This is a genomic window from Pantoea sp. S62 (assembly GCF_016658625.1).
GTDB lineage: Bacteria > Pseudomonadota > Gammaproteobacteria > Enterobacterales > Enterobacteriaceae > Pantoea > Pantoea vagans.
Window position 1 is genome coordinate 173,015 of the sequence record NZ_JACVVI010000009.1, and the last position, 55,465, is coordinate 228,479.

49 protein-coding genes, 2 tRNA genes, 2 pseudogenes and 1 other annotated feature (1 of these 54 only partly in view) are annotated in these 55,465 nt (G+C 56.4%); of the genes and pseudogenes, 31 read left to right on the top strand and 22 right to left on the bottom strand.

Annotated elements, in window-relative coordinates; genetic code table 11:
• Positions 1-639, bottom strand: the 5' portion of a protein-coding gene (gene hisG, locus IBT54_RS14650) for an ATP phosphoribosyltransferase (protein ID WP_095706921.1). Its footprint begins 261 nt before the window's first position; only the first 639 of its 900 coding nucleotides appear in the window; the start codon lies at positions 637-639; the stop codon falls past the left edge of the window.
• Positions 640-687: 48 nt separating this feature from the next.
• Positions 688-808 (bottom strand) — a sequence feature (His leader region).
• Entirely contained in the window at positions 784-831 is a 48-nt protein-coding gene (gene hisL, locus IBT54_RS14655; protein WP_100396937.1) for a his operon leader peptide, read from the bottom strand. It overlaps the preceding feature by 25 nt.
• Before the next feature lie 179 nt (positions 832-1,010).
• Here hisL and IBT54_RS14660 point away from each other — a divergent pair, with 179 nt between their 5' ends.
• Positions 1,011-1,838, top strand: coding sequence for an SDR family oxidoreductase (locus IBT54_RS14660; protein ID WP_095706922.1), 828 nt, complete (start codon positions 1,011-1,013; stop codon positions 1,836-1,838).
• Between the two features lie 166 nt (positions 1,839-2,004).
• Here the strand turns inward: IBT54_RS14660 and IBT54_RS14665 are convergent, their stop codons facing one another.
• Genes IBT54_RS14665 through puuD form a run of 3 tightly spaced genes read right to left on the bottom strand, consistent with a single transcriptional unit; the run spans position 2,005 to position 4,619 of the window.
• Entirely contained in the window at positions 2,005-3,282 is a 1,278-nt protein-coding gene (locus IBT54_RS14665) for an FAD-binding oxidoreductase (RefSeq protein ID WP_147789748.1), read from the bottom strand.
• Between the two features lie 19 nt (positions 3,283-3,301).
• On the bottom strand, positions 3,302-3,859 hold the full coding sequence (gene puuR / locus IBT54_RS14670; protein WP_095706924.1) for an HTH-type transcriptional regulator PuuR: 558 nt from the start codon (positions 3,857-3,859) through the stop codon (positions 3,302-3,304).
• A complete protein-coding gene (puuD, locus tag IBT54_RS14675; protein ID WP_095706925.1) occupies positions 3,852-4,619 on the bottom strand; it encodes a gamma-glutamyl-gamma-aminobutyrate hydrolase in 768 nt (255 codons plus the stop codon). Before puuD ends, puuR begins: the two co-directional genes overlap by 8 nt.
• A gap of 204 nt (positions 4,620-4,823) precedes the next feature.
• On the opposite strand from puuD, the gene IBT54_RS14680 reads away from it, so the two are divergent.
• Positions 4,824-6,239: a glutamine synthetase family protein gene (locus tag IBT54_RS14680; protein WP_095706926.1), complete on the top strand. Its 1,416-nt coding sequence runs from the start codon at positions 4,824-4,826 to the stop codon at positions 6,237-6,239.
• A gap of 403 nt (positions 6,240-6,642) precedes the next feature.
• A complete protein-coding gene (locus IBT54_RS14685; protein WP_013358429.1) occupies positions 6,643-8,001 on the top strand; it encodes an APC family permease in 1,359 nt (452 codons plus the stop codon).
• A 49-nt stretch (positions 8,002-8,050) separates the two neighbouring features.
• Here IBT54_RS14685 and ygbI read toward each other — a convergent pair whose 3' ends face one another.
• Complete coding sequence (gene ygbI / locus IBT54_RS14690) at positions 8,051-8,812, bottom strand: DNA-binding transcriptional repressor YgbI (RefSeq protein ID WP_201252370.1); 762 nt, start codon at positions 8,810-8,812, stop codon at positions 8,051-8,053.
• A 267-nt stretch (positions 8,813-9,079) separates the two neighbouring features.
• On the opposite strand from ygbI, the gene ltnD reads away from it, so the two are divergent.
• From ltnD to IBT54_RS14715, 5 genes are all read left to right on the top strand, one after another.
• Entirely contained in the window at positions 9,080-9,985 is a 906-nt protein-coding gene (gene ltnD, locus IBT54_RS14695; RefSeq protein WP_147789743.1) for an L-threonate dehydrogenase, read from the top strand.
• On the top strand, positions 9,985-11,247 hold the full coding sequence (gene otnK / locus IBT54_RS14700) for a 3-oxo-tetronate kinase (protein ID WP_201252371.1): 1,263 nt from the start codon (positions 9,985-9,987) through the stop codon (positions 11,245-11,247). Before ltnD ends, otnK begins: the two co-directional genes overlap by 1 nt.
• Positions 11,240-11,884, top strand: coding sequence for an aldolase (locus tag IBT54_RS14705; RefSeq protein ID WP_201252372.1), 645 nt, complete (start codon positions 11,240-11,242; stop codon positions 11,882-11,884). The genes otnK and IBT54_RS14705 overlap by 8 nt, the downstream gene beginning before the upstream one ends.
• Complete coding sequence (locus tag IBT54_RS14710) at positions 11,884-12,669, top strand: HPr family phosphocarrier protein (protein ID WP_147789741.1); 786 nt, start codon at positions 11,884-11,886, stop codon at positions 12,667-12,669. The genes IBT54_RS14705 and IBT54_RS14710 overlap by 1 nt, the downstream gene beginning before the upstream one ends.
• A 125-nt stretch (positions 12,670-12,794) precedes the next feature.
• Complete coding sequence (locus tag IBT54_RS14715; protein WP_201252373.1) at positions 12,795-14,150, top strand: GntP family transporter; 1,356 nt, start codon at positions 12,795-12,797, stop codon at positions 14,148-14,150.
• A 51-nt stretch (positions 14,151-14,201) separates the two neighbouring features.
• On the opposite strand, the gene sbcB is transcribed toward IBT54_RS14715, so the two are convergent.
• Positions 14,202-15,629, bottom strand: a complete 1,428-nt coding sequence (sbcB, locus tag IBT54_RS14720) for an exodeoxyribonuclease I (protein WP_033783616.1) — start codon at positions 15,627-15,629, stop codon at positions 14,202-14,204.
• Positions 15,630-16,194: 565 nt separating this feature from the next.
• Between sbcB and dacD the strand changes: the two genes are divergently transcribed.
• The 3 genes from dacD (at position 16,195) to tmaR (ending at position 19,163) form a co-directional block, all read left to right on the top strand.
• On the top strand, positions 16,195-17,358 hold the full coding sequence (gene dacD, locus IBT54_RS14725; RefSeq protein ID WP_179291158.1) for a serine-type D-Ala-D-Ala carboxypeptidase DacD: 1,164 nt from the start codon (positions 16,195-16,197) through the stop codon (positions 17,356-17,358).
• A 259-nt stretch (positions 17,359-17,617) separates the two neighbouring features.
• Positions 17,618-18,676 (top strand): FUSC family protein, encoded by a 1,059-nt coding sequence (locus IBT54_RS14730; protein WP_033733196.1) that lies wholly within the window; start codon positions 17,618-17,620, stop codon positions 18,674-18,676.
• A gap of 160 nt (positions 18,677-18,836) precedes the next feature.
• Entirely contained in the window at positions 18,837-19,163 is a 327-nt protein-coding gene (tmaR, locus tag IBT54_RS14735; RefSeq protein WP_004571340.1) for a PTS system regulator TmaR, read from the top strand.
• An 88-nt stretch (positions 19,164-19,251) separates the two neighbouring features.
• Here the strand turns inward: tmaR and IBT54_RS14740 are convergent, their stop codons facing one another.
• The 4 genes from IBT54_RS14740 to IBT54_RS14755 form a co-directional block, all read right to left on the bottom strand.
• A complete protein-coding gene (locus IBT54_RS14740) occupies positions 19,252-20,313 on the bottom strand; it encodes a LacI family DNA-binding transcriptional regulator (RefSeq protein ID WP_201252374.1) in 1,062 nt (353 codons plus the stop codon).
• Positions 20,314-20,441: 128 nt separating this feature from the next.
• The gene (locus IBT54_RS14745; RefSeq protein ID WP_013358418.1) at positions 20,442-21,356 is read right to left on the bottom strand and encodes a ketopantoate reductase family protein; all 915 of its coding nucleotides are present in this window, start codon (positions 21,354-21,356) and stop codon (positions 20,442-20,444) included.
• Between the two features lie 180 nt (positions 21,357-21,536).
• On the bottom strand, positions 21,537-22,310 hold the full coding sequence (locus IBT54_RS14750) for a phosphate/phosphite/phosphonate ABC transporter substrate-binding protein (RefSeq protein WP_201252375.1): 774 nt from the start codon (positions 22,308-22,310) through the stop codon (positions 21,537-21,539).
• Entirely contained in the window at positions 22,303-23,265 is a 963-nt protein-coding gene (locus tag IBT54_RS14755) for a fatty acid desaturase (protein WP_201252376.1), read from the bottom strand. The genes IBT54_RS14750 and IBT54_RS14755 overlap by 8 nt, the downstream gene beginning before the upstream one ends.
• A 208-nt stretch (positions 23,266-23,473) precedes the next feature.
• Here IBT54_RS14755 and IBT54_RS14760 point away from each other — a divergent pair, with 208 nt between their 5' ends.
• The 3 genes and pseudogenes from IBT54_RS14760 to IBT54_RS25195 all read left to right on the top strand — a co-directional run.
• Positions 23,474-24,496 carry an LLM class flavin-dependent oxidoreductase gene (locus IBT54_RS14760; protein ID WP_201252377.1) on the top strand — a complete coding sequence of 341 codons (1,023 nt, stop codon included), beginning with the start codon at positions 23,474-23,476 and terminating at the stop codon, positions 24,494-24,496.
• Positions 24,497-24,940: 444 nt separating this feature from the next.
• On the top strand, positions 24,941-27,160 hold the full coding sequence (gene katG / locus IBT54_RS14765; protein WP_033783611.1) for a catalase/peroxidase HPI: 2,220 nt from the start codon (positions 24,941-24,943) through the stop codon (positions 27,158-27,160).
• Between the two features lie 268 nt (positions 27,161-27,428).
• A pseudogene (locus IBT54_RS25195) lies at positions 27,429-27,637 on the top strand (type II toxin-antitoxin system PemK/MazF family toxin); the annotation flags it as partial.
• 68 nt (positions 27,638-27,705) lie between these two features.
• On the opposite strand, the gene IBT54_RS14770 reads toward IBT54_RS25195, so the two are convergent.
• A tRNA-Asn gene (locus tag IBT54_RS14770) sits at positions 27,706-27,781 on the bottom strand.
• 333 nt (positions 27,782-28,114) lie between these two features.
• Between IBT54_RS14770 and IBT54_RS14775 the strand changes: the two are divergent.
• Positions 28,115-29,234, top strand: a pseudogene (locus tag IBT54_RS14775) (Gfo/Idh/MocA family protein).
• Positions 29,235-29,328: 94 nt separating this feature from the next.
• Here IBT54_RS14775 and IBT54_RS14780 read toward each other — a convergent pair.
• The 3 genes from IBT54_RS14780 to IBT54_RS14790 form a co-directional block, all read right to left on the bottom strand.
• On the bottom strand, positions 29,329-30,159 hold the full coding sequence (locus IBT54_RS14780) for a glycosyltransferase family 8 protein (protein WP_033733187.1): 831 nt from the start codon (positions 30,157-30,159) through the stop codon (positions 29,329-29,331).
• A gap of 12 nt (positions 30,160-30,171) precedes the next feature.
• Positions 30,172-31,554, bottom strand: coding sequence for a D-arabinono-1,4-lactone oxidase (locus IBT54_RS14785; RefSeq protein WP_013358402.1), 1,383 nt, complete (start codon positions 31,552-31,554; stop codon positions 30,172-30,174).
• Positions 31,555-31,637: 83 nt separating this feature from the next.
• Positions 31,638-32,270 carry a TetR family transcriptional regulator gene (locus tag IBT54_RS14790; RefSeq protein ID WP_201252378.1) on the bottom strand — a complete coding sequence of 211 codons (633 nt, stop codon included), beginning with the start codon at positions 32,268-32,270 and terminating at the stop codon, positions 31,638-31,640.
• A gap of 139 nt (positions 32,271-32,409) precedes the next feature.
• Here IBT54_RS14790 and IBT54_RS14795 point away from each other — a divergent pair, with 139 nt between their 5' ends.
• Positions 32,410-32,949: a DUF2058 domain-containing protein gene (locus tag IBT54_RS14795; protein WP_033783601.1), complete on the top strand. Its 540-nt coding sequence runs from the start codon at positions 32,410-32,412 to the stop codon at positions 32,947-32,949.
• Positions 32,950-32,965: 16 nt separating this feature from the next.
• Here the strand turns inward: IBT54_RS14795 and IBT54_RS14800 are convergent, their stop codons facing one another.
• On the bottom strand, positions 32,966-33,664 hold the full coding sequence (locus IBT54_RS14800; RefSeq protein ID WP_201252379.1) for an RluA family pseudouridine synthase: 699 nt from the start codon (positions 33,662-33,664) through the stop codon (positions 32,966-32,968).
• Positions 33,665-33,736: 72 nt separating this feature from the next.
• Positions 33,737-33,871 carry a hypothetical protein gene (locus IBT54_RS25365; protein WP_255529974.1) on the bottom strand — a complete coding sequence of 45 codons (135 nt, stop codon included), beginning with the start codon at positions 33,869-33,871 and terminating at the stop codon, positions 33,737-33,739.
• Positions 33,872-34,070: 199 nt separating this feature from the next.
• Here IBT54_RS25365 and IBT54_RS14805 point away from each other — a divergent pair, with 199 nt between their 5' ends.
• The gene (locus IBT54_RS14805) at positions 34,071-34,331 is read left to right on the top strand and encodes a hypothetical protein (protein WP_041456966.1); all 261 of its coding nucleotides are present in this window, start codon (positions 34,071-34,073) and stop codon (positions 34,329-34,331) included.
• Positions 34,332-34,669: 338 nt separating this feature from the next.
• On the opposite strand, the gene IBT54_RS14810 is transcribed toward IBT54_RS14805, so the two are convergent.
• Positions 34,670-36,592: a methyl-accepting chemotaxis protein gene (locus IBT54_RS14810; protein ID WP_201252380.1), complete on the bottom strand. Its 1,923-nt coding sequence runs from the start codon at positions 36,590-36,592 to the stop codon at positions 34,670-34,672.
• A gap of 676 nt (positions 36,593-37,268) precedes the next feature.
• Here IBT54_RS14810 and IBT54_RS14815 point away from each other — a divergent pair.
• The 4 genes from IBT54_RS14815 to IBT54_RS14830 are packed head-to-tail and all read left to right on the top strand — an operon-like array spanning position 37,269 to position 42,156.
• Positions 37,269-38,165 carry an ABC transporter substrate-binding protein gene (locus IBT54_RS14815; protein ID WP_201252381.1) on the top strand — a complete coding sequence of 299 codons (897 nt, stop codon included), beginning with the start codon at positions 37,269-37,271 and terminating at the stop codon, positions 38,163-38,165.
• Positions 38,162-39,085, top strand: a complete 924-nt coding sequence (locus IBT54_RS14820; protein WP_013358396.1) for an amino acid ABC transporter permease — start codon at positions 38,162-38,164, stop codon at positions 39,083-39,085. The genes IBT54_RS14815 and IBT54_RS14820 overlap by 4 nt, the downstream gene beginning before the upstream one ends.
• Positions 39,078-39,839 (top strand): amino acid ABC transporter ATP-binding protein, encoded by a 762-nt coding sequence (locus IBT54_RS14825; RefSeq protein WP_107319894.1) that lies wholly within the window; start codon positions 39,078-39,080, stop codon positions 39,837-39,839. Before IBT54_RS14820 ends, IBT54_RS14825 begins: the two co-directional genes overlap by 8 nt.
• A 31-nt stretch (positions 39,840-39,870) precedes the next feature.
• Positions 39,871-42,156 (top strand): molybdopterin-dependent oxidoreductase, encoded by a 2,286-nt coding sequence (locus IBT54_RS14830; protein ID WP_201252382.1) that lies wholly within the window; start codon positions 39,871-39,873, stop codon positions 42,154-42,156.
• Positions 42,157-42,160: 4 nt separating this feature from the next.
• Here the strand turns inward: IBT54_RS14830 and IBT54_RS14835 are convergent, their stop codons facing one another.
• Genes IBT54_RS14835 through IBT54_RS14845 form a run of 3 tightly spaced genes read right to left on the bottom strand, consistent with a single transcriptional unit; the run spans position 42,161 to position 45,158 of the window.
• Positions 42,161-43,465: an MmgE/PrpD family protein gene (locus IBT54_RS14835; protein WP_201252383.1), complete on the bottom strand. Its 1,305-nt coding sequence runs from the start codon at positions 43,463-43,465 to the stop codon at positions 42,161-42,163.
• A complete protein-coding gene (locus tag IBT54_RS14840) occupies positions 43,465-44,616 on the bottom strand; it encodes an amidohydrolase (protein WP_201252384.1) in 1,152 nt (383 codons plus the stop codon). The genes IBT54_RS14835 and IBT54_RS14840 overlap by 1 nt, the downstream gene beginning before the upstream one ends.
• Entirely contained in the window at positions 44,613-45,158 is a 546-nt protein-coding gene (locus IBT54_RS14845; protein ID WP_095706951.1) for a GNAT family N-acetyltransferase, read from the bottom strand. Before IBT54_RS14845 ends, IBT54_RS14840 begins: the two co-directional genes overlap by 4 nt.
• A gap of 255 nt (positions 45,159-45,413) precedes the next feature.
• Between IBT54_RS14845 and IBT54_RS14850 the strand changes: the two genes are divergently transcribed.
• The 6 genes from IBT54_RS14850 to IBT54_RS14875 all read left to right on the top strand — a co-directional run bounded on the left by IBT54_RS14850 (position 45,414) and on the right by IBT54_RS14875 (position 49,721).
• The gene (locus IBT54_RS14850; protein WP_201252385.1) at positions 45,414-46,484 is read left to right on the top strand and encodes an iron-containing alcohol dehydrogenase family protein; all 1,071 of its coding nucleotides are present in this window, start codon (positions 45,414-45,416) and stop codon (positions 46,482-46,484) included.
• Positions 46,485-46,529: 45 nt separating this feature from the next.
• Positions 46,530-47,831, top strand: coding sequence for an LLM class flavin-dependent oxidoreductase (locus IBT54_RS14855; protein WP_201252386.1), 1,302 nt, complete (start codon positions 46,530-46,532; stop codon positions 47,829-47,831).
• Between the two features lie 303 nt (positions 47,832-48,134).
• Positions 48,135-48,302 (top strand): hypothetical protein, encoded by a 168-nt coding sequence (locus IBT54_RS25475; RefSeq protein ID WP_370585098.1) that lies wholly within the window; start codon positions 48,135-48,137, stop codon positions 48,300-48,302.
• Positions 48,303-48,399: 97 nt separating this feature from the next.
• A complete protein-coding gene (locus tag IBT54_RS14865) occupies positions 48,400-48,801 on the top strand; it encodes a cell envelope integrity TolA C-terminal domain-containing protein (RefSeq protein ID WP_013358387.1) in 402 nt (133 codons plus the stop codon).
• A gap of 259 nt (positions 48,802-49,060) precedes the next feature.
• Positions 49,061-49,414: a type II toxin-antitoxin system RelE/ParE family toxin gene (locus tag IBT54_RS14870; RefSeq protein WP_041456964.1), complete on the top strand. Its 354-nt coding sequence runs from the start codon at positions 49,061-49,063 to the stop codon at positions 49,412-49,414.
• Positions 49,415-49,418: 4 nt separating this feature from the next.
• Entirely contained in the window at positions 49,419-49,721 is a 303-nt protein-coding gene (locus IBT54_RS14875; RefSeq protein ID WP_013358385.1) for a helix-turn-helix domain-containing protein, read from the top strand.
• 88 nt (positions 49,722-49,809) lie between these two features.
• Here IBT54_RS14875 and IBT54_RS14880 read toward each other — a convergent pair.
• Positions 49,810-49,885, bottom strand: a tRNA-Asn gene (locus IBT54_RS14880).
• 505 nt (positions 49,886-50,390) lie between these two features.
• On the opposite strand from IBT54_RS14880, the gene IBT54_RS14885 reads away from it, so the two are divergent.
• The 4 genes from IBT54_RS14885 to nac all read left to right on the top strand — a co-directional run bounded on the left by IBT54_RS14885 (position 50,391) and on the right by nac (position 55,251).
• A complete protein-coding gene (locus IBT54_RS14885) occupies positions 50,391-51,314 on the top strand; it encodes a sugar ABC transporter substrate-binding protein (RefSeq protein WP_201252388.1) in 924 nt (307 codons plus the stop codon).
• A gap of 32 nt (positions 51,315-51,346) precedes the next feature.
• On the top strand, positions 51,347-52,831 hold the full coding sequence (locus tag IBT54_RS14890; RefSeq protein WP_201252389.1) for a sugar ABC transporter ATP-binding protein: 1,485 nt from the start codon (positions 51,347-51,349) through the stop codon (positions 52,829-52,831).
• A 23-nt stretch (positions 52,832-52,854) separates the two neighbouring features.
• The gene (locus IBT54_RS14895) at positions 52,855-53,880 is read left to right on the top strand and encodes an ABC transporter permease (protein ID WP_179291192.1); all 1,026 of its coding nucleotides are present in this window, start codon (positions 52,855-52,857) and stop codon (positions 53,878-53,880) included.
• Between the two features lie 453 nt (positions 53,881-54,333).
• Positions 54,334-55,251, top strand: coding sequence for a nitrogen assimilation transcriptional regulator NAC (gene nac / locus IBT54_RS14900; RefSeq protein WP_013358381.1), 918 nt, complete (start codon positions 54,334-54,336; stop codon positions 55,249-55,251).
• The last annotated feature ends 214 nt before the right edge of the window (positions 55,252-55,465 follow it).

A 55,465-nucleotide genomic window follows, 5' to 3' on the forward strand; every position in this document is an offset into this window, starting at 1 on the left:
CATCTTGTCGATCAGCTCCTGCTTGGCGGCGGGCATTTCACCGTCGCGCTGGATCAGGACGGCTTTTGAACGATAGATGACTTCAACTTCACGCAGGCCATTCGCTTCCAGCGTGGCACCGGTGGAGACCAGATCGCAGATGGCATCCGCCAGGCCGGCGCGGGTCGCCACTTCTACTGAACCGTTCAGTAAACAGGTTTTAAAGCTGACACCTTTTTTGTCGAGGTACTGTTTGAGCAGGTGCGGATAGGAGGTAGCGATACGGGATTTATCAAGGCATTCCGGGCCGGTGTACTCGGCGTCGGTCGCCATCGCCAGTGAGAGACGGCAACCGCCGAAATCCAGGCGGCGCAGCGTAAAGTAGCGCGGGTCTTCACCCTGAGCGCGACGTGAGAGTAACTCCTCTTCCAGCACGTTTTCACCGATGATGCCGAGATCGACCACACCGTCCATCACCAGTCCAGGGATATCGTCATCGCGCACACGCAGGATGTCGATCGGCATGTTCTCCGCAAACGCAATCAGGCGCTGTTGCTGAAGATTGATTTTAACGCCGCAGCGCGCCAGCAGTTCGCGTGAATCATCACTTAAACGGCCAGATTTCTGCATAGCTATGCGTAAACGGGTGTTATCTAACATGGTTCCTGTCCTCTTAATCCTGTCCTGAAAGTGTGGTTGCGTCAGCCCATAAAAAAACCCCCGGAAGACGATCTTCCGGGGGTTCTCTTGCGTTCACACCACTGGAAGATCTTAAAAGTCTTCCAGCACCAATTGCCTGAAAGACTAGTCAGGATGATGGTGGTGATGATGGTTGAACTGAACGCGTGTCATATTAATCTCGTCGATGAATGAGTATTCATTTGTGGGGATTAACCTAGCGAAGATGGCAGCACTTGGCAACACTTTTTTAAACAGGCGGTTCGGAAAGCGCTGAAACAGGTTGTTCTGGTTTGCAATCCGGAGGCAAACTACGGTGAAGTCAGGGTTGATGTTTCACGTCAGGAGTCAAAATGAAGAAGGTCGCGATTGTGGGACTGGGCTGGCTGGGTATGCCGCTGGCCACGGCGTTAACGGCGCGAGGCTGGCAGGTTACCGGCAGCAAAACCACGCCAGACGGTGTTGAAGCCGCACGCCGCTGCGGCATTGAGGCGTTCCAGCTGGAGCTGACACCGGAACTGCTGTGTGATGCTGCCGATATCGAGCCGCTCTTTAACGTCGATGCATTGATTGTCACGTTACCTGCCAGCCGTACTGCGGAAGGCGGTGAAGCTTATCTGCAGGCGGTGCAGAATGTGGTCGATACCGCGCTGGTGTATAAAGTGCCGCGCATCATCTTTACCAGCTCAACGTCAGTCTATGGTGGCAGCTCTGGCATTAAACGGGAAAACAGCCCGCTGACCGCCGAAACGGTAGCCGGTAAAACGCTGGTTAAGCTGGAGAGCTGGCTGCACGATCTGCCGGGAACCAGCGTGGATATTGTGCGTCTGTCCGGTCTGGTCGGGCCAAAGCGCCATCCGGGACGCTTCCTGGCGGGCAAGCAGGATGTGGCGAATGGCTCGCAGGGCGTGAATCTGGTGCATCTGGATGACGTGGTCGAGGCGATTACGCTGCTGCTGCAGTCGCCCAAAGGGGGCCGGGTTTATAACCTCAGTGCGCCGAAACATCCGACGCGCGACACCTTCTATCCCGCAGTTACGCGCCAGCTTGGTCTGCAGCCGCCGCAGTTCGCGCCAGAGGTCGTCAAAGACAGCGGCAAGCTGATAGATGGATCCCGTATCTGTAGCGAGCTTGGTTTTGAGTATCGCTATGACGATCCGGTGAAGATGCCGCTGGAGTGACAGGCGGCTGACGTTGATGTGGGGGGCAGGGCGCCCCCGCTGAAACGCCTCTGTTTTGCTATTTTTATAGTTACAACATACTTAATTGTCTTATTCTGCAGGGCAGAATGTGCCCCGCAGAAAGACCGTTATACGGCTCACCAGACGCAATGCCAGGCCCTTAGTCTTACACCCCCAGCCGATCCCTCAACGCATACCACACCGCGCCCATTGCCGTCAGCGGCACCTTAAAGCGTCGGCCACCCGGGAACGGCAGGTGAGGCAGGCGGGCGAAGGCGTCAAACCGCTCGGCATCGCCGCGTAATACTTCGCTGATCAGCTTGCCGGAAAGATGGGTACTGGTGACGCCATGACCGCTGTCGCCCTGCATAAAATAGACATTCTTCTCCATCCGGCCAAACTGCGGCATACGCGACAGCGTCAGCAGGAAATTGCCGCTCCAGCTGAAGTCCAGCTTCACGTTCTGCAACTGCGGGAAAGTGCGGCGCAGTTTGGGCCGGATTAGCGCTTCAATGTCAGCCGGTTCCCGCGCGCCGTAGACCACACCGCCGCCATAGAGCAGCCGGTTGTCGGCGGTCAGACGGAAGTAATCCAGCAGATAGTTACAATCTTCCACACAGTAATTATTCGGCATCAGCGACAGTGCCTGGTCGGGTGTCAGCGGCTCGGTCGCCACAATCTGCGATCCGCACGGCATGCTTTTCCTGCTCAGGCGCGGCTCCAGTTGCGGTGAGAGATAGGCATTACCGGCGAAGACCACAAACGTCGCACTGACCTCGCCGTGAGCGGTTTTCACCCGGTTAGGTGTGCCATAAACCACATCTGTCGCTGCGGACTGCTCATAAATGCGTCCACCATGTCGACGAATTGCTTCTGCTTCTCCCAGCGCCAGGTTCAGCGGATGCAGATGGCCGCCACGTCGATCCAGCAGTCCGCCAATGTAACGTTCGGTAGCGACTTCGCGGCGAATAGCGCGTTCGTCCAGCAGTTCCAGATCGTGATTGCCATACTGCTGCCACAGGCTTTTCTGCTTTTGCAGATGTGCCATCTGTCTCGCATTCAGCGCTGCAAAAATGCCGCCGGGCCGGTAGTCGCAGTCAATCGCATACCGCTTAATGCGATCGCGGATAATCTCAGCGCCTTCAAACATCATGCTGCCCAGCATGCGGGCGCTCTCTTTACCGTAGCGTTGTTCAATCACATCCACGTCGCGGCTGTAGGAGTTCACCACCTGACCGCCGTTTCGCCCGCTGGCACCAAAGCCGACGCGCGCCGCTTCCAGCACGACCACGTCGTAGCCCACCTCGGTCAGATGCAGCGCCGCTGAAAGACCGGTGAAACCGCCGCCAATGATGCAGACGTCGCACTGAATGCTCTCCTGCAGGGTCGGCCAGGGCGCATGCGGATTGGCGGTCGCTGCGTAATAACTCTCCACATAATTCATAACAACCTCCGGGAAGCGCCTAAAAATTAGCTGGCGTGTGGGCACTGATAATGCGGCAGGGGATTTCAGCCCTGTTGGTAAAGCTGTGCGGTAAGCCGGTATCAATTACATAGCTCTCTCCGGCAGAGAGATGAAACTGCTGACCGTTAATCACCAGCGTAATTTCGCCTTCCAGCAGCGTGCCGGTCTCTTCGCCTGGATGACGCAGCTTCTCGCCGGTGCTTGCGCCGGGTTGATAGGTTTCCAGCAGCATGCCCAGCGTGCGCTGCGCACGGCCATTGTCGATGAGCTTCAGCGACACACCCTGGCTGCCAATCTCCAGCAGATCGCTGGCGCGGACAATCACCTTTGGCTCCGTATGGGGTTTGGGTTCCGAGAAGAACTCCGACAACGACAGTCCATAGACTTTCAGCAGCTTCTGCAGGGTGCTGACCGCCGGGCTGACCTTATCCTGCTCGATAGTGCTGATGGCGCTGTGGGTCAGTCCGGCCAGTTCGGCAACGCGACGTTGCGACAATCCCATCGTCTGCCGGATCTGCGCCAGCCGTCGTCCCGGAGCCAGCGTGACATCACTCATCTGCTTTTCCCCTGTGATAGCGAATGGCGGCCTGTATAAAGCCGCTGAACAGCGCCTGTGCTCCCGCCGTACTTTCCGGCTGCCATTCGGGATGCCACTGCACCGCGAGGGCGAAGGGATGATGACGCAGACTCACCGCCTCAATCAGGCCATCCGGCGCGCGCGCCTCAATGCGCAGCTGCGGCCCCGGTTCGCGTATGCCCTGATGATGCAGAGAATTGACCGCAAGCGGTTTGCTGCTGTCCAGCAGCGTTGCCAGCAGGCCATCCGGTTCGATAGTGATCGGATGCGCTGTCGTATACTGCTGATCCAGTGGCAGCGTCTCATCTTCATGATGACGCTGAAATTCTGACTGCCCACTGAGATCCCGCCACAGCGCGCCACCATTGGCCACTACCAGCTCCTGCAGCCCACGGCAGATACCAAACATCGGCATTTTGTGGCTGGTGGCCCAGGTGATTAGCTGAAAGGCAAGACGGTCGCGGCCCGGATCGGCGTGCGGCTCTTCACCGGCTTCACCATAATGCCAGGGTTCGATGTTGCTGGGACTGCCGGTGAACAGCAGACCATCCAGCACAGCCATAGCGTTTTCTGATAGATGAGGCGCATTAATAAGACTATGGGGCAGGGCGAGGGGCACGCCGCCCGCCAGGACAATCGCATCAATATATTTGTTATGCACGGTCTGAGTCGCATGGCCGCCCAGCTCTTTCTGGCACATCACTACGCCAATCAACGGTTTGTCAAAAATAATGCCCATCTTACGTCCTCGCATCACTGGTCGAAATATCTACCGAAAGGGCACGTCTGGCGGTTAAGTGTGCAATATTTTTTCAATCTAGCAATCTGCTGTTTGTTCTTCAAACAGATTTGTTACATTTGCACACTTTTTATGTTGGCGCTATGTTAGTGGTGTGGCTGTTATTTTGAGCATTACGCAAACCTAATAGGGGCGGGTGAGATCATGACTAACCTGGTAGAAGTGGAAGACTTCACGCTTCACAGTGAAGAGAAACGAACCAGCGCGTTCCAGCTTGAGGTGAAAGCCTGGCTGGAGCGCCATCCTGAAACGCAGTATGTCGACATCCTGTTAAATGATTTAAATGGTGTATTCCGTGGCAAGCGCATTCCGGTCTCTGCGCTGCCTAAGCTGGAAAAAGGATGTTATTTCCCCGCCTCAGTGTTTGCCATGGATATCCTCGGCAATACGGTGGAAGAAGCGGGACTCGGCCAGTCTCTTGGTGAACCCGATAATCTCTGCCTGCCCGTTAGCGGCACTTTAGTTCCCTCCGCCTCTGACCCTCAACACATCGCACAGCTGCTGTTAACCATGTGCAACCAAGATGGCACTCCCTTTGACGTTGAACCCCGAAATGTCCTTAACCGGCTGTGGCAACAGTTGCGCAACCGAGGTCTGTTTCCGGTGGTAGCGGTAGAGCTGGAGTTCTATCTGGTAGACAAAAAGCGCGATGCTGAAGGCTTTATCCAGCCGCCCTGTTCGCCTGGCAGCGATGAACGCAATATGCAGAGCCAGGTCTACTCGGTCGATAATCTCGATCATTTCGCTGATGTCCTGCGCGATATTGACGATCTGGCCCGTCGGCAGGGCATACCGGCTGATGGTGCGCTGGCGGAAGCCTCGCCCGGACAGTTTGAGATCAACCTGCATCATACCCGCGACGTGCTGCGCGCCTGCGACCATGCGGTGCAGCTGAAGCGCCTGATTCGTCAGGTCGCGGAAAATCACGGCATGACCGCCACCTTTATGGCGAAGCCTTACGAGGAGTATGCGGGCAGCGGAATGCACGTGCATATCAGCATGCTGGATGCCGCCGATCACAACGCCTTTGCCTGCGATGACGGCAGTGATTCACCGCTGATGAAGCGTGCGCTGGCGGGCATGATCGACCTGATGCCCGCGTCAATGGCGCTGCTGGCACCCAACGTGAATGCCTATCGCCGCTTTGTCCCTGAAGCCTATGTGCCGTTGCAGGCTTCGTGGGGTCATAACAACCGGACCGTCGCGCTGCGCGTGCCGTGCGGAGATATCGACAATCATCGTATTGAGTATCGGGTGGCGGGCGCTGATGCCAATCCCTATCTGGTCGTCTCGGCTATCCTGGCCGGGATGCTGCATGGACTGGATACGCAGCTGCCATTGCCGAATCCGGTCACCGGCAACGGACACCATGCCGAAGGGCTGGCCCTGCCGATCCGGCAGAGCGATGCGCTGTATGAGTTTGACAGCAGCTATCCGCTGCAGAAGTTACTGGGCGAACGCTTTGCCAGCGTCTGGCACAGCTGCAAAAACTATGAACTGATGCAGTTTGAACGACTGATTACGTCTACGGAAATAGACTGGATGCTGAAAAACGCCTGATGAGCTTCTCAGCTTTACTTTGTCGCGCTTTTTTTTGCATAAGGTGCCTCAACGGCTTGTATTACTGCCACGGGTTAGGGCAGAATACGCGGCCTGCAAAATCAGATGATAACCGACGCTTAACGCGCCGGTTATTTTTTTGCATCCAGTTTTAACAGAGCGTTTTTGCTGACTTAACCGAGGCCGGGCACGCACCCGGATAGATAAACACTGAAAACACGCGTAAGCGTGAGATTGAGGATTACAAAGATGGGGATGTTTTTCACTCTGCCAGCCAACGCTGGTACGCGTTTTCGTGATGACTACGGCGCCGCGTCAACCGCTAACCTTACTCCCTGTCGCTTAATGCGCAGTTGCCCTGTGACCCAGCCCAGCCAGGCTGTCGCACATGGGGGACTGAAGCATGTCGCTTAATACCTCCGCCGCACCGCAGCGTGCGCAACTCAAAAAGACGCTTACGTTACTTCCGGTCGTCATGATGGGCTTAGCCTACATGCAGCCTATGACCCTGTTCGATACTTTTGGCATCGTTTCCGGGCTGACCGATGGTCACGTCGCCACCGCTTATGCTTTCGCGCTGATTGCGATTCTGTTTACTGCCGTGAGTTACGGTAAGCTGGTACGCCGCTTCCCCTCTGCGGGCTCCGCTTATACCTACGCTCAGAAGGCGATCAGTCCGCACGTCGGCTTTATGGTCGGCTGGTCATCACTGCTGGACTACCTGTTCATGCCGATGATCAACATCCTGCTGGCTAAAAACTATTTCGAATCGCTGGTGCCGGGCATCCCGTCGTGGATTTTCGTGGTGTTGCTGGTCGGCTTTATGACGCTCTCTAACCTCAAGGGCATCAAAACCGTCGCCAACTTCAACAGTGTGATTGTGGTGCTGCAGGTCATTGTCATGGTCGGGATTACCGGCATGGTGATCTACGGTGTGGCAAGCGGCGTTGGTTCCGGCACGCTGGTGAGCAGCCGTCCGTTCTGGTCTGAGAATGCGCATGTGGTGCCGATGATTACCGGAGCAACCATACTCTGCTTCTCGTTCCTCGGCTTTGATGGCATCAGTTCGCTGTCGGAAGAGACTAAAGATGCAGAACGTACTATTCCACGCGCTATTTTCCTGACGGCGCTGATTGGCGGTGTGATCTTTATTGCGGCATCTTACTTCCTGCAGCTCTACTTCCCGGACATCACCCGTTTCCAGGACCCGGACTCCTCACAGCCAGAAATCATGCTGTTCGTAGCCGGTAAAGCGCTGCAGGTCGGTATCCTGATCTTCTCGGTGGTCACGGTACTGGCATCCGGTATGGCGGCGCACGCAGGCGTATCGCGTCTGATGTATGTGATGGGCCGTGATGGTGTGTTCCCGGAGCGTTTCTTCGGTTACATCCATCCAAAATGGCGTACCCCGTCGCTCAACGTACTGCTGGTGGGTGCGATTGCGCTGATGGCGATTAACTTTGACCTGGTCACCGCGACCGCGCTGATTAACTTCGGTGCGCTGGTAGCGTTTACCTTCGTGAACCTGTCGGTGATTGCACAGTTCTGGATCCGTGAGAAGCGAAACCGTACGCTGAAAGATCACGTTCAGTATCTGCTGCTGCCGCTGCTCGGCGCGATGACGGTCGGTGCGCTGTGGGTGAATCTGGAAGAGAGTTCTATGGTTCTGGGCCTGATCTGGGCCGCCATCGGGATTATCTACCTGGCATTCGTGACCCGCAGCTTCCGTAATCCGGTGCCGCAGTTCAGCGAAGAAGTTTAATATCGCTAACGTTGCCGCCTTCCGGCTTTATCAGGAAGGCGGCAACAGCTTAACCGGCCAGCACCAGTTCCCAGCTGCCCGCACTCAATAGTTCCCGCCCCGCATCACTCAGTTTGTTGTCTGTCACCACCTGATCAAACCTCTCCAGCGGTAACGCCAGGAACGTTGCTATTCTGTTGTACTTCGAACTGTCACTCAGTAAAACCCGCTTGCTGCTCACGTCGCACACTGCCTGCTTCACCATCACTTTATCTTCATCCGGTGTAAACAAGCCGCGTGGCCCCCAGCAGGAGGCGGAGATAAAGGCGATATCAATGGCCAGATTGCGCAGGCTGCGTGCTGCCGACTCGCCGACGCAGGAGCGGTTCTCCCGGCATACGGTGCCGCCCGTGTGGATAACCCGGCACTGACTCGCCTCCATCAGCAGATTCGTCACCATGAAATCATTGGTGACCACCAGTAAATCATCACGATCCACCACTTCCTGTGCCAGCGCTAACGTCGTGGTCCCGGCATCCAGATAGATGCAGCTATTACGGGGGATGTGACGGGCAGCAGTGCGGCCAATGGCGCGCTTTTCATCGTTGTAGAGGGTGCTTTTCGTCAGATGGGACGGTTCAGCCGCCAGTCGATCGGCGGAGCGCACGCCGCCGGAAACCGACAGCACGGCGCCTTGTTCTTCCAGTTTCTGCACATCCCGGCGTATCGTCATGTGCGATACGCCCAGCCGCTCAGTTAACTCTGCAATGCTCACTACGCCCCGATCGGCCACCAGTGCCAGAATCTGTTGATGACGTTCAACCGGAATCATATCTGCTCCCTGATAATTACCATTTTTTCACATTATAAAGTATCTGCCGGTCAACCAGAACAAAAAATAACAGCTGATACAGGGCGGGCAGCTGCACTCAACGGGCTAACGCAAAGTGAGGCCGGTAAAACAGGCAGTGTTAAAAATTGTTCCCGTTCACACTGGTGATGTTTTTTTGTGAGAAGTGACACATTTTTACCGACAGGAAGCTGGCAGGATTAACAGTAACAAACAAATAATCACTTAATTTAACAGTGGAGGCGTAACGTGCCAGCTGAAAACATCTGCGTTATCGGGTTAGGTTCCATGGGTATGGGTGCGGCGAAGTCCTGTCTGCGTGCTGGTCTCAACACCTGGGGCGTCGATTTGAATCCTGCGGCCCTGGAGAGCTTACGTCAGGCCGGCGCACGTGATGCACAGTCATCCGCCTCAGCCTTTGCAGATCAGCTCGATGCCGTTTTGTTGCTGGTGGTCAATGCAAAGCAGGTTAACGCCATTCTGTTCGGTGAAGATGGCCTGGCCGCAAAACTGCGTCCGGGCACGGTGGTGATGGTCTCATCCACACTCTCAGCGCAGGATGCGCAGCAGATTGAACAGCGGCTGGCTGAACATCAGTTGCTGATGCTGGATGCCCCGGTGTCGGGCGGCGCGGCCAAAGCGGCCAGCGGTGAAATGACGGTAATGGCATCCGGCAGTGATACGGCTTTTGCACAGCTGCAGCCGGTGCTGGATGCGGTGGCTGCCAAAGTCTATCGCGTGGGCAATGAAATTGGCCTCGGGTCAACCGTCAAAATTATTCATCAGCTGCTGGCGGGCGTTCATATCGCGGTGGGCGCAGAGGCGATGGCGCTGGCGGCGCGAGCCGGTATTCCGCTTGAAACCATGTATGAAGTGGTCACCAATGCCGCGGGCAACTCCTGGATGTTCGGGGACCGTATGAAGCATGTGGTAGATGGCGACTACAGCCCGAAATCGGCCGTCGATATCTTCGTGAAAGATCTCAACCTGGTGGCCGATACCGCAAAATCGCTGCACTTCCCGCTGCCGCTGGCTTCAACCGCCCTCAACATGTTTACCGAAGCGAGCAACGCCGGTTATGGCCGGGAAGATGACAGTGCGGTAATCAAAATCTTCAGCGGCATCACGCTGCCGCAGGCAGGGGAGAACAGCTGATGCGTCTTGGCGTAATAGCGGACGATTTTACCGGCGCAACGGATATCGCCAGTTTTCTGGTGCAGAACGGCCTGACCACCATTCAGTTCAACGGTATCCCCGCCAGCGAAGAGAGGACCGAGGCGCAGGCGATTGTGGTCAGCCTGAAGAGCCGTTCCTGTCCGGCAGATCAGGCGGTTGCGCAGTCGCTGGCCGCGCTGGCGTGGCTGCAGAAACAGGGCTGCGAGCGCTTCTACTTCAAATATTGTTCCACCTTCGACAGCACCGCGCAGGGCAATATCGGTCCGGTGACCGATGCGCTGCTGAATGCGCTGGGCGAGACGCAGACGGTCATTTGTCCGGCGCTGCCGGTGAACGGGCGCACCGTCTATCAGGGCTATCTGTTTGTCGGCGATCAGATGCTGTCCGATTCCGGCATGCGGCATCATCCGGTCACGCCGATGCAGGACAGCAACCTGATGCGTCTGATGATGTCGCAGGCAACCGGCAAAGCCGGGCTGATCGCGGCGGCACAGGTCGATCAGGGCGCAGCGTCAGTGCGTCAGGCGCTGGGCCAGCTGGCGGAGCAGGGCATTAATTACGTCGTTACTGACAGCCTGCATCAGGCGCATCTGTTGACGCTGGGTGAAGCACTCAGTGACAGGCGGCTGGTGACCGGCGGTTCCGGGCTGGCCATCGGTCTGGCGCGGCAGTGGGCGACGGCTGAGACAGACTCAGAGGCGGAAAAGGCAGGCCGTCCGCGCGGCGATCGCGCCGTGGTGCTGTCCGGATCCTGTTCGCAGATGACTAATCGTCAGGTTGCCGCGTACCGCCAGCTGGCACCGGCCTGCGAAGTAGAGATTGAGCATTGTCTGGAAGATGCAGAAGGGTATGCCCGGAAGCTGTGCGACTGGGTGGAAGCTAACAGCCATCAGACGCTGGCCCCGCTGCTGTTTGCCACCGCCGACGCGCAGCAACTGCAGGTGATTCAGCAGCGCTATGGCGCGCAGCGCAGCAGCGAAGCCGTTGAGCAGCTGTTCGCCGCTGTCACCCGCGAGCTGAAAGGGCGCGGCTGGCAGCGCTTTATTGTGGCGGGAGGGGAAACCTCCGGCGTAGTCGCGCAGAGCCTGGGTGTAACCGCCTTTCACATCGGCCCGACCATTTCGCCCGGCGTGCCCTGGGTGCGCGACATCCATCAGCCTCTCTCGCTGGCACTGAAATCGGGCAATTTTGGCGACGAAGATTTCTTCCGCCGCGCGCAAACGGAGTTTACCTATGTCTGAATCTTTCCTTTTAGCGGAACAGCAGGCGCGTGACGAAATGGTCCGTCTCGGCGCCTCGTTCTTTCAGCGCGGCTATGCCACCGGCTCAGCGGGCAACCTCTCAATGTTGCTGGCGGATGGCAATCTGCTGGCGACCCCTACCGGTTCCTGCCTCGGGGAATTGCAGGGTGACCGGCTGTCGAAAGTGACGCCTGAGGGGGAATGGCTCTCCGGTGATAAACCCTCAAAAGAGATTGCGTTTCACCGCGCGCTCTACCTGAATAACCCCGACTGCCGCGCAGTGGTGCATCTGCATAGCCACTACCTGACGGCGCTCTCCTGTTTACAGGGGCTGGATACGGACAACTGCATCCGTCCGTTTACCCCCTATGTGGTCATGCGCGTCGGTGATGTGCCGGTCGTGCCTTACTACAAGCCGGGCGATGGGCGTCTGGCCGATGATCTGGCGGCGCTGGCGCCGCGTTACCGCGCCTTTTTACTGGCGAATCACGGCCCGGTGGTGGTAGGGAAATCCTTACAGGAAGCGGCGGACAACACGGAAGAGCTGGAAGAGACCGCCCGTCTGATCTTTACCCTTGGTGACCGCCCGATCCGTTATCTCAGCGATGCCGAAGTGGCGGAATTAAGGAGCCGATAATGCCGAAGTTTGCTGCTAACCTTTCGACGCAGTTTAATGAATATCCCTTTGCCGAACGCTTCGCTGCAGCGGCGAAAGCCGGTTTTACAGCGGTCGAATTTCTGTTTCCTTATGACTATCCCGCCACGCAGATAAAACAGTGGCTCGATGATAACCAGCTGCAACTGGTGCTGTTCAATACCGCGCCGGGCAATGTCGCAGCGGGTGAGTGGGGCGTCTCCGCCATTCCCGGACGGGAAGCAGAAGCAAAGGCAGATATTGACCGCGCCCTGAGCTATGCGCTGGCGCTGAACTGCCCGCAGGTTCATATCATGGCGGCGACGGTGCCGCCCGATGCCGATCGTCAGCGCTACGTTGAGACCTTTATCAGCAACATGCGCTATGCGGCTGAGCGCTTTGCGCCGCACGGCATCAGCCTGCTGATAGAAGCGCTTAACCCGGTAACCAAGCCCAACTATCTCTACGCCAGCCAATATCAGACGCTGGAGATGGTAGAACAGATCGACCGGCCGAACGTGTTCACTCAGCTCGACCTGTTTCACGCACAGCGGGTGGACGGCAACCTCAGCCATCTGATTCGCCACTATGCGGGACGTTATCGACACGTACAGATTGCGTCAGCACCGGATCGTCATGAGCCGGATGAGGGGGAAGTTAATTATCCGTACCTCTTCTCGCTGCTGGATGAGGTTGGCTATTCCGGCTGGGTCGGCTGCGAATATATCCCGCGAGGCAGCACGACCGAGGGCCTTGGCTGGTTTGCACCCTGGGCGCAAAAAACCTGATTGAACAGGCTGAAAAACCGGTGTTTCAGCACCGGTCGGGAGCGACTTGCCCTTTTTCTGACTCTGCACCTGCTATTTCTGTACGCCTGAAACCCAAAAAAATATAACAATTTCTGAGGTTTACTATGTCCACCGCACTGCTGTTAGCCATAGCGACCGCCAGCATCGTGATCCTGCTGCTGCTGGTCATCAAAGCCAAAGTTCATCCGTTTGTCGCCCTGCTGATTGTCAGCCTGCTGGTGGCGATTGCGACCGGCATTCCGGCTGAAAAAATCATGGAGACGATTATCACCGGGATGGGTGGGCTGCTCGGTCACATCACTATCATCATCGTGCTGGGTGCCATGCTTGGGGCAATTATTGAAGCCTCCGGCGGGGCTGAATCACTGGCGCAACGCTTCAGTAAAACGCTGGGGCTGAAGCGAACCGTTGCGGCATTGACCATGGCAGCCTTTATCCTGGGCATTCCGGTCTTTTTCGAAGTGGGCTTTATCATCGTCATCCCGTTGATTTATGGCTTCACTAAGGTGGCGCGGGTCTCACCCCTGAAGTTTGGCCTGCCGATGGCGGGCGTGATGCTGACGGTGCACGTGGCGCTGCCAACCCATCCGGGTGCGGCGGCGGCGGCCGGAATCCTGCACACCGATATGGGCTGGCTGATGATGCTGGGTATCGCGATTTCTGTGCCGGTCGGGATCATTGGCTACTACGTGGCGAAAGTGATGAACCGTCGCCATTACCATCTGTCGGTCGACGTGCTGGAACAGTTGCAGATGGCGAAGCCAGAGGGGCAGGAAAAGAAAAATGAACCGGCCCCGCCTGGCGCGCTGACTATCAGCGGTCTGATTGTGGTCCCGATTGTATTGATCGTGCTGGGAACGCTGTCCCATACCCTGCTGGCGGAAGGCAGTCTGCTGCGAAATGTTATGACCGTGATCGGCACGCCGCCGATTGCCCTGCTGATTGCCTTAGGACTGGCGGCCTGGCTGCTGGGCGTGCGGCGTGGCTGGAGCAAAGATAAGCTGGAAGATCTCACCGGTCGGGCCATTCCCACCTCTGCCAGCGTAATTCTGGTGGCCGGTGCGGGTGGGGCATTTGGCAAAGTGCTGGTGGAGTCAGGGGTAGGTAAAGCGCTGGCGGTCACGCTGGAAACGCTGCATCTGCCGCTGGTGCCGGCTGCCTTTATCCTGTCGCTGGCGCTGCGCGCCTCACAGGGGTCCGCCACGGTAGCCATCCTGACCACCAGCGGTCTGCTGACGCAGGCGGTGACCGGCGTAACGGATATGCAACGGGTACTGGTGACGCTGGCAGCCTGTTTCGGCGGGCTGGGGTTGTCACACGTCAATGATGCGGGATTCTGGGTAGTGACGCGCTATCTGGGGCTTTCCGTGGCCGACGGTTTACGCACCTGGACGGTGCTGACGACGATAATGGGATTAAGCGGTTTTGTGCTGACCTGGCTGGCGTGGACGGTGCTCTGATTCAGCAAGACAGGAAAGCCTGACCCGGCAGGGTCAGGCTTTCATATTGGTTCAGGAGACCAGTTCCTGCGCATAAAGATAGAGCGCTTTGAGCTGCCCAACCTTTTCTGCATCCGCTTCATGCAGATTAGCCAGTCCCTCCAGCTCCTGCATAAATGCCTGCACCCGATCACTATTCAATACTTCACGGCGATGCTGCAACCAGCGCTGCTGCTCGGCATCATCCAGCGTGCCGGGGAAGTTACGCGCCCGGTAGCGGAACAGCAGTTTCGCCACCCTCGCACTCTCAAAGCTCAGGTCCAGCGCAGGCAGATTGGCGGGCGCGGTCTGGCGGATAATATTCATTCCGGCACGGTCGGCATCACTGAAGAACCCATCATAGAGCTGCGTATCCACGTCGTCTGACGGCGTAAACGGCTCGGCTTCGGCAAACAGCGTGACCAGTTTTTCCCGCACGTCAGGCTGCTGACGCAGCAGCGCCAGATTCGCCAGGCAGTGCTGACGATCAATGCCCAGCCGGGCCGCATCTTCCGGACGCAGCGTACTGGCAGGTGCCAGCACCGGACACTTGTTGATATGTACCAGTTTAACCGGCACCGCAGGCAGATCGCCCAGGTCGTTTTTCGGCGTGTAAAGACGCTCACGCAGGGTATCGGCATCCAGTTGCAGCAGCGGCGACATATCGCCTGCCAGATCCACCACGATCAGCGCATTACGGTTATCGGGATGCCAGGCCAGTGGCACAATCCAGCTGGTGTTGCCGCGCGCCGCGCCAAACATGCCGGAGACATGGACCAGCGGTTTCATCTGCGGGATGTCGATCAGGTTCATCAGCTTGTTTTTGTTACGGTGGGTAAACAAAAAATCAAACAGTTTTGGCTGCTTCTCTTTTACCAGCTTCGCCATCGCCAGCGTGGCGTAAACATCGGACATCGCATCGTGCGCATTTTCATGGGCCACGCCGTTGGCTTTGGTCAGATGCTCCAGCCGGAAGCTCGGAAAGCCTTCTTCATTTTCCGGCCAGTTGATTCCGTCGGGCCTCAGCGCATAGCAGGCACGCATCACATCGAGCAGGTCCCAGCGTGAGTTGCCGTTTTGCCAGGCCCAGCCGTAAGGATCGTAAAAGTTGCGATAGAAGATATTACGCGTCACTTCATCATCGAAACGCACGTTGTTGTAGCCGACCACGCAGGTTTGTTCGGTGGTGAACAGCTTATGAATGCGTTCGGCAAACTCTGCTTCGATTACGCCGCGGCTCATCGCTATCTGCGGGGTAATGCCGGTAATCATCACCGCTTCGGGCTGTGGCAGATAGTCATCAGGCGGACGGCAATAGAACACTTCTGGCTCGCCAACAGGATTGAACTCACCGTCGGTGCGCAGGCCGGCGAACTGGGCGGGCCGGTCACGAGAGGGGCTGGTGCCGAAGGTCTCGTAATCGTGGAACAGAAAAGTGGGCTGTACGCGGTCGTTATTCAAATTTCATATCCGTTCATTGCGTTCACTGACTTTATGAACAGAGCGTGCTGAATCGGCTCTGCTCGCTCTGTAACTTTCTGCGCGCAGCAGGATGAGATGTGATCGTTATGTCTGATGCGCGGGCGCAGGGTTCAGCCGTACAGTGCCATTATAGCGGCTCATGGCTGCGGCTGGCGCTCGTCACGTATGGTAAACCATATTCCTGCGCGTCTGAAGTTAAGGGTAAAGCCTGCCTGATAACTCTTTTTGACAACCAGCCATTGGCGACCGCCGCAACAGACTCAGCCGCCCGTTTTGGCGGATGTCCAGAACCGGGGGCCGTTGCACATTTTCTCACTACGTCTGTATGCCACTTTCAGGCCTTTTCGTGGCCTCAAACCTGCACCGCATCTTTTCTGTCGCGGTCAGCCGACGGACGGATTCACTTACCCGGTTCATCCGGTCATTGCCAGTTCATACTTTTTTTCAATTTATTCAAACCTTCACAACGCTTTTGCCGTACAACGTGCGGCTGTTTCCGTTTCGTTTTAGAAATTTTCTCTCCCGTGCAATTAAGGATGAAGTGTTGAAAAGGCGTCTGTTGTTCACCGTTACCGCTACTGTTTTTTGGGCCTCGCTGGCACAGGCTGATGCGATTCCCTTTCCTGTGACGCCTCCGGCGATTGATGCGGCTTCCTGGGTTTTGATGGATGCCACCACCGGGCAGGTGCTGACCGCGGGCAATCCCGATGAACGCCGCAATCCTGCCAGCCTGACCAAACTGATGACCGGCTACGTAGTCGACCGCGCTATCGACCAGAAGAAAATCAGCCGTGACGACATGGTCACGGTCGGCAAAGATGCCTGGGCGGCGGGAAATCCGGTATTTAAAGGCTCCTCACTGATGTTCCTGAAGCCAGGCGATAAGCTGAGCGTCCGGGATCTAAGCCGCGGCGTGATTATCGATTCCGGCAATGACGCCTGTGTTGCACTGGCGGATTACGTGGCCGGCAGCGAAGCGAACTTCGTTGGCATGATGAATCATTATGTTGAGAAGCTCGGCCTGCAGAATACCCACTTTGAGACCGTTCATGGTCTGGATGCGCCGGGTCAGTACTCCAGCGCGCTGGATATGGCGAAGCTGTCACGCGCGATTATCGATGGTGAGCCTGACTTTTATGCCATGTACAGTGAGAAAACCCTGAGCTGGAACGGCATTACTCAGAACAACCGTAATGGCCTGCTGTGGGATAACAACCTGCACGTTGATGGGCTGAAAACCGGTCACACGGAAACCGCTGGCTTTAACATCATCGCGTCAAATGTAGTGGGTAAACATCGGCTGATCGCCGTCGTGATGGGCGGTAAAAGCCCGAAAGGCCGCGAAGAGCAGGCGCGTAAACTGCTGGTCTGGGGTCAGAACACCTTTGATACCGTTCAGCTGTTCCATGCCGGTAAGAAGATTGGCAGCGAAAACGTCTGGTACGGCAATCCGCATCAGGTAGAAGTGGGAACGGCAGAAGATGTCTATCTGTCACTGCCGCGCAGTGAAGTGCAGAACGTGAAGGCGAAGTACGTCATCGATCGCAAAGATCTGGAAGCGCCGCTGAAAGCCAATGAAGTGATTGGAGAAATTCAGGTGATGGATAAAGATCAGCAGATTGCTCACTATCCGCTGGTGGCGCTGAGTGCGGTAGAGCCAGCAGGTGTGATTACCCGTCTGACGGACTATCTTAAACAGAAATTCTGATTAATCGCCGGGCAGTACAGAAACGGGCAGCCTGCGGGCTGCCCGTTTTCACATTTACACCCTGAGCCTGTTACTGATTCATGAGAAAGGTTAAAAAGCCGTATTCAGTTGTTCATGACTTCCGGTCAGGTATGTGAGTCGGATGTTGATAATTGTAAGCGAACGTCAAAACTGTTTTGAAATATCCGGCCCGTGCTAAGCCCGAGCCGCGTTCAGGGTTAAGATAGCCCCATCATGTTCCCGTAACCGGAAAGTCACTTTGCGTCCTGACAAGCCCATCTCGAAACTGGAGTTCTGGTTTTATCGCCATTACCGATCCGTCCACGGCGTGCGCATTGCCATCGCCTTTTTACTCTGCTTCATCTTTGTCCGGGCGACCGGTATTCCGGAAGGCACCTGGCCGCTGATCACGCTGGTGGTGGTGATGGGGCCCATTTCCACCTGGGGAAATGTTTTTCCGCGCGCCCTGCAGCGCATCTGCGGCACGGTGGCGGGGTCGATTTCCGGACTGATTGCCCTGAAGCTGGAGCTGATCTCCATGCCGGTGATGCTGGCCTGGTGCGGCATCATCATGGTAATCAGCGGCTACCTGACGCTGGGCAAACATCCCTATATGGCACTGTTGATCGGGATTACCCTGAGCGTGGTAGTGGGGGCACCAACCGGCGACTTCACCGTGGCGCTGTGGCGCGGCGGAGATGTGATTCTGGGATCGCTGATGGCGCTGCTGTTTACCGCGATCTGGGCGCAGCGTGCCTATACACACTGGCGGATTCAGCTCTCCGACACGCTGGCGGGCATGGCAAAAATCTATCACGCCGGTTTCTCGCCTAACCTGGTTGAAAAGCCACGCCTCAACAAGCCGCTGGGCAAATTGCTGACCAGCGTGATCAAGATGCGGGCGCTGCTGGAGCCGTCGAGCAAAGAGACCCGCATCCCGAAGTCGGTGCTTGAAGCGATTCAGACAATAAACCGTAATATGGTTTACACCATTGAGATGCAGATTAATGCCTGGTGGGCCTCGCGTGAGAGTCACCTGATAATGCTTAACGCGCCTGCACTCCGCCGCACACAGCAGATGACAGAGAACACGCTACGGGCGCTCTCGGTAATGGCGATTGAGGGCGAAACAGAAGAGGTGATTGCCAACAGTCATGAGCTGACCGAAATCAGCGGCGAACTGCGCAGACTGATCGCCGAAGCGGGCAGCGACGGGCTGGAAGAGACGCCAATCTATGGCTACGTCTGGCTGACGCTGGAACTGGCGAAACAGCTGGAGCGCATGACCGATCTGATGCGGATGGCGCTGCGCAAATAATCACCTCAGACAATGACTTAATGTGAAACCGGGTTTCTTTGCGCTAAGATAAGAGCCAGTCTGAATTTAGCTGTGAAAATTGCTTACCTGGCGGGCTAGCCGCTAAGCTGATCGTTTTGACTCTCTCCCTGCGTCAGCAGGCTTAAAGAAAGGTGCCATCATGGAAAATGCCAAGCAGTCATTTCAGGACGTACTGGAGTTCGTGCGTATGTTCCGCCGCAAAAACAAACTGCAGCGTGAAATTGTCGATAACGAGAAGAAAATCCGCGATAACCAGAAGCGCGTTCTGCTGCTCGACAACCTGAGCGAATATATCAAACCCGGCATGAGCGTTGAGGCTATTCAGGAAATCATCGCCAGCATGCGTGTGGATTATGAAGACCGCGTGGATGAGTACATCATCAAAAACGCCGACCTGTCGAAAGAGCGTCGCGAGCTGTCGAAAAAAATCAAAGCGATGGGCGTGGGCGAACACCCGAAAGCATAAGAACAGGGCGCTTATGCGTTTTGCGTTCCATGCGAACCCGCATTCACGTCGGTGATGCGGGTTTTTTATTGCCTGTCTCAGCGCAGAATTATTTACCCGCCAGCCTGCGGGCAATCTCCTGTAGCTGACGGGAGAGCGCCACTACATCGACCCGCTCATCCGCGGGCGGGGCGGTGGTCTCACGGATCACCAGCATGGTTTCCAGCGCGTTGTCTGGTGCCTCTTCATCCTGAAGCCGCGCCAGCATCCGCTCAACACTCTGTGCGCCAAGATAGTGTAAATCCTGCCGCACCGTGGTCAGCGGCGGCTGATACCACGCGCTCTCGGCGGTATCGTCATAACCAATCACGGAGATCTCGTCAGGAATGGCGACACCATACTGATGCAGCGCCCGCATCGCACCCAGCGCCATCTGATCGTTGGCAACCAGCAGCGCCTGCGGCAGGTCATCGGGCAACTGCGTCAGCAGCGCCTGATAACCCGATTGCGCGCTCCAGTCACCGCGCAGCGCGCAATGCGGCGTTAGCTGATGATCGGCCAGCGCCTGACGCCATGCGTTTTCGCGCTGACGGGCTGACACCGAGCGCAGCGGCCCGCTTAACAGGCCAATCTGACGATGCCCCAGCGCCACCAGATGTTCAACGGCGGCACGTGCGCCGGACTCATTGGGATACTGACACTGCGCCACCGCCGCCTGCGGTTCGACATCCAGAAACAGCACCGGCTTGCCGCCGCACAGCAGCTGGATCTGCTGCGCTTCATCGGCATCCAGCGGCAGGTTAATCAGCAGCCCATCAACCCGCTGAGCCAGCAGTTCATTCACGGTGGCGGCCGCATCGTGGCCGCTGTCCATCGCAATCACCAGATGATAACCCGCCCGTGCAGCACGCTGCTGAATCGCCGAGGCGATCTGCGCCGGTGCCATCAGGGCCAGGTCGCTGGTCGCGAGACCTAACGTGCGCGTTGCTTTGCCCGCCAGCTGCTGCGCCACCCGATTGGGCACATAATTGAGCTGCTGCATCGCCGCCTCAACCCTTTCCCGCGTGCGGGCTGACACCTGTTCAGAACGATTTAAAACACGTGAAACGGTTTGATATGAGACGCCGGCCAGTTGAGCGACATCATCAAGGGTCACGGAGCGGGAAGTCATTGAACTCTCCAATAGATGAAGCGACGAGTGTAACAAATTTTCATGCTGTACTGCTGCTGCCAGCCACACGTTTACCGCCACGCCAGCGGGAAACGTGGCGGCAGCCGACCCGCTAACGCTGCCGGTTGTTAACGCTGCTGCAGATAGACCTGCAGGTTTACATCCACCGCATTCAGCAGCGGCGTGGCAAGCCCGTTTCGTTTTGCCCGCAGCAGCAGGTCGCCGATGATCTGATCGGCTTCAATATCATAACCCTGGGTGAGATCGCGGTACATTGAGGAGGTCATCGGGGTCGCGGGATTGTTTAACAGTTCAAAAATGCGGGCCGTCACCGCCGGGCGCGGCTGATAGCCTTCGGCAGTTATGACAGACAGGATCTCCGTAAAGATCCCCTGAAGCAGCGCTTCGCCGCCGCGCGCGGTGAGGATCTGCCGGGTATCGCCGCGTGCCAGGCAGCAGACTGCGCCGAGGGTGCTGAGCAGCAGCCACTTTTCCCACAGCTCATCCATAATGTTATCGCTGAACAGGGTATCAACCTGACAGTCGCGCAGCGCAGCATCAACCCGCTGCAGCCGTTCATCATTGTTGCCGTCCAGCGCACCGTATAAGAGCTGGTGCAGTGGCGTCATCTGGATGACGTCGCCCTGATCACCCAGCGTGGCGTTGATTTTGCACAGGCCACCAATCACCTTATCTTCGCCGAAACGCTGTTGCAGCGTTGCGATATGCCGCATTCCGTTGAGAATTGGCATGATCAGCGTGTCCGGGCCGACAGCCGGCGCAATGTCCTCCATCACCTGATCAAGGGTAAAGCTTTTTACCGTCACAATAATCAGATCAAAGTGACCTGTCAGGGTGCTGGCCTGCGTCAGCTGCGGCTGTAACTTTTCGGTGCCCTGCGGCGTCTGCAACACCAGCCCATTGTTTTGCAACTGCTGATAACGGCGTTCACGCACCAGAAAAGTCACGTCCTGACCCGCCTGAGCCAGTCGTGCACCAAAGTATCCACCGGTCGCGCCGGCGCCTGCCATCAGAATCCGCATTCCACTCTTCCTTTGCTGAAAACCTTTACCTTAGAACGCCGTGAGCGCGCTTACCAGCGTTAGCCTCCGGCGCAGCGTATCGGGGTGCGTGAAAAAACAGGCAGGGAAAGCGTGAGCAGTGAGGCGAGGATGCAGAAAAATCAGATTTTCCCAGTCAGAAGGGCGAATCAGCATGCGGCGTTAAAGCCGGGTGACGCCCAGCGCGGCGGCCTGCTGTTCCCACGCCAGCACATCCTGATAATCGTCTCGCTGCACCGGGCTGAATCCACTGATGAGATTGTCGTCGCAGACGCCGCGCCAGGCGGGATCGCTTACCAGCTGATGCAGCGCCGTGCGTAATGTCGCCAGCCGGGCCGCTGACGTTGAGGCGGCCGTGATCAGCGGCAAACCGGGTGCGGCGGGCGTCTCACCGATGATATGCAGGCCGCGCAGTTCATCCGGCACATAGCGCGCCAGCAGCGCCCAGCTCACACAGTCGATAGCGGCGATATCTGCCTGTGAATCACGCAGCGCCGCCAGCGACTGACGGTGTCCGCCGCTCAGCAGCAGCTGTGAAAAGGTCACGCCCTGACGCGCCGCCACAAACCGCAGCGCGTTATAGCCGGATTGCGAGTCCGGGCTGTTAGCCACGGCCCGCTGACCGTTGAAATCGGCAAGCGTCGCCTGTTTATCCCGCGCCACCAGCCAGCTGCGATAATCGCGCCCGCTGCAGCCCAAAGCCTGATAGTGAAAGGTGCCGACCAGCTGAACCGCTGGTAACTGGCTGACCAGCGGATAGCCGCAGGTCTGGCTCAGCAGCAACCGCTCATCCCGCCAGTGAGCCAGCAGATCATCAGGCCAGACCGGCTGCGCGTCGGTGTCATGCTGCGCCAGCAGCGTAACCACAGCCTGCATCAATGCCCGCGTGGCAGGCGGATGGAGGGCATACATGGGCAAAGCGAGCAGATTATTCATGGGTTTTCTCCCCTGAGCGGCCCGGATGGGCATTGACGCTAACCGGTCTGGCCCAGAACTGACGCAGCCAGACCCGATAGCCCGCCACCCGAAAACCGTGGTTGCGCTGATAGTAATGCTCGCGGTCGCGCAGATAGAGCGGGCGCAGGCCATACCAGGGAACGCCAGGCAGATCGTGATGCACTGAATGGTAGTTCAGATTCAGGAACAGTATGCGCCAGGGCCAGGCCGCTTCATTATTCACCGAACGTGCCAGCGGGTCGTCCGCTGCACGATGCTCGTAAAAGGATCGTATCTTGGTCAGCGCCAGCGCCGGATAACTTACCGCCAGCAGATACCACAGCGGCGAAAACCCGAGCTCCGCCATCCAGTAAAACAGCAGAGCCAGCAGCGCGCCATGCAGCAGCCACATGCCCGTCGCATAGCGATCACCACGTCGCAACGCCTGCCACATCCCGCCAACGGTCGACGCGATATCCAGTAGCGGGCCAAGCAGCAACCGTCCCGGAAACGTGTTGCGCAGATGAATCAGCCGCTGCTGCCAGCGCGGCAACTGCGCCCAGCGTGCAGCGGAAAAATAGTAGGTTTCCGGGTCTTCGTCCGGCTCGGTCAGGGTGTGATTGTGATGATGGGCCAGATGAGAGTCGCGATAGAGCCCATAGGGATACCAGACCGCCAGCGGCAGGGTGCCGAACAGCTGATTCACCCGCGGCCAGCGAGTGGGATGACCGTGGATCAGCTCATGCTGCAGCGACATATACCAGGTGGTGAAAACGATCAGCAGCAGGGTAGCGGGCAGCCGTCCCAGCGTCTGCCAGTTCAGCATCACCGAGAACCAGCCACCGTAAATCACGGCCATCAGCAGCCAGGTTGGCAGTTCACTGCGCCAGAGCCAGCTGCGCGCGCGCTGTTTCAGCCAGGCGCGCTGCTGTAAAGAGAGATAACCGTTGTGCATCGTTCACCTGACAGCAGAAGCGGGAGTCTGGAGAGTGAAAGAAAGCGCGGACAAAGACAAAGTGGATAATCTGCTTAGCTATGTCGAAATTCCTGAATATGGCGCTTAAAGATATTGACTATCAGTGGCGGCGCGGAGGGCGTAACCTTTCCCTATCAAAAATCGACTCATGCCCACAGGCGTTTATCGCCTGTCAGGAGAAATACAGATGAAAAATATCGGCTTCTTATCCTTTGGTCACTGGACGCCTTCGTCGCAGTCCGCCACCCGCACCGCGCAGGATGTGTTACTGCAATCGATCGACTTAGCGGTCGCCGCCGAAGAGCTGGGCGCAGATGGCGCTTATTTCCGTGTCCACCATTTTGCCCGCCAGCTCAGCTCGCCGTTTCCGTTGCTGGCTGCCGTGGCAGCACGCACCAAAACGATTGAGATCGGCACCGGTGTCATCGACATGCGCTACGAAAACCCGCTCTACATGGTGGAAGACGCCAGCGCGGCAGACCTCATTTCCAACGGTCGTCTGCAGCTGGGTCTGAGCCGCGGTTCCCCTGAGCAGGTGATCGATGGCTGGCGCTACTTTGGCTTTGAACCGAAAGCGGGTGAAAGCGATGCGGATATGGGCCGTCGCCATACCGAAGAGTTTCTGGAGGTGCTGCGCGGCGAAGGCTTTGCTAAGCCGAATCCACAGCCGATGTTTCCGAATCCGCCAGGTCTGCTGCGCCCTGAGCCGCTTTCGGAAGGGCTGCGTGACCGTATCTGGTGGGGATCCGGCTCCAACGCTACCGCAGAATGGGCGGCGAAAATGGGCATGAACCTGCAAAGCTCAACCCTGAAAGATGATGAGACCGGCGAGCCGTTCCACATTCAGCAGGCGAAACAGATCCGCGCCTACCGCGAGGCCTGGAAAGCGGCGGGGCATCAGCATGCACCACGCGTTTCCGTCAGTCGCAGCATCTTTGCGCTGGTAAATGATATGGACCGCGCCTACTTTGGCCGCAGCGGTAACGATCAGGATTCCATTGGTTTCCTGGATGAGAAAACCCGCGCCATCTTTGGCCGCAGCTATGCCGCAGAGCCAGAAGTACTGATTAAGCAGCTGGCGCAGGATGAGGCGATTGCCGAAGCGGACACGCTGCTGCTGACCGTGCCTAATCAGCTTGGTGTCGCCTACAACGCCCATGTGATTGAGGCGATTCTGAAGTGCGTCGCCCCGGAACTCGGCTGGCGTTAAGTCTGAAGTCGAGCGCCCGCGTAAGCCGGGCGCTCTGTTGTTTCTTCATAAAGCGGTGTTACCTGCCATTCACCTCTGCAATCGTTAACGCTTTTTAATCATTTTCTCTTCTCGGATTTCTACCGTTTCTGCTTCGCACCTGTTCCGTCCATCCCTGCAGCTACACCGGTTTAGCCAGCGACCGCGGCCATATCAGGTCTGGCCGCTGCTCTGCCAGCAGTGAATAAGACGGTTGTGTAACCGGTTGTGCCGGAATAGTCTGATGAGCATCGATGCCGCTTCGTTGATGATTCCGGGTAGCTACATCCGTTGCGCCATTGCTGGAAGCTGTTGAAACAAACCTTATTCAAAGGGATAAGCTATCAATCTTATAGGATGAGACAGGTGTGAGTTCCTGAAAATCCTCTATAGAGTAGCGATGAAAATACAAAAAGAGGTGTGACCATGAGCAATTCCATTGATGAAGATGCAAAAGATGCAAAGCCTATTGTTGAAGCCGATCGCGAAGCGCCTGAAAGCAAATGCCCCTTTCATGCGGGCAAGCCAGCGCAGCCCAATCAGGCTCCGGGTGGCGGCACAACCAACCGCGACTGGTGGCCTAACCAGCTCCGCGTTGACCTGCTGAACCAGCACTCATCCCGTTCGAATCCGCTTGATGAATCCTTCGACTACCGTAAAGAATTTGCCAAATTAGATTACTCTGCGCTGAAAGCTGACATTAAAGGGTTGCTCACCGAGTCACAGGCCTGGTGGCCTGCTGACTGGGGCAGCTATATCGGCCTGTTCATCCGCATGGCCTGGCACAGCGCCGGAACCTATCGCTCCGTAGACGGACGCGGTGGTTCAGGCCGTGGTCAGCAACGCTTCGCGCCGTTAAACTCCTGGCCGGACAACGTCAGCCTGGATAAAGCGCGCCGCCTGCTGTGGCCGATTAAACAGAAATATGGTCAGAAAATCTCCTGGGCTGACCTCTACATCCTGGCGGGTAACGTTGCGCTGGAAAACTCCGGCTTCCGCACTTTCGGCTTTGGTGCAGGACGTGACGATGTCTGGGAACCGGATATGGATGTGAACTGGGGCGAAGAAGCCGCCTGGCTGGAACACCGTCACCCGGAATCCCTGGCACAGTCGCCACTGGGTGCTACCGAGATGGGTCTGATCTACGTGAACCCGGAAGGCCCGGAACACAGCGGCGATCCTGCCTCTGCTGCCCCGGCAATTCGTGCCACCTTTGGCAACATGGGCATGAACGACGAAGAGATTGTGGCACTGATCGCGGGTGGCCATACGCTGGGTAAAACCCACGGTGCCGCACCGGCCAGCCACGTAGGTGTCGATCCGGAAACCGCACCGATTGAAGCGCAGGGCCTGGGCTGGGTTAACAGCCACGGCACGGGCGTCGGCGCAGATGCGATTACCTCTGGCCTGGAAGTGATCTGGTCGCAGACACCGACCCAGTGGAGCAACTACTTCTTCGAGAACCTGTTCAAATATGAGTGGGTTCAGACACGCAGCCCGGCGGGTGCCATTCAGTTCGTGGCAGCTGATGCGCCGGATATCATCCCGGATGCGTTTGATTCCACTAAGAAACACAAGCCGACCATGCTGGTCACCGACCTGACGCTGCGTTTTGACCCGGAGTTTGAAAAAATTTCGCGTCGTTTCCACAACGATCCGCAGGCGTTCAACGAAGCGTTTGCGCGTGCGTGGTTTAAGCTGACGCACCGTGATATGGGACCGAAAGCGCGCTACATCGGACCTGAAGTGCCACAGGAAGATCTGATCTGGCAGGATCCGCTGCCTGCACCGGTTTATCACCCAACCGTGGCAGACATCGCCCAGCTGAAAGAGAAGATTGCCGCATCCGGCCTCAGCGTCAGCGAGCTGGTCTCTGTTGCCTGGGCTTCGGCATCAACGTTCCGTGGTGGCGACAAGCGTGGTGGTGCCAACGGTGCCCGACTGGCACTGCTGCCGCAGCGTGAGTGGGACATCAATGCCGTCGCAGCACGCGTCCTGCCAGCGCTGGAAGCCATTCAGCGCGAAGCCCACAAGGCTTCACTGGCGGATGTGATCGTGCTGGCGGGTGTTGTCGGTGTTGAGCAGGCGGCGAAAGCGGCTGGCGTCTCGATCGACGTACCCTTTACCCCGGGCCGTGTCGATGCGCGTCAGGATCAGACCGACATTGAGTCGTTCGATCTGCTTAAACCGCGTGCGGATGGTTTCCGTAACTACGGCACCGGCTTCGGCAAAACCACCACCGAAAGCCTGCTGATCGATAAAGCGCAGCAGCTGACCCTGACCGTGCCGGAGTTAACGGTGCTGGTGGGCGGGATGCGTGCCCTGGGCGCTAATTTCGATGGCAGCCAGCACGGTATCTTCACCCACCATGTGGGATCGCTGAACACAGACTTCTTCGTGAATCTGCTGGATATGCGTACCGAGTGGAAAGCGACTGATGGCAGCAATGAGAAATTCATCGGACGCGATCGCGTGAGTGGTGAAACCCGTTTCACCGCCACCCGCGCCGATCTGGTTTTTGGTTCCAATGCGGTGTTGCGCGCCTCGGCGGAAGTCTATGCCAGCAGCGACGCCCGTGAAAAATTCGTAAAAGACTTTGTCGCCGCCTGGACCAAAGTGATGAATCTGGACCGGTTCGATATCTGATTGCTGTTGACGTTGTAAAAGCTGTAATTCGCTAATACTCAACTGCACCCTAAAAGTCGGAGATCCGACTGATTAAGGTGCAGTTTTTTTTGCCAGATTTCTTCTGATTACTGGCCCTGTCGTCTGCGTAGGGAAGCCGCGCCGCAACTTTTTCATCGGATTTAGCCCAATCCTTTGCCTCCCCGGAAACGTTTTTTATTCTCATCCTGATGAAAACAGTTGTTCCCCGCACTGGTCCGGTTCAGGAGAACAATACAATGGAGCTGATCTGGTTCCGGTCACCAGCAGCGGGAACTTTGCCCTCGCAGCAGCTTTTGCCGTTTCACTGGAGGGGGCAGGGTGCAGGACAAAGGGCGTCATTCGCTGCGATCAGCTGAGGACGCTCGATATGAAGCTCGCGAAGGCAGACGGCTTGAGCAACTACCTGACGCTATCGTGAATGAAGTGCTGGCACGGCTGGAAGCCATTCTGAACTGAACACTGGAGTAGCTAAACACAGCCAATAAAAAACCCGCTCAGGTTTCCCTGAGCGGGCTTCTCGAATTTGGCTCCTCTGACTGGACTCGAACCAGTGACATACGGATTAACAGTCCGCCGTTCTACCGACTGAACTACAGAGGAATCGTTTGAACGGGGCGCATAGTAACGGCCACGCCGGATCATGTCAAAGCTCTTTTTCACAAATCTGCGCGACTGCTGAAATAGTCATCACAATAGCGATTCGGACCATGAATGAATGGTCATCTCAGCGGCTTCCTGCGCTAAAAAGAGGCAGGTCAGACTGAGGTGTTTATGAGGTGTTCTGACGCGGCAAAGCCCTTGTCAGACCGTACTACGCATGATTTAACCGGATAGTTTTTAACAGGCGTCACAAAGTCTCAATTCTGACTTTGTCAGCAACAAAAACGAAACGTAGATTCCATTTCAACCCTGAACTGAATATCCGGAGTTGAAATGAACAAAGTCAGAATCGGCATGATCGGTAGCGGCTATATCGGGCGCTGCCACGCAATAGCCTATGCCCAGGCCCCCACTGTATTCGCGTTGAAAGGCGAAATCGTGCGGGAGATGCTGGCCGAAGTGAATCCTGAGCTGGCGGCGCGTCAGGCGGCGACCTTTGGTTTTGCGCGCTCCACCGGCGACTGGCGCGCGCTGGTCAGCGATCCGGCGATTGATGTGGTAGATATCTGCGCACCCAACTTCCTGCATAAAGAGATGGCGCTGGAGGCGATACGCCACGGCAAGCACGTCTATTCAGAAAAGCCGCTGTCGTTAAGCGTGGCGGATGCGCAGGAGATGGTGGCAGCTGCTGAGGCGGCAGGGGTGAAAACCCTTGTTGGCTTCAACTACATGAAAAACCCGACCAGCCAGCTGGCAAAAGAGATTATTGCCAGAGGCGAGATTGGCGACGTGGTGCATTTCTACGGCACCCATAACGAGGATTACCTCGCCAGACCGGAGACACCGCTCGACTGGCACTGCCAAAGCGCTGGCAGGTCTTGGCGCGCTGGGCGATCTGGCGGCGCACATCGTCAATATGGCGCACTACCTGGTCGGCGATATTACTGAGGTGAGTGGCGATATGATGACGGTGATCACCTCACGGCCTGACCCGAAGGAACCTGCGCGGCAGTTACCGGTTGAAAACGAAGATCAGGCCAGCGCGCTGCTGCGCTTCCGTAATGGTGCACACGGCGTGATTGAAACCTCACGCATTGCCTGTGGCGCAAAAATGGGCCTGACCTATGTTGTCACCGGCACCAAAGGCACGCTGCGTTACACCCAGGAGCGCATGGCGGAACTGGAGCTTTATCTGCATGACGAACCTGCCGGGCGACAGGGATTTAAAACGATCCTGACCGGACCGGCCCATCCTGACTACGCGAACTTCTGTGTCTCTGCCGGGCACGGCATCGGGTTTAACGATCAGAAGACGGTGGAGATCCGCGACCTGGTTAACGGCATCGCAGCCGGCGATCGCATGTGGCCCGATTTTGCCGAGGGATTGCAGGTGCAGAAGGTGCTGGAAGCGATTGCACACTCCGCTGAGCAGCGCCGCTGGGTCGAGGTGTAAGACAGAATCTGAGTAAGAGAGGATCTGGCGAAGTGGCAGGCTACAGGGTTGAATGAACAGGCGGGAAGGGCGGGAGTATCCCGCCCGTATACAGTCAGATCAGACCGCTTTTTTCCCACCACAGCTTATCCAGCGCATAGAAGCGATCGCGATCACTTTCGGGTTGGTTGAGATCGCGCTTCCACGGCTTCGCCAGAATATAGTGCAGATTCTTCACCTCATCACCCTGCCACAGGCCGCTGTGCTGGAACGGCAGCGTTTTTAACGCATTGTAGATATAAGAGAGCGGCTTCCAGCGTTCGGCAAACACTTCATTCAGCAGATCCTGCTCGGAGAAGGGATAGGCGCTGAGATCATCAATCGCGGCAATGCGCTTCTCAAGCATATCGAACACCGCATTGTCAGGCTTCAGTACCAGAAAACCGCCGTTCAGGTAGTAGTCAACGCTCTCCGGAGCCTGCTCACCGCGTGCCTGCCAGGTATAGTGACACTGCTCTGGCTGCCACTCCGGCGGATAAGAGGCGATCTGGTTGGGATTACAGCGGCAGGCGTGACAGGCCGCCAGCGGATTATCGCCCAGATCCAGGGTGAATAGCTCATCCATGTTCTGCAGCACCAGCATATCGGCATCCAGAAACACTACGCGCTCATAATCGGTAAGCTGCCAGGCACGCAGCTTGGTCCAGACCTCGCCAAACTGCGCCGAGGCGTAATGCTGAGCCAGATCGGCGCGCGGATAGAGTGGGTCGACCGGTTTAATCACACAGCCTTCATCCTGCAAAATCTGACAGTCAGCATCAGAAATGGCTGGCGTGGTCATCACCACCAGCGGCCACTGGCTGTGGCTCTCCTGCAGCGAACGGTGCAGCGCTTTGACGCCCACCAGATAGTCGGGTTGTGTTAACAGTGTTACCCAGGCAAACATAGCGTTCCTCAATCAGTCAAAAAGTGGCGTGATGTAGTCGTTCCCCAACCGGCCCTGCGGGTCGAGCTGATGGCGCAGGGCGCGGAAGGCGTCCCACTGCGGATAGATCTCACGCCAGTTGTAGCGTTCTTCATCGTAATACTTGCCCCAGTGCGGGCGTCCACCCTCTTCAGCCAGCAGTTTCTCCACTTCGGTCAGGAAGTGCAGGCCTTCCTGTGACAGCGAGCCATCGTCGGCGTAATAGACCACAAAGCCGAAGAAGCAGGTTGGCTGGTCAGCGGCCGGACTGAGCCAGGCTGAGGACGCGCCGGTGCAGCGCAGGATAATCGGGTAGTGCATATGCGGACGGTTCTCTGCATACCACGCCTTAATCCGGCGGATGATGGCCGGGGTTTTTGCCAGCGGCACGCCGATTTCCACATTAATCTGTGGCACCGCAATGCCGCGACAGAAGAGCTGGTAGATGTCACCGGTAACATCGGTGAAGTCGCGAAAGCGGGTGACGGTACGAAACTGCTTTCCGCCTTTGCCCTGAATCTGCGTGTCGCGATGCATATGCGCCAGCGTCTGGTCGATGGTGTCATTGAGACTGTCGTCAGCTTCACCTTCATGCTCCACCACCTGACGCCCCTGCGCTTCGTAACGCTGACGCTCTTCGTCACTCGCCTCATGGGCGTTCCAGACGTGCATCAGATTGTCATCAACAAACCACCAGGCTTTGCTCAGCGGATAGTCGTTGTTCCAGCGCAGCAGATCTTCTTCCAGCGTATCGGCAGAAACAGCATTTTTGTGGCAGGTGAAGATCTTAAACGGCTGGGTACGCAGGGTGACGGCGGTGACAATGCCCAGCGCACCCAAAGAGACCTGCGCCGCCGGAAAGTCAGCGTCGCCGCGAACGAACTCACGCACGCTGCCGTCGGCCAGCACCATGCGTATCGCCAGCGCTTCATCGGCAATCGAACTCTGCTGCAAACCCTGACCGTGCGTGCCGGTCGCCATTGCGCCCGCCAGCGTCTGAATCGCAATCACGCCTGGCGAGGAGGCCAGCATGCGATTCATGTCGGTCAGACTGCGATAAACCTGCTCAAGCGGGGTCGCGCCACCAAAGGTTACGCTCTGCTCATCACTGGCTATCAGACCGCGCAGGGCGCTGAGATCCAGCAACAGATCGTCTTCAGCGACATGCAGCATCCGGCCAGGCGACAGCTTGCTGCCGATCACCCGGATCCTGCCGCGTGACTCGCGGATCAGTTTCTGCAATTCCGCTTCACTGACGGGACGCTGAACCTGCTGACGGCTGCCGATTTGCGCGTTCTGCGCCCAGTTCCACAGCGCATCATCATCGGGTTCAATATGGGTCTGGCGAAGCGGATAGAGGCGTGCGTCTCTGCTCACAACAGCATTCCTTTTATGGCGGTTTTATGACAAATGTTTACTAAGCGTAGACCATGAGTAAGCGGAGCCCGGATTGCGGGCATTTATTTGCGGATGTAGCGTAACGTTGCAGTAACAGCGAGCTGACGATTGCGGCGGATACTCTCGGCTTCACTGTTGTCAGGACTGAACAGGGCGTTGAAGGTGTAGCGATTTGAGACGTGATGAACGCAGATACTGCTGATCAGGCGATGAACATCGATGGTCTGTACATCGCCAGTAAACACACCCTGCTGCTGACCGCGCGCCAGGATGTCATCCAGCAGATCCAGCGCGCTGCGGTTCAGCGCTTTAATCTGCGGCGACTGGGTGATGTAGCGACCGCGCAGCAGGTTCTCACTGCAGACCAGCCGGATAAAATCGGGATGCTCGACATGGTAATCAAAGCTGGCTTCCACCAGTCGGGTCATGGCCAGTTCCGGCGCCATCGACGCCAGGTTCAGGCCGGTTTCATGCTGACGTATCTGATGATAAACCCGCTCAAGCACGGCGATATAAAGCTGCTCTTTACTGCCAAAGTGATAGACCACCATGCGTTTCGTGGTTTGCGCATGCTCAGCAATCTGCTCCAGCCTGGCACCCTGCATACCAAATTCAGCGAAGGTTTTCAGTGCGCCTGCGATGATGCGTTTTTTCAGCCCTTCAGGGTCATTTTTACGTTTTGTTAGCTCTGACATGGTGCTCAATAAGGTGATTTTGACCGGGGAATGTTAGCACAGTGTTGAGGCGTAACCCGCAATCGCGGCGTCAGCCTGGCACAGCCCAAAAGATTACAGGTATAATCCCGGACAAAATTTCACAGGTTCAGAGATGACAATGACAAAACTCACCTTGCAAGAGCAGATGCTGAAAGCGGGCTTAGTATCCAGCAAAAAAATGGATAAGGTTCAGCGTACCGCGAAGAAATCCCGGGTTCAGGCGCGCGAAGCCAGAGCGGCGGTAGAGGACAATAAAAAAGCGCAGCTTGAGCGGGATAAGCAGCTGAATGAGCAGCAGAAGCTGGCTGTGCTGTCGAAAGAGTACAAAGCGCAGGTCAAACAGCTGATTGAAATGAACAAAATCGACGTGGCGCGAGGCGACATCAGCTTCAACTTCACCGACAACAACCTGATTAAAAAAATCATGGTGGATAAGCCGACGCAGGCTCAGCTGATCAATGGTCGTCTTGCCATTGCCCGCCTGACTGCTGACAAAAGTGGCGAGAGCCAGTACGCCATCATCCCGGCCAGCGTGGCGGATAAAATTGCCCAGCGTGATGCCAGCGCCATTGTCTTAAACAGCGCGCTGAGCGAAGAAGCGCAGGACGAAGATGATCCTTATGCAGACTTCAAAGTGCCGGATGATCTGATGTGGTAACCGCGTGCTGATGCAGTCAGAAGGGACTGGCGGCAGAGAGGTGCAGTGTCTCGCCGCTGACAGGATGAACAAACGTTAATCCGCTGGCGTGCAGCATCAGCCTCTCTGCCTGCTCAGCGCCCGGCAGCACCAGCCCGCCGTAAAGATCACAGCCCAGAATCGGGTGACCCAGTTGCTGACAGTGAATGCGTAGCTGATGGGTGCGTCCGGTTTCTGGTGTCAGCTCAACCCGCGTAACCGGCAATTCCTTTCCCTCTTTTCTCCGGTAAAAACTGCGCTCAGTGACCCGATAGCGTGAGCGTGCGGGCTTGCCCTGAGCGGCGCATATCACCATCCGGGGAAACAGCGCCGGATCTTTGGCTATCGCGGCGTCAATCACGCCTTCATCATCGGCAAGGTGTCCGCACAGCAGTGCCTGATAGGTTTTGCTCACCGTGCGCTGGCTGAACTGCTGACAAAGTGCGGCGTTTATGGCTTTGTTACGAGCCACCACCATCAGCCCGGAGGTGCCAAAATCGAGCCGATGAACCAGCGTGCAGCCTGGAAAACGTTTTACCAGCCGATGATGCACTGAATCGAGGTTTTGCGGATTTTTACCTGACAGGCTCAGCAGCCCGGTGGGTTTGTTGATTACCAGCAGATGATCGTCCTGAAACAGGAGAGTGATCTCATCAAAGCAGGGCGGGGCGATAAATGTATCGATAATGGCAGACATCGGGCAACCGGCAGCAGAATGGCAGGAGATCATAACCGATTGCCGGTGCACTGACGACGCCGGACTTGCCCCTTATTCTTCCGTAACCGTTTCACCGCTTTGACTGGAAAGCGACAAGCTGGCCTGATGCGTGCCGAATCCACCATGGGCAGCAAACACCAGGCATACCGTTGCGGCTAACAACGTGAGAAGAACAGAGAGTTTCATAGGTGCATCCGTTGCTGATAAGGCCAGCCAGTCTGGCAGGATGGACGGCAGAGACAAACAGAACAATCCGGAAAAAAACATTAAGCGTATTCGATCAGCAGGTTGCGAGATTTTTAGTGATTTATTCGGGCAGGTCTTGCTTTTACGACTACAGTCTCTGGTGAGGTTGTCATCAATTCGTACTAATGGAGGATTTTCTGTGTTAATTCAAAACGACGAGAAAGGCCACGTCATTATTGGCGAAGCGGCACTAAGCCTTGCCCTGGGTGAAAAAGAAATCAGTATCGCATCACTCTTTACTCAGCTGGGTTGCATGGCGAAATCTGAAAGCAACACCGATCGGCTGACGCAAATCTCCGAAGCCAGGAGCTGGCTGAGTAGTTTTAAGTCACCGTCGGTTGCCCAACAGCAGGTGCCGTACCTGCAGACTCTGGCAAGCCTGAACGAAGAACTGAACTAGCAGTAACTGAACTGACGCCAGTGGACGTAGTCCGGCTCCGGCCGGAAAACGACGAAGCGGACGACCTCATTGGTTGCGCGAAAGCGTATACCGGCCGGAGAAACTGTCATGGACGACACTTCTCCTGCCACCGCGATTTGATACCCATCTTAAAAGCCTTCTAAGCCACAACCCTGCCGGATCCGAAACAATAACAGACCCGGGTGAATATGCTCCCGCACCTGCTTTTTCTGTGATTACTCTGATGCCTTGTCTGTGGCGAATGTCTACTTCAGCCAGCCTCATTAAATCAGGCTGGCTGTATCAGCATGACGCTTATATAAAAGCAGCGCGGTGTATCAGAAGCTTTCCCAGCTGGATTCTGCTGATGCTTTAACCGGCATCGCAGGCACTAAACGCGGTGCCAGTGCATGTGCTGTCCGGCTGGTACCGTTTTGCCCGTCTGATAAGCGGAATACCGCCACCGTTTTTTCCAGCTCGTCTGCCTGCGCTTCCAGAGAACTGGCTGCGGCAGAAGACTCTTCAACCAGCGCGGCGTTCTGCTGCGTGGTGGTATCCATTTCGGCCATTGCTGTCGCAATCTGGGAAATACCGCGATTCTGCTCGTCGGATGCGGCAGCAATCTCGCCCATGATGTCCTTAACCTGACTGACCGAGCGAACGATATCATCCATGGTGCTGCCTGCGCGTTCCACAAACTCCGAACCATCATGAACCCGATCCAGTGATTCGCGAATCAGCGTTTCAATCTCTTTGGCAGCCAGCGAACTGCGCTGGGCCAGGTTTCTGACTTCCCCGGCCACCACCGCAAAGCCGCGACCCTGTTCACCGGCGCGTGCCGCTTCAACTGCGGCATTTAATGCCAGAATATTGGTCTGGAAGGAGATGCTGTTGATGACGTGAATGATTTCGCCGATTTTGCCTGAACTCTGGCTGATGTTATTCATGGTGACGATAACGTCACGGATAATCTCACCACCGCGTCCGGCATTTACCGACGCATCGGTTGCCAGCTGGCTGGCATGGTGAGCATTTTCCGCATTCTGTTTCACCGTTGAGGAGAGCTCTTCCATGCTGGCCGCCGTCTGAACCACGGCGGCAGACTGCTGTTCGGTGCGGGAGGAAAGATCGGTATTACCTGCTGCAATCTCCGCCGAGGCACGCGCCACGCTGCTGACGCCATCGCGCACATTGGTAATGATATTCTGCAGGCTGAGATTCATTGCATCGACGGCCTGCATCAGCTGGCCCAGCTCATCACCCCGGGTGGTATTCAGTGAGTTGGTTAAATCACCGCTGGCAATACGCTGCGCTGCATTCAGCGTCTCTTTCAATGGCAGCGTAATGTTGCGAGTAATCCGCCAGGCAATCAGCAGGCTCAGGACGACACAGATCAGTGCAGCAAAGGCGATGCGCCACTCTGCCTGTTTGATAAATTCAGCAGATTGCTGGGACTGGAAGACAAAAGTATCGGACACCGTCGCATTGAGCCGCTCTGCGGTGGTCGTCAGGCCCGCAGATTCGCTCTTTTCTTTCTCTGAAGCATCAACATACTGCGTCAAAGCCTGACGCTGCTGCGCAAGAGTCGTGATGACATTTTGCGTAACGGCATTGATTGCTGGCTGATTAAAACTGTCCAGTTGCTCACTCAGCGTGTTGATGGCGGTGTACTCCTCAAGAACCGCATCTCTGCTGGCTGCTGTGGGCTTATCAAGAAACGCTTTTTCAATATTTGCGGCATCAAACAGCGCGGCGGCCAGTTTCATAACCGGCAGCGCGGCGTCGGGCGCCATAGCCATATCGAGTAATTCAGACTGATGAGCCAGACCGATCAGCGCGCCCGGTTTAATGGCAGCAAAGGCGGCAGATGTTACCTCCGCAGATGCCACAAACTTCTGGCGCTGACTCTGATAATCATTAAGTAACTGGCCCATCAGCGTGATTTTCTGCTGACCTTCATCATCCCACTTAAATCTACTCAGTCGTTGATAAAGGGTATCCAGCTCCTTAAGTGCCTGAACGTTCTTCGCGGCAAATTCAGGATTTTTGGTGTACTGGTAAAGCGTGCGATTAAGACGTGCCTTGCTTAACGTATTCACCATTTCCACGGTTGTCGTGCGGCGTGCAGAGTTGTCTTTAATACTGCGGAAACAGTCAAAAGCGATAAAGGTTATGGCGAGAGACGCCGCGATGACGACGACAAAACCGACGCCAAGTTTTTTTCCGATTTTAATACTGGAGATACGTTGAGCAAGGCCCATGAGGTTCACCTTTATTGAATTTCAGAACAGAAAGAAGAAATTTAAATAATTTAATTCTGATCTTTTTATCGACAGCTTCCTTCAATTCTTTAATGTTATTTATATTTTACTCACCGATCTTATTAATTATATTTCCATTATTTCATGAGGCCACCATCTGCCTGTTGATCTTCAGGTTTATGCTTAATATTCTGTTTTATATGGTTAATTCATTTTTTCAGTGCACGATCCTGGACCTTTACACTACGTGAGGAAAGATTTATTGATTTTGATCAATTTAATGATTAATGAAAGGTTTAGCTGAACGGACTACAACGATTTAAAAAATTACTTATCAATAAAAATATATTTTTGGCGTTCTGCGATCGGTAACTAAACACGGCGGAAATTATTGCTTTCTCGCCAGCGCCTTCAGGTCAGTCAGCCCCGCTTGCCCTGCAACATCTCATTCCCCACTAAAAAGCGGAGAAACCTCTTCATTGCCATATTCCGGCTAAATAATCCCGGTTTTAGCATTTGTGATCGCCGTCGGTCTTCACTGAGAATGACAACAGAACGTTACGAGGATGATAAAAGCACTGAAGCCCGCTGCTTCTCTGGCTTCCGGTGCTGACAACAGATCGCGATAACTTTTCCCTCTGGGGGGAACATTTTAACTATCAGGAGAAAGGTTCCAGTGAAATATATAAAAGGAATGACCCTTTTTGCCCTCGCGCTTAGTGCGCACGCCAGTTTTGCAGCCGAACCTTCAGTGCCTGCTGAAGGCAGCTTACATGTCAAAGCCGATCCGGCGCTGAAAAGCCTGATACCCGCGGATATCCTCAAGCGTGGCTATATTGTGGCGGGTACTAACCCGAACACGCCGCCCACAACCTTCTATAAAGAAGACAACAAAACGTTGGCTGGTCGGGAAATCGACATCATGAATGCGGTTGGTGAGCGTCTGGGCATCACCGTTCAGTGGCGCGACACCGGCGGCTTCGACAATATTATTCCTGGCCTGAAGACCGGACGTTACGACGTGGCGCTGTCAAACATCAATGCTACACCGACCCGCCTGAAACAGATCGACTTTGTCGGTTACTACAACGCCAGCCTGCTGGGCATTATTTCCCGCAAAGACGCTGATATCGCCCCCTACAAATCCCTCAGCGATGTGTGTGGCAAAGAGGTGGGCGCCGGCTCCGGTACGACTCAGGTGACGCGGCTGGAAGAGGCCAGCAAAGCCTGTGAAGCCGCCGGTAAACAACCGATCAAGGTAGCGATATTCCCGGATCGTCCGGCGGGCGTGCAGGCCGTGGTCAGCGGTCGTGTTCCCTTGTTCCTCGGTCCTTATGAAGGGCTGTTGTGGCAGACCAAAGTGATCAAACCGCTGACCATGAGCGGTGAAATCACCGTGAATGATGCACCGGTCTCTGTCGCGTTCCCGAAAGACTCGCCGCTGGAGCCAGCCGTACAGGCGGCACTGAATTCTTTAATCAAAGATGGCAGCTACCGGAAAATCCTCGATAACTGGGGAATCGGTTTTGGTGCCGTGACCGAAGCCCGACGCAACGAAGAGATCTTTAAATGAGAGAAACTCCGGACCACACCGACGACCTGAAAATCGTCGGTAAACGCTACTACGGACGCTGGCTGAGTGCGCTGGTGGTGCTGTTATGCGTGGTGGCGATGGCGCATTCGATGATTAACAATCCGCGCTTTGAATGGCAGGTGATTGCAGAGAACTTCACTGCGCCCTCCATTCTGCAGGGTGTGTTAATGACGCTGCAGCTCACGGCCATCTCGGTGGTGCTGGGATTCGCTTTTGGCACGGTGCTGGCGCTGATGCGCCTCTCTTCTAACCCGGTGCTGGTAGCGGTGAGCTGGGCGTACACCTGGTTTTTCCGCGGTGTGCCGATGCTGGTGCAGCTGTTTCTCTGGTACAACATCGCCGCGCTCTATCCCCGCATCGCGCTGTCGATCCCCGGATTGGGCGAACTCTGGAGCGCGCAGTCCAATGCGCTGGTGAGTCCGTTTAGCGCGGCGGTGATCGCGCTGGTGATGCATCAGTCTGCCTATGCCGCAGAAATCGTACGCGCTGGTATCCAGAGCGTGGGCAATGGACAGATTGAAGCGGCTCGCGCCCTGGGATATCGCCCGGCGCAGATTTTCCGTCACACCGTTTTACCGCAGGCGATGCGCGCCATTATGCCGCCAGCGGGCAATGAGATTATCGGCCAGCTGAAAACCACTGCAGTGGTGTCGGTGATCTCTCTGCAGGATGTGCTGTTTTCGGCGCAGATTATTTATCAGCGCACCTATGAAGTGATCCCGCTGCTGCTGGTCGCAACCTTGTGGTATCTGCTGATGACCTCCGTGCTCTCTGTCGGCCAGTACTATGTCGAACGCTATTTTGGTCGCGGTGTGACGCGGCGAGAAAAGCGCAGCCTGCTGTCATCACTACCGCGCTTTTCGCTGCCGAAAACGCAAAGGAGCGTGAGCAATGGCTGAAGCAATCGCACTGCGCAAAGTCACCAAGCGCTTCTCCGGTGTCACCATTCTCGACGAGGTTAATCTCGATATTCCTGCCGGATCGGTGACCGTAATCCTGGGGCCATCGGGTTCCGGTAAATCCACGCTGCTGCGCTGTATTAATCATCTTGAAAAGCTGGATGGCGGTACGATCCGCATCGGCGGCCAGATGGTGGGATACCGGCAAAAAGGCCATGCGCTGCACGAACTCAGCAGCAGTGCCATTGCCCGCCAGCGGGCGGAAATAGGCATGGTGTTTCAGCAGTTCAACCTGTTTCCGCACCGCACCGTGCTGCAGAACATTACGGATGCACCGATGCGGGTAAAAAAGCAGAGCCGTCATCAGGCCACGACCAAAGCGCTGGCGCTGCTGAAGCAGGTGGGGCTGTCTGGCCGCGAAGATGAGTGGCCGCAGAACCTCTCCGGTGGTCAGCAGCAGCGGGTGGCCATTGCCCGCGCGCTGGCGATGGATCCCGGCGTCATGCTGTTTGATGAACCGACCTCGGCACTTGATCCGGAGCTGGTGGGGGAAGTGCTGCAGGTGATTAAGCAGCTGGCGCACTCCGGTATCACCATGGTGGTGGTCACGCATGAGATCGGCTTTGCCCGCGAGGTTGCCGACAACATCGTGTTTATGGAGAGCGGCAGAATTGTGGCAGCGGGCCCGACGCAGCAGGTCCTTGACGATCCGGACAACGGACGTGTCAGAAACTTTATTGCAACGGTGCTTTAGGCACCGTTTTTTTCTGTAACCAGGAATCAGCATGACCCAGAAACCGGTAATGCACAGCGCCCACTGGGGCGCTTTTCACGCCCAGCACAGGGACGATCAACTGCTGATTGAGCCGTTCCACCGCGATCCCGATCCCAGCCCGCTATTGCAAAACTTCCGTCATGCACTCAATCATCCGGCGCGCGTCGCGCAGCCGATGATACGGCGTGGCTGGCTGGAAAACGGGCCAGGCCCGGATCAGCGTCGTGGTGCTGATGAGTATGTCGCGGTCAGCTGGGAAGAGGCCAGTCAGCGGGTGGCGCAGGAACTCAAGCGGGTTGGTGAAGCATACGGCCCGCAAGGCATCTTTGGCGGATCGTACGGCTGGTCAAGCGCAGGCCGTTTTCATCATGCGCAAAGCCAGGTGCACCGATTTCTGAACACCACGCTGGGCGGTTATGTCCGTTCGGTCAACAGCTACAGTTCCGGCGCGGCATCTGTCCTGCTGCCACACATTGTCGGTGACATGAACGAGATCGCCCGACGCGGCGTGAGCTGGGAGGAGATCGCCGCGCATAGCGAGGTGGTGCTGGCGTTTGGCGGCCTGGCGCTGAAAAATGCGCAGGTGGCCAGCGGCGGCCTGAGCGAACACACCGAGCGCGGTTTTATGCAGCGAGCGGCACAGCGCGGTACCCGGTTTATCTCAGTGAGCCCGCTGAAAAGCGATCTGCCTGAAGAGGCGCAGGGCGAGTGGCTGGCGCTCCGGCCCGGCACGGATGCGGCGTTTATGCTGGGTCTGCTGGCGGTGCTGATTGCGGAAGCGTTAACCGACGAGGCGTTTCTGGCGCGTTACTGTGTCGGCTGGCCGCAGATGGTCGCTTATATTCGCGGTGAAGAGGATGGCGTAGTCCGTGACGCGCACTGGGCCGCTGGGATCTGCGGCGTCAGCAGCGATCTGATCGGTCAGTTTGCACGGCAGTTGCACGGTAAGCGGGTACTGGTGACCGTGGCTCATGCTTTGCAGCGTGCCGAGCATGGCGAACAGCCGGTGTGGCTCGGCCTGGTGCTGGCGGCGGCGCTCGGACAGCCAGGGCTGCCCGGCGGTGGATATACGTATGCACTGGGTGCGCTGGGCCATTATGGCAAGCATCATAATCTGGTCAGCTTTCCGGCCCTGCCGCAGGGTAAAAATGGCATTGACCGCTTTATTCCGGTGGCGCGTATCGCCGACATGCTGCTCAATCCCGGCACAAAGTTTGACTACAATGGCCGCCAGCTGACCTATCCCCATATCCGTCTGGCTTACTGGGCGGGAGGCAATCCGTTCCACCATCATCAGGATCTGGCGCGGCTGCGTCAGGCTTTCTGCCAGCTGGATACGCTGATCGTGCATGAAAGCGCCTGGACCGCCACGGCGCGTCATGCGGATATTGTCCTGCCCGCTACCATGACGCTGGAACGTGAGGATATCGGCGGTGCGCCGACCGATCGCCATTTAATCGCCATGCAGCCGGTGGCTTCGCCTTACGCCGAAGCCCGGGATGATTATACGATTTTTCGTGACCTGGCCCGGCGGCTGGGCAGGGAAGCGGCATTCAGCGAAGGGCGTGATGCGCGTGGGTGGTTGCAGCATCTTTACGGCCAGCTGCAGGAAAAACTGGCCGCTCATCAGGTGCAGACACCCGATTTCAGTCAGTTCTGGCAGGAGGGTGTGCTGGCGCTGCCGCAGTTAAAGGATGGTGGCCGGATGATCAATGCGTTTCGGGCCGACCCCGACGCCGCGCCACTGCCGACGCCAGGCGGAAAAATTGAGATTTTCTCCGCTACTATCGCCAGCTTTGGCTATGAAAATTGTCCCGGCCATCCGGTATGGCGTGATCCGCAGCAAACACCCAGCGCCGACTATCCTTTCTGGCTGATTGCCAATCAGCCCGCGACGCGTCTGCACAGCCAGCTCGATTTTGGTGATTACAGCCAGCGCAGCAAGCGGGACGGACGCGAAGTCTGTAGCCTGAACCGGGACGATGCGGCAGCACAGGCGATCGCGGATGGCGACATCATCGAACTCTTTAACGCGCGCGGGCATGTGCTCGCCAGCGCGCGTCTTACTGACACCATCATGCCTGGCGTGGTTCAGCTGCCAACCGGCGCCTGGTATGATCCGGTCGAGCCCACTGCCGCCCGTCCGTTATGCCGCCACGGTAATCCCAATGTGCTGACCATGGATATCGGCACTTCGTCGCTGACGCAGGGCTGCAGCGGCCAGATTACGGTAGTGCAGGTGCGGAAATTTGCCGGGGAGGTTACGCCGGTTCAGGCCTTCGTTCCGCCGCGCTAAGCCACTACCGGATCAGCGCCCCGGTCAGCCTCTGCAATTCTGCCGTGGAATGCAGCGCAGTGGCTGCAAGCAGTTCTGGCGACGCGTCACCCAGCGCCTGATGAAGCTTACTGCTGACATTCACGCCCTCCGCCAGCGATTGCTGGCGCGTACGGCGCTGATGCAGTGCTGTGCCATCCGCAAGCGTCAGCGTAACGACGTGAAAGCGCAGCGCGGGATTGAGCGCATCGGGCGGCGCACTCTGATCCGGCGTCCGCCGTACGCGGGCGGTCAGCGGCATAACCTGATGATTGAGATCGCCTTCCGCAAAATCCTGCAGGCGCAGATCGCCATAAATCAGCATGGCGGCAATCACATATTCCAGGCTGAAGCGCGCTTCAGTACCGTTAACCGGCACCCGTATCGAGGCGGCGATGTCACCGCCAGGCGGGAAGGCGACGGTGATATCAACAATCTGGCTCAGCAGCGCATCCAGCGGTTTACCCGCCGCCAGCCACTGCTGGCGCAGCAGGCGAGCCGCTTCTGCCGCACTATGCGTACCGGCGCAGGTCGGAAAGGGTTTGAATTCCAGTCCCGGCGTGCTGATCCGCCACGGGCTGCCCCAGTTTTCCAGTAATTTCTCCGGCTGTGCCTGGTCCGCGCTGCTGGCGGCAACAAAGGCTTCAATAACCCCCTGCTGGCGGCCATTGATTCCGGCTAGGGTCAGCTGAGCCGCTGTCACGGCCCGTTCTGCGGCAAAGCCCGCGTGCAGCGGTTTTACCGTCGAACCAAACTGGGCGCGTAAACCGCTGGCCTGGGTCGCCGCAATGCCCAGCAGGGTGGCCGTGGCATCACTCTTCATCCCCAGCAGACGCGCCAGCGCCGCCGCCGCCGCAAGGGTCCCCAGCGTCGCCGTGTTGTGATAGCCCAGTGCGTAATGTTGCTGGCTGACCGCCAGCCCCAGACGACCGGCCATCTCTACCCCCGTGACGTAAGCATCCAGAAAATGCTCCAGGCTTCTGGGCTGAACCCGTTGCCAGGCGAAAAGTGCAGGCAGGATCACGACGCTGGGATGACCGCGAAAATCGGCATGAAAGTCGTCGTAGTCCAGCGCATGTCCTGCATAGCCCAGCAGCAGCGCCTGTGAACGCACGCTGCCATCGCTGTAGAGGGTGCGCAGAGCCGGTAAGCCGCTATCCGGTACCGTGCCCTGCAGCACCGGCCAGCTCACCGCCAGGAAATCCCGAATGCCTTCGCGCGCGTGCTCATGTGCAGGGGCATCCGGCTGGCCGTACAGGATCGCTTCAGCCAGGGCTGCAGTCAGGCTCATTATGGCTGCTCCGGAGAAAGAAGTGCCGCCCGTGCAAGGTCGGCCAGATAGCGCGCCGTTGGCAGCAGCACCTCATCATTGATACGAAAAGCAGGGTGATGCAGCGCATAGGGTTCACCGGTGCCCACCATCATAAAGGCACCAGGCAACTGTTGCTGATAGAAGGCAAAATCTTCACCAATCGGACTTGCCTCGACCACGCGTGCTTCCAGTCCGCAGTTCTCAGCCTGCTGCAAAGCAAAGTCCGCCCAGTGCGCATTGTTTACTACCGATGGCGGTCCGGCGTGCCAGGTAAAGCTCACCTGCGCATCAAAGGCTGCCGCGATGCCCGCCACAATCGCCCGGAAGCGCTGCTCAAGACGCTGGCGGGTGGATGATGAAAACGAGCGCACCGTGCCCTCCAGCCATGCACTATCCGGGATGACGTTCCAGGTGCTGCCGCTGTGGATCTGGGTGATAGAGACCACCGCGTTATCGGCAGAAGGGGCATTGCGGCTGATCAGCGTCTGCGCCGCCGAGACAATTTGTGCCGCGATGACAATCGGATCGTTGCCCTGATCGGGTTTGGCGGCATGGCTGCCGATACCGGTAATCGCAATTTCAAAACGGTCGACGGCGGCAGTGAGCGGCCCGGCTCTGGAACCGATGACGCCAGCAGGCAGTGAAGGATCGTTGTGGATACCGAAAATCGTCAGCGCGTCAGTTAATGCGCCGCTGGCAATCACCTCCGGCGCGCCCTGACCGGTCTCTTCTGCGGCCTGAAACAGAATCCGTACCCGGCCTGGCAGGTTCGCTTCCTGCTGCTTTAACAGGATCGCCGCGCCCAGTGCCGCTGCGCTGTGAAAATCATGACCGCAGGCGTGCATCACACCCGGACGCTGCGAGCGATAGCTGACGCCAGACTGCTCTTCAATCGGAAGCGCGTCGATATCGGCCCGCAGTACAATCAGCGGCCTCGCTGACGCCCCGATTTCCGCCACCAGGCCGGTTTTCAGCGGCAGATCGAGAATGCGTATCTGATGCTGTTCCAGCTGATCGCGCAGTCGGCGCGTGGTCTCAAACTCCTGATTCGACAGCTCCGGAAACTGGTGCAGTTCGTGACGGAAGGCGATCAGCGGTTCGCCTAATGTCGGGGGGATAGTGATGCTCATTGTGGGTTTCCTTGTGCTGCTGTCTGGCGGCTCAGCCAGGCATCGTGTGCCACCGGGTCCAGTACTTTCTTCATATAGAGGGTGATATGACCCTTGCCGAGGTCGCGGGTATGCATTGGCAGGAAGCCGCGCTTCAGGTACATCGCCTGCAGCCAGGGGTGACTGGTGGCGGTTCCCAGCGAGACCGCAGGAGCACGCAGCTGATCGATCAGAATCGCCTGTTCGACCCGTTCCAGCACCTGACGACCAAACTGCTGGCCGGGATAGTCAGGGTGCGCGCCGAACCAGCCAATATGCGGCAGACCAAACGGGCCGGGCAGCGGCCCCCAGGGATAGCGGACGGTCACTGACGAGACCATCTTCTCATCAGCATAGAGCGCATACACCCCGTGGCTCTGCAGATGGCGCAGAGCCATAGCGCGGTCTGCGGTGGCGGCATCAAACTTAATGCCCAGCGCTTTCACCGGCGCATAAGCCGCATGCATCAGCGCCAGATAAACATCTGTTTCATCTTCTCTGACCTGACGAAAATCGAGTTGCATATTCTTTCCCGGAACACTGCCTGATAAGCAGTTAATTAATTCAGCCAGAGGGGCAGGTTAACAGTAAAAAGCCGGGTCACTATATGTGAAAAATAACTAACCTCATGCAGATTTGTGAATAAACAATGGCCGGTTTTCAATTGCTTAAATTGCTGGTTGTCGTAGTATTTAAAAAAGAAATAACACTACCCTCTCGTTAATAAATAAATGTAATTAAAGCCTTTTTGGCCTAATTCTTATAATCAGGATGCCGCTGTGTTAGCGATTACTTCTCCGCGAGCTTATGCACATGAGGCGGGCCTGCGTGCACGCGTCGGTGAGTTTATTAAACCCTACGCCAGCCATATCCGGATATTGACCTCGCCGCAAGCGTGGCAGGCGGTTAATCCGGAATTAAGTCAGAGTCTTGAGGCATCGGGCATTCACTGGCAGCTGGATTATTTAGCGGGTGAATGTACTGAAGAGGCGATTGCCCGCGTAAAACAGCAAACCGAACAGCAGGGCGCAGAGTTACTGCTGGCGATTGGCGGTGGACGGGTGCTGGATGCCGCTAAAGCCGCCGCCAGCCAGTTACCGGCACTTACGCTGGTTAACTTTGCTACTCAGGCAGCGACCTGTGCCGCCTGGTCACCGATTGCCATCATCTATAACGAGGCGGGTGGGCATCTGCGCAGCCAGCCTCTGGGCAAAATGCCGGAACTGTTGCTGGTAGACAGTGAGGTCATTGCCCGCAGCGACGTGCGGTTTCTGAAAGCGGGCATTGTGGATGCGCTGGCAAAATATTACGAATTCCGCCCTTACCAGCGGCATAACCCCGACGATCTGGCACTGGATTTAAAGGTGATGACCGCGCGGCAGGCGGCAGATGTGTTTCAGCAATATGGCGAGGCCGCGATAGCCGCCTGCCAGCAGCAGCGGGTTACACCCGAACTGGTCAAAGTCATCGATGCCAGTATCGTGCTGGCCGGGCTGGCGAACAGCGTGCGCGACGCGCTGCCGACGGCAGGGCTGGCGCATGCCATCCATAATCGTCTGACCCACCAGCCGGAACTCCATCACTGGCTGCACGGCGAAAAAGTGGGCTTCAGCCTGCTGGTGCAGTCGCTGATTGAGCATGGCGGGGAGCCGGATGCAGAACTGCTAGCGCTGCTGCGCTATTACGGCATGCCACTCAAGCTTCCTGCATTGCCGGGCGATCGTGAGACCGCGCTGGGTAACATTGCGCAGCAGATTAAATTTCCCAAAGCCTGCGCAGAACGCCTGCCGTTTACCGTCTCTGCCAGCACGCTGGAACAGGCCCTGCTGGCGACCGACACCCTTCTTTAAGCGCGCTGCGGCGCGCTTTTTCATCTTTCAGACCAGGAATCGTTTATGAACTCTGCTACTTCACCACGTCGCCTGCGGCTCGGCCTGTTTGTTCAACCTGTAGGTCAGCACGTCAGTGGCTGGCGTCTGACCGAACAACTGGGCGATCCCACCGATATTGACTGGCTGATCGCCCTGGCAAAAAAAGCCGAAGCGGGTAAGTTCGACCTCTTCTTTGTGGGTGATGCCCTGGCAACCAGCATGTATCGTCTGCCGTCCACCATGGCCCGTCTTGAACCTCTGACGATGCTGGCGGCGCTGGCAGTCAATACCCGGCGCATTGGCCTGGCCGCGACCGCCTCCACCACCTTCAGCGATCCCTTTACGCTGGCGCGCAGCTTCTCATCGCTGGATCACATCAGCCGTGGCCGTGCCGCGTGGAACGTCGTCACCTCGTTTTCCACAGACGTTGCGCGTAACTTCAGCCGCAGCGATATGCCCGATCATGCTTCACGCTACGCCCGTGCGCGTGAGTTCCTTGAGGTAGCCTGTAAACTGTGGGCGGGCTGGGAAGAGGGCGCCGTGCAGCCGGATAAAGCGACCGGAAACTATTTTGTTGATGAGAAGATCCAGCCGATTAATCATCAGGGCGAACATTTTCAGGTGCAGGGTCCACTGAATATCACCCGTTCGCCGCAGGGCCGTCCGGTGATTATCGAAGCGGGTTCATCGGCGGATGGTCAGAAGCTGGCGGCGGAGACGGCGGAAGTGATCTTTACCGCCTCTGCCAGTCTGGAGGAAGCGCAATCTTTCTATCGCGCGCAGAAGGCGCAGGTGGTGGCTGCCGGACGCAACCCGGATCAGGTGGTGATCATGCCTGGCGTCATGCCGATTATTGGCCGCACGCGCGAAGACGCTAAGGCGCTGTGGAAAGCGCTGAATACGCTGGTGGATATTGAGAATGGGCTGCGTCAGCTCTCACTGCGGTTCAGCATGGATCTCAGTCAGTATCCGCTGGATGGCCCGGTGCCGGAGGTGCCGCTGGGCGAAGGGAACCAGAGCCGCGTTAAGCTGATGACCGATATGGCAAAACGCGAAAACCTGACGCTGCGCGAACTGGCCGCCGTCGCCGCCGGTTCACGCGGACACCGTGTGATTGTCGGTACGGCTGAAGATATCGCCGATGATTTCCAGCTGTGGCTGGAGCAGGGCGGTGCGGATGGCTTCAACATCATGCCCGCCATCATGCCGGAACAGCTCGATCTGTTTGTGGAACGGGTGATCCCGGAACTGCGCCGTCGCGGGCTGTTTCGTGAGGAGTACGAGTTTGCCACGCTGCGGGAGAATCTGGGACTGGACGTGATTTAACAGCCGGGCTCACTCTCATCGCGTGGAATGTTGTCGCCTGTACCGCACGGAATCTGCCAGAAGATGACGTGCGGTTAGTTTAACCAGCACGAAATCTGTATCGTGCCTCACGCTTTACCAAAACCGTTTTGCAAATCACTGCCTGCCCGATATAACAGACATTCACTCTACTGACCGCGAGCTCACTGAATGTCAGACTACAGATTCTATTCCAGAGGCAAACACACCGTTGCATTGAAAAGATCAGACGTAAACCGGGCTTCAGATCTGACAGAGCAGGGGTATAAAAAAGAGTTTGAGGAAGTGCGTGCATCAGATGAAACACAGGCGCTGGCACGCTTCGCGGATATCCGCAGGAACCAGCATATCGACCAGTACAACTTCCTGGCGGGCGCAGCGACCATGCCGCTGATTGGCGTGCTGACAGCCGTAGCTACTTTTCTCTTCTGGCGTAAAAGAGCAGGAAAGTAGGGCTAACCTGACGCAGAGAGTCAGCGTTGAGCTGTTTGGATTTCCCGCTTCACCAGTGCACAGATTCCGTTCCCTCTTCACTTAAAAGGACTTATCCATGAAAACGGTCATCGCTATTTTCTGCTGCATTCTGTCAGCTGGTTGTTCGCCTCTCACACCACATGAATGTATTAAAAAAAGCGCACTTGATAGCTGTAGCTATAAAAATTCAGGAAAAGTCAGTGACAAAGATATCTATGGCCAGCAGGCATCGGGTATTAAAAAATCACTGGATGCCGCGCTGTCAGCACCGCACGCCTGGAATGGGAAACGCTGTAATGTGCATCTGGATTTTAAAAAGGATGGCACTCTGGAGAACTTTATTATTAAAAGGGGCGATAAAGATTACTGCCAGGCATTAGCCGAGGCAGCAAAACGCGCCAGATTCCCGGCGTTTACCGATCAGCATGTTTTTGACGTAATGGGATCGGCGCGCTGGAATATGGAAGGGCAACCCTGACACGCATTAAACCGTTAATTCCGAACGCCCGCCCGGTTAAGCCCAGGCGGGCTTCTTTATTTGCAGGCACATTCCTCATCCCGCAGCAAATCCGTTACCGCTCGCAAATCATTGCAAATTTTATGCGCAGAACACAGACAGAATAGAACCCCTCTCTGCTATTTGATTAAAGACCGCTGCCTTCCACATTCCGCTACATCACACTCGGTTATCGCTTTACACCTATATAGTATCTGACCTATATTGATTAGGAGATCGCGTGTGGATGATTAAAACGACAGAGCGGTTTGATCGCTGGTTTACGTTGCTTAATGACAGCGATCGCGCCTGCGTGCTGGCTGCATTGATGGTGTTGCGGGAAAAGGGGCCGGGATTAAGCCGACCCTATGCGGATACGATTAAAGGTTCCGCTTATAGCAACATGAAAGAGTTACGTATCCAGAGCCGCGGCGACCCAATAAGGGCTTTCTTTGCTTTTGACCCGAACCGCACGGCAATTGTGCTGTGTGCCGGTAATAAGGCGGGCAATGAAAAGCGATTTTATCGGGAGATGCTTCCGGTTGCCGATCGGGAATTCACACACTGGCTAAAAAGCTTTAACCATAAGGAGTAGCGTGATGGGCAGAACGCTGGAACAGCTTATTGCGGATGAAAAACCGGAAGTCGTTGCCGACGCACAGGCTATGGCGACCGAAATCCTGCTCAACATTCACCTTGCCGAGCTGCGTGAGAAAGTGCAGAAAACGCAGGTGGAAATGGCGCAGGCGCTGGGCATCACACAGCCGACCGTGGCGGGTATGGAAAAGCCGGGGCGTGACCTGAAGCTTTCCACGCTCAAACGCTACGTGGATGCGGCGGGGGGGAAACTGCGGCTGGTGGTGGAGCTGCCGGATGGTTCCCACTTCGGGTTCGTGGTGTAAGCCTCTGGCGTGAAAACCATGCCGCCGTGATTAAAAACATCAATGCAAAAAGCCCGCTCAGGTTTCCCTGAGCGGGCTTTTCTAATTCTGGCTCCTCTGACTGGACTCGAACCAGTGACATACGGATTAACAGTCCGCCGTTCTACCGACTGAACTACAGAGGAATCGCTTGAACGGGGCGAATATTAACGGCGCTGATCCCGCTTGTCAAAGCCCTGTTTACTGAATTGCGTTCAGATGCTCGTAAAAGCAGCGGATTGGCGGTTTTTACGCAAATCTGCTGGCTTTTCAAACTGCCAACAGGATCTCACTTTGCGGGCATTTCTCGGCAGATGTTAGAGGCATGTCAAAGTTTTGTTGTTTGCCGATGTTAAAACAACCGTTTCAGTGCTTTTATGATAAAAATTTCAAAAAGACATTATATGGAACAAATAAACTGCTTATCATCACGGTCGTGATTATCATCCGGAAATGAAACGGCATTTTTAAACTAACTGTTTGCAGATCAAGTGATTGTGAAAAGGAGTGGTCGATCACAAAAATAGCCATAACCTGAAGTCTTACCTCAAATTTCCTGAAACAGACGCCAGACAGGCTGGGTGAATGTAAAAGATATTTTTCATTCGCGGGTACAGCCGCTGAGCAAGTTAACAAATAAGAAGGGTCCCTATGAACATTAAAAAAACGATTGTCGCCTCACTGTTAGCCTGCATGTTACCTGCCGCGGTTATGGCAAAAGATATCTCAGTGGGCGTCTCGATGGCGCTGTTTGATGACAACTTCCTGACGATTCTGCGTACTTCAATGCAGAAGGAGATGCAGAAGGATGGTGTTAAAGGCCAGGTTGAGGATGCAAAGGGTGACGTTTCACAACAGCTTCAGCAGGTTCAGAACTTCATCGGCCAGGGTGTTGATGCCCTGATCGTTAACCCGGTCGACACCAACGCGGTGAAACCGATTATGGATCAGGCAAGCAAAGCGGGCATTCCGCTTGTCTTTGTTAACCGCCGTCCAGGGGCTGAACTCACCGGCAAAATGGCCTATGTGGGTTCCGATTCAGAACTGGCCGGGCGGTTACAGATGGAAGCGCTGGCGAAAGCAATGAACGGCAAAGGCAACGTCGCCATTCTGATGGGTGACCTGGCGAATGAATCGACCCGCGACCGTACCAAAGGTGTGGAAGAAGTGGCCGCTAAATATCCTGGCATCAAAATTGTTCAGAAGCAGACCGCCAAATTTACCCGTAACGACGCGGTGGATGTGGTCAGTAACTGGATGACGGCCGGTGATGAAATCAATGCTATCGCGTCGAACAACGATGAAATGGCAATTGGTGCGCTGCAGGCACTGGGTAAAAACCCGAACAGAATCCTGATTGCTGGCGTCGATGGTACACCTGATGCGCTGCAGATGCTGAAGCAGGGCAAGATGGTCGCCACCGTATTCCAGGATGCGAAGGGCCAGGGTGAAGGCTCGGTACAGACGGCGATCAAACTGGTGAAAGGCGAACAAGTGCAGAAAATTATCAACATCCCTTACCAGCTGATTACTAAAGAAAATATGGAACAGTTTACCCAGCGTAACCTGAAATAATCGTTCCCGACCCAGCTGTACGGAGGTGATGTATGAACGCGTTTGCGCTTGAAGCCGAAGGCATCAGCAAGTTCTTCCCCGGCGTCAAAGCCCTCGACAACGTGTCGTTGCGGGTGCGTCCGGGAACGGTACATGCCTTGATGGGCGAAAATGGCGCGGGCAAATCCACTTTAATGAAGTGCCTTATCGGGATGTATCGTCCCGATAAGGGCACCATCAAAATTAAAGGGGAGCCGGTGCAGTTTCAGGACACCATGGACGCGTTGCGTTCCGGCATTTCAATGATCCACCAGGAACTCAATCTGGTGCCTTACATGACCGTCGCCGAGAATATCTGGCTGGGCCGTGAGCCGATGAAGTTTGGCTTTGTCGACCACGCCCGACTTAATCAGAAGACGCAGGAACTGCTCAACCGCCTGAATATCCGCCTGAAAGCCGATCGGATGGTGGGCGAGCTGAGCATTGCGTCGCAGCAGATGGTCGAGATTGCCAAAGCGGTCTCCTGGGATTCAGACATCGTCATTATGGATGAGCCGACCTCCGCGCTGACGGAAACCGAAGTGGCGCATCTGTTTACCATCATTCGCGATCTGCGGGAGCAGGGTAAAGCCATCATCTACATCAGCCACAAGATGGATGAGATTTTCAACATCACCGATGAAGTCAGTATTTTTCGCGACGGCAGCTGGATCGCCAGCGATCAGACGGCGAAATATACCCGTCAGTCGCTGATTACACAGATGGTAGGACGCGAGCTGACGCAGTTGTTCCCGAAATTCAACAGTGCCATCGGGGAAGAGGTGCTGACGGTGCGTAATCTCACCTGCAAAGATCGTTTCACCGATGTCAGTTTCAGCGTGCGCCGGGGTGAAATCCTCGGCGTCGCCGGGCTGGTGGGGGCCGGTCGCAGCGAGGTGATGGAGAGCCTGTTCGGCATGGAGAGCTTCGACAGCGGTGAGATCCTGATTGATGGCGTACCGGTGACGATCGACTCACCTTCAACCGCGATTGAAAAGGGCATGGCGTTCCTGACCGAGGACCGTAAAAAGTCCGGCCTGTTTCTGGTGCTGTCGGTGATGGAGAACATGAGCATCGTCAACATGCCGGAGTACAGCGGCAAAAGCGGTTTTGTCAGTCATGTGAAGATGGCGCAGGACTGCATGGAGCAAATCCGTCGGCTCAATATCAAAACGCCGACCATGGATCAGATCATCAATAACCTCAGCGGCGGTAATCAGCAGAAGGTTCTGATTGCCCGCTGGCTGCTGGCGCAACCGAAGATTCTGATTCTGGACGAACCGACGCGCGGTATAGACGTCGGTGCAAAAGCGGAGATTTACCGCTTAATCAGTGAACTCGCCAACCGTGGCGTGGCTATCATCATGGTCTCCTCTGAACTGCCAGAAATCCTTGGCATGAGCGACCGGGTGATGGTGATGCACGGCGGGCGTATAACCGGCATCCTCGATAAAGAAGAAGCCGATCAGGAAACCATTCTGTCGTTGGCATCCGAGTGAGGCGCGAGACCACTATGAGCAATATGAAAGCTACTGCTACCCCGGCAGCCCCGCAGCAACCCTCTTTTTTTGCCAGCCTGCGCCATAAACTGCCGAAAGATACCGGCATTTTTGTGGTGATGGTGGGGATTGCATTGATTTTTGAAATGTTTGGCTGGTACGTGCGTGACCAGTCTTTCCTGCTCAACACCAACCGTCTGATCCTGATTGTCCTGCAGGTGGCGATTATCGGGATTATCGCCGTTGGCGTGACCCAGGTCATTATCACCACCGGTATCGATCTCTCGTCCGGTTCCGTCATCGCCCTGGCGGCGGTGGTCGCCGCCAGTCTGGCGCAGACCTCTGACAGCCTGTCGCCGATGTATCCGTCGCTGGTTAATATGCCTGCGGTGATCCCTATCGCGGCCGGTATTGGTGTTGGTCTGCTGGCGGGTGCGGTCAATGGCGTACTGATTACCCGCACCGGCATTCCGCCCTTCATTGCCACGCTGGGCATGATGGTGTCGGCACGCGGTCTGGCGCAGTATTACACCCAGGGCAATCCGATCAGCTTCCTTTCCGATGGCTTTACCTCAATCGGTCAGGGTGCCATGCCGGTCGTGATTTTCCTGGTGGTGGCACTGCTGTTCCACATCGCCCTGAAACATACCCGCTATGGTAAATATGTTTACGCCATCGGCGGCAACATGACCTCGGCGAAAGTCTCCGGTATCAACGTTAATAAATATCTGATCATCGTCTACACCATTGCCGGCGCGCTCTCTGGCCTGGCGGGTGTGGTACTGGCGGCGCGCGTCAGCAGCGGCCAGTCGAGCATGGGGATGTCCTACGAGCTGGATGCGATTGCCGCAGCCGTTATCGGCGGCAGCAGCCTGATGGGCGGTGTCGGCCGTATCACCGGCACATTAATCGGTGCCGTTATCCTTGGCCTGATTAAAAGCGGATTCACCTTCGTGGGTGTCGATGCCTATATTCAGGACATCATCAAAGGGGTGATCATCGTCGCTGCGGTCTCTATCGACATGCATCGTAACCGTAAAAAACGTTAATCAGCAGGCGTTGCCTTCTTCCGCAACGGGAGAGGGCAACGGTTGCTTTTTTGTCTTCAGGAAGCGTCAGCGATAAGAAATCCCGCTGATAGCGGTTACATTCTCAGTCTGTTGGTTAATGCCTTCCTGTAAGCCCGGCAAGCCTTCATCCGGTGCAATACGTTTCCACTGCACTAAAACTGTACAGCCCGTCATCACTTTTCTGCACGTCTGACTCGCAGCATCTGCACTGCCACAGTGCGTCCGCTCGACTCCTCTGTTGCTATTACGCATTCCTGATCCTTATTAACCCTTAAGAGGTAATCAGAAACGCTTATTTTCCGGGCCGTTAGGAAAAATCTGGCTGACGGGCAAGGCGCAGGATTTAAACCTGGCCTGCATCTTGCAAAATCTCTGTCATCAGAGCGATGGGCCAGACACCTTTCGCTATTCAGGGTAAGTGACGGAGGCAAGATGAATTTAAGACGACTGAAGTACTTTGTGAAAATCGTCGATATCGGCAGTCTGACGCAGGCAGCGGAAGTGCTGCACATCGCGCAGCCTGCACTCAGTCAGCAGGTGGCAACGCTGGAGAATGAGCTGGATCAGCAACTCCTGATCCGCACCAAGCGCGGCGTCACGCCAACGGAAGCCGGAAAGATTCTCTATGGTCATGCGCGTACTATTCTGCGCCAGTGCGAGCAGGCCCAGACGGCGGTCATTAATGCCGGTCAGGTGCTGAGCGGCCAGGTATCAATTGGTCTGGCACCCGGCACAGCAGCCTCCTCGCTGACCATGCCGCTGCTGCAAACCGTTCGCGATCAGTTTCCTGAAGTACTGGTCTACCTGCATGAAAACAGCGGCAGCGTGTTGAATGAGAAAGTGATGAATGGTCAGCTGGATATGGCGGTACTGTACGATCGCGCTCCGACTGCCGGCATCAACAGCATGCCGCTGATGAAAGAAGATCTCTTCCTGGTCGGCGCTACCGACTACCCAGGAGCCAGCGTCGATCTGGCCGATGTGGCGCAGATGAGCCTGTTTTTACCACGCGACTACAGCGCAGTGCGCAAACGGGTTGATGAGGCCTTTTCACTGCGTCGCCTGAGTGCGCGCATCATTGGTGAGATCGAATCGATTTCAACCCTGACCGCAGCCATTTCCAGCGGCATGGGTGTCACCGTATTACCTGAATCGGCCGCCCGTGCGCTGGTAGGTTCAACCGATGCCTGGATGTCCCGTATCAACAGCCCGTCACTGAGTTTGCCGCTGTCGCTGAACATCTCAGCCCGGTTGCCGCTGTCGCCTTCTGCACAGGCCGTGAAAAATATCCTGCTGTCGCTGCTGAATAAGCCGCTGAATGAGGAGCGGGAGTTGATGTTAGTGGGGTAGGGGTGCTTGCAGCGGACCTTTAGCTAAGCTTTGCAGCGCGTTCATACTGAGCAGGTTACGCCTGCCAGGTGGTGGGGAGTTTCAGGTTGCCTGAGCAGGCGGACGCGTCAAGGGGCGGACGCCCGCCCCTTAACAATCCTGGCGTCCGGGTGCCTCTCCTGAAATCCCTGCCGGTTGGCGAATTTCGCTTTGCAGCGGGCTAACAATGAGGGGG

Excerpts from the sequence above, each read along its gene's own strand:
- IBT54_RS14885 (WP_201252388.1), top strand. The coding sequence starts at position 50,391 with ATGAACATTAAAAAAACGATTGTCGCCTCACTGTTAGCCTGCATGTTA.
- IBT54_RS14715 (WP_201252373.1), top strand. The coding sequence starts at position 12,795 with ATGTCCACCGCACTGCTGTTAGCCATAGCGACCGCCAGCATCGTGATC.
- IBT54_RS14800 (WP_201252379.1), bottom strand. The coding sequence starts at position 33,664 with ATGTCTGCCATTATCGATACATTTATCGCCCCGCCCTGCTTTGATGAG.
- IBT54_RS14855 (WP_201252386.1), top strand. The coding sequence starts at position 46,530 with ATGAACTCTGCTACTTCACCACGTCGCCTGCGGCTCGGCCTGTTTGTT.
- IBT54_RS14780 (WP_033733187.1), bottom strand. The coding sequence starts at position 30,159 with ATGTTTGCCTGGGTAACACTGTTAACACAACCCGACTATCTGGTGGGC.
- puuR (WP_095706924.1), bottom strand. The coding sequence starts at position 3,859 with ATGAGTGATGTCACGCTGGCTCCGGGACGACGGCTGGCGCAGATCCGG.
- IBT54_RS14740 (WP_201252374.1), bottom strand. The coding sequence starts at position 20,313 with ATGACTTCCCGCTCCGTGACCCTTGATGATGTCGCTCAACTGGCCGGC.
- IBT54_RS14660 (WP_095706922.1), top strand. The coding sequence starts at position 1,011 with ATGAAGAAGGTCGCGATTGTGGGACTGGGCTGGCTGGGTATGCCGCTG.
- otnK (WP_201252371.1), top strand. The coding sequence starts at position 9,985 with ATGCGTCTTGGCGTAATAGCGGACGATTTTACCGGCGCAACGGATATC.
- ygbI (WP_201252370.1), bottom strand. The coding sequence starts at position 8,812 with ATGATTCCGGTTGAACGTCATCAACAGATTCTGGCACTGGTGGCCGAT.
- IBT54_RS14890 (WP_201252389.1), top strand. The coding sequence starts at position 51,347 with ATGAACGCGTTTGCGCTTGAAGCCGAAGGCATCAGCAAGTTCTTCCCC.
- IBT54_RS14840 (WP_201252384.1), bottom strand. The coding sequence starts at position 44,616 with ATGAGCATCACTATCCCCCCGACATTAGGCGAACCGCTGATCGCCTTC.
- nac (WP_013358381.1), top strand. The coding sequence starts at position 54,334 with ATGAATTTAAGACGACTGAAGTACTTTGTGAAAATCGTCGATATCGGC.
- IBT54_RS14710 (WP_147789741.1), top strand. The coding sequence starts at position 11,884 with ATGCCGAAGTTTGCTGCTAACCTTTCGACGCAGTTTAATGAATATCCC.
- IBT54_RS14830 (WP_201252382.1), top strand. The coding sequence starts at position 39,871 with ATGACCCAGAAACCGGTAATGCACAGCGCCCACTGGGGCGCTTTTCAC.
- IBT54_RS25365 (WP_255529974.1), bottom strand. The coding sequence starts at position 33,871 with ATGAAACTCTCTGTTCTTCTCACGTTGTTAGCCGCAACGGTATGCCTG.
- IBT54_RS14705 (WP_201252372.1), top strand. The coding sequence starts at position 11,240 with ATGTCTGAATCTTTCCTTTTAGCGGAACAGCAGGCGCGTGACGAAATG.
- katG (WP_033783611.1), top strand. The coding sequence starts at position 24,941 with ATGAGCAATTCCATTGATGAAGATGCAAAAGATGCAAAGCCTATTGTT.
- IBT54_RS14685 (WP_013358429.1), top strand. The coding sequence starts at position 6,643 with ATGTCGCTTAATACCTCCGCCGCACCGCAGCGTGCGCAACTCAAAAAG.
- IBT54_RS14760 (WP_201252377.1), top strand. The coding sequence starts at position 23,474 with ATGAAAAATATCGGCTTCTTATCCTTTGGTCACTGGACGCCTTCGTCG.
- puuD (WP_095706925.1), bottom strand. The coding sequence starts at position 4,619 with ATGGGCATTATTTTTGACAAACCGTTGATTGGCGTAGTGATGTGCCAG.
- IBT54_RS14755 (WP_201252376.1), bottom strand. The coding sequence starts at position 23,265 with ATGCACAACGGTTATCTCTCTTTACAGCAGCGCGCCTGGCTGAAACAG.
- IBT54_RS14845 (WP_095706951.1), bottom strand. The coding sequence starts at position 45,158 with ATGCAACTCGATTTTCGTCAGGTCAGAGAAGATGAAACAGATGTTTAT.
- IBT54_RS14745 (WP_013358418.1), bottom strand. The coding sequence starts at position 21,356 with ATGCGGATTCTGATGGCAGGCGCCGGCGCGACCGGTGGATACTTTGGT.
- tmaR (WP_004571340.1), top strand. The coding sequence starts at position 18,837 with ATGGAAAATGCCAAGCAGTCATTTCAGGACGTACTGGAGTTCGTGCGT.
- IBT54_RS14865 (WP_013358387.1), top strand. The coding sequence starts at position 48,400 with ATGAAAACGGTCATCGCTATTTTCTGCTGCATTCTGTCAGCTGGTTGT.
- IBT54_RS14820 (WP_013358396.1), top strand. The coding sequence starts at position 38,162 with ATGAGAGAAACTCCGGACCACACCGACGACCTGAAAATCGTCGGTAAA.
- IBT54_RS14825 (WP_107319894.1), top strand. The coding sequence starts at position 39,078 with ATGGCTGAAGCAATCGCACTGCGCAAAGTCACCAAGCGCTTCTCCGGT.
- IBT54_RS14810 (WP_201252380.1), bottom strand. The coding sequence starts at position 36,592 with ATGGGCCTTGCTCAACGTATCTCCAGTATTAAAATCGGAAAAAAACTT.
- IBT54_RS14750 (WP_201252375.1), bottom strand. The coding sequence starts at position 22,310 with ATGAATAATCTGCTCGCTTTGCCCATGTATGCCCTCCATCCGCCTGCC.
- IBT54_RS14790 (WP_201252378.1), bottom strand. The coding sequence starts at position 32,270 with ATGTCAGAGCTAACAAAACGTAAAAATGACCCTGAAGGGCTGAAAAAA.
- IBT54_RS14875 (WP_013358385.1), top strand. The coding sequence starts at position 49,419 with ATGGGCAGAACGCTGGAACAGCTTATTGCGGATGAAAAACCGGAAGTC.
- IBT54_RS14895 (WP_179291192.1), top strand. The coding sequence starts at position 52,855 with ATGAAAGCTACTGCTACCCCGGCAGCCCCGCAGCAACCCTCTTTTTTT.
- IBT54_RS14680 (WP_095706926.1), top strand. The coding sequence starts at position 4,824 with ATGACTAACCTGGTAGAAGTGGAAGACTTCACGCTTCACAGTGAAGAG.
- IBT54_RS14665 (WP_147789748.1), bottom strand. The coding sequence starts at position 3,282 with ATGAATTATGTGGAGAGTTATTACGCAGCGACCGCCAATCCGCATGCG.
- IBT54_RS14835 (WP_201252383.1), bottom strand. The coding sequence starts at position 43,465 with ATGAGCCTGACTGCAGCCCTGGCTGAAGCGATCCTGTACGGCCAGCCG.
- IBT54_RS14795 (WP_033783601.1), top strand. The coding sequence starts at position 32,410 with ATGACAAAACTCACCTTGCAAGAGCAGATGCTGAAAGCGGGCTTAGTA.